A 56570-nucleotide genomic window follows, 5' to 3' on the forward strand; every position below is an offset into this window, starting at 1 on the left:
TAAATGACGGCCTGTTCTGCCAGAGTGGCGGCCTTGTGGCCAGATAAATCCAGAACCTATGCCATAGAAAGATCGTTTCTAAGGTTGTTCAAAAAATCCCTCATAGCATGAATGAAAAAGCCCAAGCCTTGCGGCCTGGGCTGATTCGGAACCGCACTCGGAGAGTGCGGACCACTTCACTGTGGGTCGTTACTTCGCCTCGGGCTTGATCTTGCCCTTCTCCTCCAGCTTGTGCTTAAACTTCTCGGTCTTGGGATCGACGACGGCGCGGACGTAGCCCTGGTTGGGGTGAAGGGCTTTGAAGTTCTGGTGGTAGTCTTCGGCGGGGTAGAATTTCTTCAGCGGGGCGATCTCGGTGGCGATGGGGTCTTTCCACTTCTTCTGCACTTCGATCTTGGAGGCTTCGGCGATCTTGTGCTGCTCTTCGCTGGTGTAGTAGATGGCGGAGCGATACTGGCTGCCGTAGTCGTTGCCCTGGTAGGCGGTGCCTTTGGGCAGGAACTTGCCGTGATGCACGCCGTCTTCCTTGGTCACGCTGGTGGGGTCATGCGCATCCCAGAAGAGGTCGATGATTTCCTTGTAGCTGATGACGGCGGGATCGAACTCGACCTTGATGACTTCGGCGTGGCCGGTGTCTCCGGTGCAGACGTCTTCATACGTGGGGTTTTCGGTTTTGCCGCCGGCATAGCCGCTGACGACATTCTTGACGCCTTTGACGAGGAGGTACTGCGCCTCCACGCACCAGAAGCAGCCGCCACCGATGATGGCGGTTTCAGTTTTGGCGGCGTCAGCAGCAGAGGAGGTCGGGGCGAGGGAGGCCATGAGAAAGAGAGTGAGAAGGGTGAGCGCGGTTTTCATGGGATAGATACGAACGAGTTGGGTCGGGGAGTCAATCATCCGTCTTGTGAGAGGCGAAACTTTCGGCGGAATTTCAAGAAACCGGAGAATGATGGCCGCAAAGAGACACAAAAAGGGACAAAAAATGAGTCTGATTCCGCAGTCTTGGTTTTTTGATCTTTTTTGCGTTTCTGGGTGGCCGTCTCTACTCTGCGGACATGGACGAACTCTCAACTCTCTGCGCCCGGGTGGGCGAAACCAAGCTGCGCGAGATGGTGACGGCGTTTTACCGGCGCGTGCGGACGGATGATGTGATCGGCACGATGTATCCGCCGGATGACTGGGAGAATGCGGAGAAGCGGCTGGCCGATTTCATCGTGTATCGTTTTGGCGGGCCGCAGACCTACATCGAGGAGCGCGGGCATCCGCGTCTGCGCGGCAGGCACATGCCGTTTTCCATCGGGGAAGCAGAGCGCGACCGCTGGATGAAGCTCATGACCGAAGCGATGACCGAGGTGGCGGTGCCGGAGGCGGAGGCGCCCATCATCGCTACTTTCTTTGCGCAGGTGGCGGACATGATGCGGAATCGTCCGGGCTGAATCGCTGCTTGTCAGGCGGGGCTGTCGCAGGATGATAGCCACCCCATGGAAAAGACCCCCGTACTCATTCTCGCTCCGTTGCCGGATTTCCTCATGCAGCCTCTGCTGGCGGCGCATGTGTGTCATGACTACTTCCATGCGGAGGACAAGGAGGCGCTGCTGGCAAAGGTGGGGGCGGAGATTCGCGGCATCGTGATGGCCGGGGGCAGTGTGTCGCCGGTGCCCTTGCTGGAGCTGCTGCCGAAGCTGGAAATCATCAGCGTGTTTGGCGTGGGGTATGATGGCGTGCCGGTGGACTGGTGCAAAGCGCATGGCATCCGCGTGACGAACACGCCGGACGTGCTGACAGAAGACGTGGCGGACACGGCGAGCGCGCTGGTTTTGATGACGAGCCGGAAGCTGATCGCGGCAAATCGTTTCCTGCATGCGGGTGCGTGGACGAAGGGTGCCTTCCCTCTGGCGCATGCGCTGCATGGCAAGCTGGCGGGCATCGTGGGCCTGGGGCGCATTGGCAAGGCGATCGCGCACCGGCTGGAGGCGCACGGGATGCGCATCGCCTACCATGGTCGCACGAAACAGGAGGTGAGCTGGGAGTATGTGGACTCGCTGATCGCGCTCGCGCAGAAGGTGGACTTTTTGATCGTGGCCTGCCCCGGCGGTGCGGCGACGAAGCACCTGATCAATGCCGAGGTGCTGGCCGCACTGGGCACCAAGGGCACGCTGATCAACATCGCCCGTGGTTCCGTGGTGGATGAGGCGGCGCTGGTCTCGGCGCTGCAAAACGGCACCATTCGTGGCGCGGGGCTGGACGTGTTTGAAAACGAACCCCAGGTGCCGGAGGCGCTGATGCAGTGCGAGAACGCGGTGCTGCTGCCGCATCTGGGCAGCGGCACGCATGAGACGCGCGCGGAGATGGCGCGGTTGGTGGTGGAAAATCTGGCGGCGCATTTCAGCGGCGCGGCCTTGCTGACGCCCGTGTGCTGAGGTGCTCTGACGTGACGGTTTTGGCAGATTGCCTGCTTGCCCTTCCTACTTGAGCCACTATTAAACTTCATGGGCAAAATCATTCTCGGAGCAGTTCTCACCGCCATGGCTGTCTTTGGCTGGGAGGCGGTGTCGTGGACAGCCCTTGGCTGGCATCAAAACGGATTCCGCGCCTTTCGTGATGAATCCAAGGTGGCAGAAGTGATCAAGGCCAACGTGACCTCCGGCCATGGCATCTACCTGCTGCCTGCCATGGGTGAAGCACCGAAAATCGCCACTGCGGAAGAGAAGAAAGCCTTCGAAGAAGCGCAGCAGAAAGCGATGAAGAACGGCCCCTACGTCTATGCCATCGTCCGTCCGGGCAAAAGCGATTACAGCATGGGGATGAACCTGACTTTGAGCTTCATCCGCTGCCTGGTCTGCGCCCTGTTGATTGCGGCGCTGCTTTCCCAGACGGCGCTGTTTTATCCGGCACGCATTGCCTTTGTGGCAGCGGCAGGATTGTTCGCCGGTCTGGCCGCCGACCTGCCGATGTGGATCTGGTTTGAAAATCCCGGCCGAGATGCGGTGGTGAACATCGCCGATCATTTGATCGCCTGGGTCATCGGCGGTGCCGTGCTGGGCATCTTTGTGGGCAAAGACCCGGTGGCGGAACGCTGAGGCTTTAGCCAATCCTGCTCTTCCTCTTACTCCTCATCTTACTCCCGGAAGGGTTCCGAACCGGGGGAGGAGGAGTATGAGTAAGAGGAGGAGGAAGATTTAGCTTTCGACGCCGCTGGTCTTCAGCACGGCCTGCGCCACCTCTTCGGGTGTGACGAGCTGCATGCAGTTGTAGTGGCCGAAGGGGCACTCGCGCTGGAAGCAGGGGCTGCATTCGATCTTGTGCTGGATGACGGTGTGGCGGTCGCCGAGCGGGCCGGTTTCGATCGGGCAGGTGGAGCCGAAGATGCTCACGGTGGGAATGCCGAGGGCTGCGGCCAGATGCATCGTACCAGTGTCATTGGTGAGCAGGAGCTGGCATCCGCGCAGTTTGGCGATGAGTTCGGAGAGGCGTGTTTTGCCCACGAAGTTTTCATGCGGCGCCTGGAGCATGGCAGAGAGTTTTTCGCCCATCTCCTTCTCACCGGGGGCGCCAACCAACTGCCAGCGGAACTGGGAATGCTGCGCGGAGATCTGATTCACCACGGCGGCAAAGCGCTCCAGCGGCCAGCGCTTGGCGGGTCCGTACTCGGCACCGGCACACACGCCCACGCGAATGATGCCGTCGGTCGAGACGGGCGCGGCACCTGCCTCCCACAGGCCGGGCTGATCGATGTCCGCACCGATGCCTTTGGCGATGCGCAGGTAGCGGTGCGCATGATGCTCCTTGCTTCCTTTGGCCGGGCCGCCCTTGATGATCTGATTGAGCAGCTTCGAGCGGAAAGAGCCTTTCACACCGACGCGGCGGGGGACGCCTGCGAGCCAGATTTCCAGGGTGCTGCGGGTGGAGTTGGTGCAGAACACGGCGGCATCAAACTTCACGCCGGTGGCCTTGATGCGCCCGGCCACGGCGAAGAGGCCTTCCTTGGCGGGCTTGCCGATGTAGCGCGAGACTTCGGGCATGGAGAGCCACAGCTCCTCCAGTTTGTCCGGGCCGAGAACGGTGATCTTCATGTCCGGCCTGCCGCGTTTGATGGCGCGCACCATGGGGAAGGCCATGCAGGCGTCTCCCAGCCAGTTGGGGCTGCGGATGAGCAGCTCAAAGGGCTGCAGGCGGCTCATGTCGTAGCCTGTGGGAAAGGCCACCCCACGACGATACTCGGCCAGCAGGAATCGCGGCTTGGGCAGCTTCCAGCGGTTGTGCACCCAGAACCAGCTCGCCGGCTGCTCGCGGATCAGCTTTTCCACGGCGGCATTGATCGCCAGGGTCAGGCCGTCAGCGTTGGGTTGCGACTCGTCGGCTTTGACCTCCGGTGCGCAGACGAGCCACCAGCGCGCCGGGCCGTCATTGTACACCATCATCGGCAGCACCACCGCATCCGTGCGGATGGCCATGAGCGCCGCAATGGTGGTGGTGGAGGCCAGGCGGTCGAAGAAGGGGCACCACAGGCCGTGATCTCCGGCATGCTGATCCACCAGCACGCCCACCTGACCGGCCTCGCGCATGAACTTCATGGGGGCATTGAACCCGGCCTGGCGGTCAAAAAGGGCGTATCCCAGCTTTTCACGGCGGCGCAGCACCAGGGCATTGAGCCAGGGATTGTGCAGCGGCTGGTAGATGGCACCGGCCTTGTGGCCGCGAACATACATGGAGGGCACCTGGGTCAGGATCTCCCAGCAGCTGGCATGCAGCACCAGATTGAGGAGTGGGCGTTTGCCATGGTCATAGGCCGCCTGCGCGCGCTCGATGCCTTCGGACCGCACATGCCTGCAGATCGCAGCCTCGCTCATCAGCGGCAGTTTGAAACCGCAGAGCACGTTGGCGAACAGGCTCTTGAAGTGCTCATAGGCGAGGACCTTGAGTTCGGCGGGGGATTTTTCGCGGCCAAAGGCGATGTGCAGATTGTGCAGGGCGAGCCGGCGGTATTTGCCAGCCAGCACATACGCCACGCTGCCCAGCACCCGGCCGATGTACCACACGACGATGAGCGGCAGCAGCCACAGCACGCCTTCGATGCACCGGAACAGCGCGTAAACAACCCACTGCACGGTGCGTGTGGATAATCTGGCGGATTCTTTGGCGCTGCCCATGTGCCTCTTTATGCCGCAGCGCTTTCACGCACGCAACCCTTGATGCGAGATCAGCGGGGGCGGCTTCGTTTGGCGTGGCATGCACCGCCTTCTTCTCCTGCTCCTGACCTGCTGCCCGCTGCTGCAGGCCGCCGCTGCGAAGCCCAACATCGTTTTCATCATGGCGGATGATCTGGGCTGGGCGGACGTGGCCTTTCATGCGGGCACGGCCCCCACGCCCGTGCTGGACAAGCTGGCTAGGGAAGGACTGGAGCTGACGCACCACTACGTGGCGCCCGTGTGCAGCCCCACGCGCACGGGATTGATGACGGGCCGCTGCTGGAGCCGCTTTGGCGTGACGACCCCGCAGAGTGAACGGGCGCTGCCGTGGGATACGGTGACGCTGCCGTGCGCGCTGAAATCCGTGGGCTATGAGACCTGCCTCACGGGCAAGTGGCATCTCGGTTCCAAGCCCGCGTGGGGACCGAATCACTTTGGCTTTGATCACAGCTACGGCTCGCTGGGCGGCGGTGTCGGCCCGTGGGATCACCATTACAAGAAAGGCGAGTTCACCGAGACGTGGCATCGGGATGAAAAGCTCATCACGGAACCCGGTCATGTGACGGACTTGATCGCGAAGGAGGCGTGCGACTGGCTGGCGGCACGGAAGGACGCGCCGTTTTTCCTCTATGTGCCGCTGACGGCGGTGCATCTGCCGGTGAAGGAACCGGAGGAGTGGTTGTCCAAGGTGCCTGCGGGCATCACCGGTGCGGTGGCCCGGCAATACGCCGCCTGCATCATGCACATGGATGCTGCGGTGGGGCAGATCGTGACCGCGCTGGAAAAGAACGGGCAGCGCAACAACACGCTGCTCATTTTCACCAGCGACAACGGCGGCAGCACCGCTGAGAACAACGGCCAGGCCTACCCGCCGGATGGCTATGCCAGTGGCCCGCTGCCGGGAAACAACCTGCCGCTGCGCGATGAAAAGGGCAGCGTCTACGAAGGCGGCACTCGTGTGCCCTGCCTCCTGAACTGGCCCGGAACACTGAAACCCGGGACGCATGACGCACCGGTGCAGATCATCGACTGGATGCCCACCTTCTGCGCGCTGGCGGGATTCAAACCCGCCAAGGATCTGAAGTGGGACGGCGTGAACCTCTGGCCGCAGCTGGCCGAGGGCGCGCCACCGCCGCCGCGCACGCTGTACACCGTGGGGCCGAACGTCAAATCACGCGCCCTGCGCTGCGATCCGTGGAAACTGGTGGAGCATGGCAGCGGTGAGAAAGCGAAGTATGAGCTCTATGACATCCTCGCCGATCCCGGCGAGACGAAAGACGTGGCCGCCCAGCAGCGCGATGCCCTGGCCACCATGAAGGAGCGGCTGCGGGTGATGGCGCGGGCGGACCGTGATGCGGTGGCGAAGGATTGAAGGAAAGTCCTCGTGAGCTTTAGCTCACTCCGAGGGCATGGGAGATGCGGCGCTTTCCAGAGCGAGCTACTGCGAAGCCGCGAAGCGAACCTCGCGAGTACTTTGCACAAAAAAACGGGCGGTGTTTGCACACCGCCCGCTGCTGAGAGTTGTTGCTGTGAAAAATCCTATTTCTCCACCCAGCGCACGGCTTCCATGAGGAGTTCGCGAGCGGAGGCGAGGCCGAGCTTCTGACGGATGTTCGCCTTGTGGGCGTCCACCGTCTTGGCGCTGAGGGCCAGCTTTTCAGCGATGCTGTGGGAGTCGAAGCCACGGCCCACCATCTCGAAGATTTCGAGCTGACGGTCGCTGAGCATGCGGGCGGGTTCGCCACGGGAGCCGCCGCGAGGGCCGCCACCGGAGACGATGCTGCCCAAAAGGGAAGCGCTGAAGAAGAAGGAACCAGCGGCCACCTGACGGAGGCCCTGCAGCACGCGGGTGCTCGGTTCGCCTTTCATCACATAGCCCATGGCACCGGCGCGCAGGCAGCGCTCCGCATACACGTTTTCATCGTGCATCGAGTACACGAGGATCTGCATGTTGGGATGGCTGGCACGCAGCTTTTTGATGAGGTCCACACCACTGCGGTCCTTCAAGGTGATGTCGAGCACGACTACGTCGGGCTTGAGTTTGGCGATCTGCTGCAGCGCGGTATTGGCGTCTTCCGCACTGCCGATGACCTGCATGTCTTCCTGCTGGTCGATTAGTTTCTTAAGCCCTTCGATAACGATGGGATGGTCGTCGAGTATATAGATTTTGCTTTTCACGGTGCAACTAGAAGACTCATTTTCAAAAGAATGTCAAGCCGCCGTTCTTAAGAAACTTTGAGTGAGTCACGCACTCCATTGCTTTTCAATGTTTGAGAGCATGGTCATTTAACCCAAAGCTAACCCAAATGAACCTTCCGGCACAACCTTAAAGCCGGGTTTCCGGGCTTAAAAAGCCCCCCCAAGATTCCCCTCTAGGAGCCGTGATGCAGACACACGCCATGAAACACCGCCTCCATTCCGACGATATCGCGATTGGTTTTCAGATCGCTCCCATGATCGATGTCGTCTTCGTCATCATGCTGTTTTTCATGGTCATGACGGGCACTGTGAAGGTGGAGCGTGAGCTGCGCACCCGCCTGCCCAATCCGGGAGATCCAGAACAGGCCGTGCGGTTTCCTGCGGAGGAGATCACCCTCGGCATTCTCGAAGACGGCACCGTGACGATGAACGAGGAGGTGTTCGACACGCCAACGGACAAAGCCCTGCCTCTGCTCACCAAGAGCCTTCGCCGTGCAGCCGACTCCTCCGCACGGCAGAAGCAAAAGGTGCTGGTGACGATCCAGGCCGAAGAGCAGGCGAGCTACGAGCGGATCGTGGATGTGCTCAATTCGCTGCATCAGGCCGGGATTCAAAACGTGACTTTCACGGTCGGCAACGAACCGCTTTGATCTCCGCCGACAGGCTTTCCTCATGGCGTGCGTTCTTTGCGCATGTCTCGCTGCCTTCTCTTCCTGCTGCTTTCAGCCTGCGCCTTTGCCCAGATGGCCAACAGTCCGCCGGTGCCGCAATGGCTGGCGGCTCCTGAAACTGGGCAGACATTCACCCAGACCGTGAAGCACGAGGGCAAGCTGCTCAAGGCGGTGCTGCTCACCGCCAGCGATAGCGCGGTGGAGATCGTGCTCGATGGCAAAAGCATCGCCACCGTCAAAGCCGCTGACACCGCGACCGGCACCGATCTCACGCAGCAGCTCGGTGACGGCAAAGCGCATCAGCTCGGGCTGCGTGTGCCGGGCAAAGCGAAAACCGCCGCAAGGCTGGAGCTCAATGGCGATCTCGCCGCCGTGCGCTGGATCGTGACGGATGCCACCTGGCAGAACGCGGTGGTGGCAGGCCCCACCGATGCCGATCCGGCCACGAACCCCTTCGATTTGAAGAAGACCTTTGATGCCTACAACTCCTGGCAGCTCGCCAAACCCGGCGCGCAGAATCAGGCCACCGATCCCGCGACGCTGACGCTGCCACCGGGTTTCAAAGCGGAGCTGATCCGCTCCGCACAGCCCGGTGAAGACTCCTGGGTTTCGATGGCCTTTGATCCGCAGGGCCGCATCACACTCGGCAAAGAAAAGAAAGGCCTGCTGCGCCTCACATTGAGCGGCAGCGGAGATCAGAAGATGGAAGTGATCGATGACGAGCTGCTGGAGTGTCGCGGCCTGCTGTATGCGCACGGCTCGCTGTTTGCGAATGCGAACAACACGAAGGCGCTCTTTCGCCTCACCGATGCGGATGGCGACGGCACCTTTGAAAAACGCCAGGAGCTGATGCGCACCGAAGGCGGCGTAGGCCATGGCCGCAATCACATCAAGCTGGGCCCCGATGGCGACATCTACGTGGCACACGGCAACAACGTGCTGCTGCCGAAGAACCTTGATCCCGATTCCCCGCTGAAAAACTACGCGCCCGACCAGCTCATCCCGAACCCCTGGGACGGCAGCATGTTTGACGGCAACGTGGAACTCCCCGCCGGCCACATCCTGCGCGTGAAGCCGGACGGCAGCAAGATCACCCTGCTCGCGGGTGGCCTGCGCAACCCGCTGGACATCGCTTTCAATTCACGCGGCGATCTTTTCACTTTCGATGCCGACATGGAGCGGGATGTGGGCACCCCTTGGTACATGCCGACACGTGTGCTGCAGATCCTGCCCGGTGCGGATTACGGCTGGCGCAGAGGCACAGGGCGCTATCCAGCATGGTATGCGGACACGCTGCCGAGCGTGATCGACATCGGGCTGTCTTCGCCGACGGGGATTTATTTTGGGTATGGGGCTGAATTCCCGCAGAAGTATCAAGACGCACTCTATCTGCTGGATTGGAGCTACGGACGCATCATCGCAGTGCATTTAAAGCACCGCAGCTCGAGTGCGAGCTACACGGCCGAGCAGGAGACTTTCGTCACAGGCAGGCCGCTGAACGTCACAGACGGCTGCATCGGACCCGATGGCGCGATGTGGTTCACCACGGGTGGACGTGGCACACAAAGCGGGCTGTATCGTGTGTCGTGGGCCGGGAAGGAACGATATTTTTCAATGATGCGCGACCGCGTTTTCCGCCACTCTTCGGGACCTGAGGAGTATGCGGAAGCAATGCGCGAAAGAAGCGTGGATGGCGGATGGACACCAGACCTCTCCTTCACCTTTCGCTGCCTTGAGTCACCTGATCGGTTTGTGACCAACGCCGCACGTCTGGACCTGGAAAGATCCGATCCTGCGCTCTGGAGAGAGCGTGCGCTGGCTGGGAGGAGCATCCACGCTCTCCTAGCTCTTGCGCGGAAAGGAGAGAAAAAAGATCTGCCGGGCATTCTTGATGCGGTAATGAAAGCTGCACCCACCCCCACGCTGGATGCCCTGCGCGTCATCGCTGTGGCCATCGCGCGGCACGGCACACCGGACGAAGCGCATCATCAGAAGCTCATGGCCTGGGCGGTTTATCCACGTGATGACGTTTTCCTCAACCGCGAGCTCTGCCGTCTGCTCGTTTACCTCCACTCGCCGACGGTCATCGAGAAGACGATGCCTCTTCTCCAAGCGGCCACGACTTCGGAGGACCTGCTCTACTACCCCTTCATGCTGCGCTATCTCAAGGAGGGCTGGACGCTGGAGCAGCGGCGCATCGCGTTCGAGGCGCTGAACAAGGCGGAGAAGATGAACGGCGCGTCCACCTTCTTCAAAGCGATCAGCGACACGCGCAGCGAGCTGGCCGCCGCACTGAAGCCGGAGGAGGCCACGCAGCTCGCGGCGGTGATCTCGCCGGCGAAGCCTGCGGTGCTCTCCGTGCATGCGCTGCCGGGGCACTCCTTCAAGAACTGGACGCTGGAAGATCTCACGCCGCTGCTGGCGAAGATGGATGCGAAGACACGCAGCCGCGACAGCGCGAAGGATGCTCTCATTCGCGCGCAGTGTGTCTTCTGCCATAAGGTGAGCAATGATCCCACGCTGCCGGCAGGCGTGTTCGGCCCGGATTTGGTACAGGTGTCTGCGCGCTTCAACCGCCGCGACCTGCTGGACCACATCCTGAACCCCTCCAAGTTCATCGACGAAAAATTCCGCTACGTGACGGTGAAGACCAGCGATGGCAAAACCATCACCGGCAGCCTGGAGAGCGAGGACGATGAGCGCGTGGTGCTGCGGCCCAATCCGCTCGCTCCCGAAAAGAGCGAGATCGCCAAGGCCATGATCAAAGAGCGCAGCGTGTCCGAGATTTCACCGATGCCTGCGGGGCTGCTCAATTCGCTGAAAGCGGAGCAGATTCTCGATCTGCTGGCATGGTTTGAGACGCTGCGATAACGCGGCGCTGTTGACACTCCGCTTCGTGCCACCATACTCTTGCCATGTTCTCACGCTCCCAAGCATCGCTGCTGCCGCGAATCGCGCGGCTGGTGGTCGTGGGGGCGGTCTGTCTGTCTCTGGGCATGCACTGGGCCTTGCTGCAAGGCGTCGCGTGGGCGGGCATGCTGGTCTCCTTTGCCAGCAAAGGCACGGTGATCGAGGCGGTGCAGAAGACTTTCGACGGGCAGCATGGCTGCCCGCTTTGCAAGAAGGTGAAGGAAGGCCGCAGCTCCTCCGGCAAGGAGCCGCAACAGCAGCAGAACGGCCTTTCCTCACTCAAGATCCACGCCGTGCTGGTGGTGGAGGCGGCACGCCTCGTGGCCCCTGCCGGAGACACTTTTTCCTTCACACCGCTGCATGCGCAGATGGTACGCCGCTCCGAAGCACCGGAAACACCACCGCCAAGAAGCGTGCGGATTTGATTTTCCAGGCCGGTCTCTTGAACCTGCCGGCCTGACTCTGCGTAGAAGCTGCGGAAGGAAACCCGCGCTCCAGATCCGGCACCAGCCGCAGTCATTCGCGCAGTCACATCTTTCTGGTGGGCAGTGTTTCGCGGCGTGAGCTGCGTTCTCATCAGAGGCCCCCGTCCGGTGGGTATCCGGGCGGGGGCAATCCTTTCCAGCCGGTGGTTTGCGCCGCCGGCTTGAACGCCAAACACCACAAACAGGCAGACAAACAAACACGACACGCCCCGTGAAGAAATCATCGCTCGCCTTTCTGTTCGCGTCCTTCAGCCTCGGCTCCGCCGCTGCAGATGACGCCATAAAGGACATCATGAAAAAATACCACAAGCCCGAGGACGCCCTTTGTAAAAAGGTCGGCAAGGGCGAAGCCACCAGTGCTGACCTCAGCACGCTGCTCAAAGCCTACGAAGACATGAAAGGGGCCACGCCGCCGAAGGGGGACAAGGCCGTTTGGGCGAAGAACTGCGATGCGCTCATCAGCGCCGTCAAGAAAGTCCAGTCCAAGGACGCCACCGGCGCGAGTGACTTCAAGAAAGCCGTGAACTGCAAAGGATGCCATGACGGCTTCAAAGGCAAATAACCGACATGCCTGATCCCCAGGGAAGTTCTGCGAATGCCGCAGAGCCTCCCTGTTCAAGACAAGATTGTTTTCCTCCATGCTGCACCGCACCGCACGCCTCCTGATCATTGCCGCCCTGATGTTTTCCATCGGGCTGCACTGGGTCGTGCTGCAGTCGGTGGCCTGGGCGAGCATGGTCGTCACTTACACCGTGCAGGAAGGATCTCTGCTTGAGGGGGTGAGCCAGACCTTTGATGACTCGCACCCTTGCGAGCTGTGCTACACGATCAAAGAAAGCAGGAAGTCTGAAAAGAAAGCCCCTGAGCGGACCGACTCCAAACAGAAGATGGATCTCGCGCTGCCCGTTGCTGGCCGGATCGTTCTTACGCCGCCCACTTCTGTCCTTGCCACGCCGGCTGATTTTCCACGTGCTGTCGCACGCTCCATCTGTCCGCCAAAGCCGCCGCCACGAAGCGAGCGCTGCTCACTTTCTCTGGGTTGAGAATCGCAGATGCATCCGTTCCCCATGGCTTCATGAGGGTGCGTCTGCGACTTGTCTAAACGTCTGGTTCCAGGCCTCGCCGGCCCGTGGCTGCACATAGGCAGAGCCCTGTTTACCTCAAGCAATACGCATCGTCATGCCATGTGCGGATACTCATGGCTGAGAGTCTTCATACTCGTGTCCGGTTTCACTTTTTCTTCCATTTTTCAATGTCTGACATCCTTTCTTTGCAACGCCACCCCCGCACCAGGCTGCTGACTGCGGCCGCTGCTCTACTGGCCGCATCCTCTGTCTTTTCTCAAACCTCGTCGCCGGCTGCTGGCACGCCAGCGAACTCCGCTGGCAAGGTCAAAACCAAAGCTGAAACCAAGGCGAATGCCACGTCTGCGGACCTGGCACGCCAGCAGTCCACGGTGCTGCCGGAGATCCTCATCACCGCGCAGCCAGACCCTTACCTGGCCCCGTATGCCAACAGCACCACGCGCTCCGAGATCCCGCTGCGCCAGCTGCCGCAGTCCGCGCAGGTCATCACACGCAAGCTGATGGACAATCAGCTGACCCAGCACCCGGGGGATGTGGTGAAAAACTTCAGCGGTGTCGTGGGCAACGACTGGCGTGAAATGAACAACACTCAGTACTACGTCCGCGGCTTCCAGTCCGCGCCGTATCTGGACAGCTTCCAGCTTTACTATCCCGGACCTGCATCCGAGACACTGATCAACACCGAGCGCGTGGAAGTCGTCAAAGGCCCCACGGGTACGATGTTTGGCGGCGCAGCCGGCGGCCCGCTGGGCGGCCTGCTGAACTTCGTCTCCAAGCGGCCTGAAAAAGAAGCCCATTACATGGTGGGCATGAGCGCGAGCACCTGGGGAGGTTATGGCAATATCTGGGATGTGAACCAGCCGCTGGATGACAAGGGCCGGGTTCTCTTCCGCATCACCGGAGATGTGCGTGACACACGTGACGTGAATGCCTACATCAAGGGGCACCTGACCAGCTTTTTCCCCACGCTGGCCATCTCCCTGAGCGATGACACCACCCTGACATTGCGCGGCCGCTATTCCGACCGCTCGCAGACGGACTACAGCGGCCTGCCTGGTGCCGGCACGGTGGCCCCAGGAGGTTTCACCTTTGGCCGCTACGACATCTTCCGCGCCGAAGGCCAGCCTGCAACCTCATCCAAGACCCGCAGCCTGAACGCCGAGCTGAAGCACAGCTTCAACAGCGACTGGAACGTGGTCCTCGAAGCCAACTTCATCGACATGAACTTTGACCAGTTCTCGGTGTTCCCCAGCTTCTTTGGCGCGCCCTTCGGCTCGTTCTACCCGGTGGACTCCGGCACGCTGCTGCAAAACATGCACTCCTTTGCCTTCAATGCGCGGGTGAATGGCAAGTTTGAAACCGGAGCCGTGAAGCACACCCTGACGACGGGCATGGACTTTGACCAGACCACGGACAACGGCGTGATGCTGGTCAATCCGTTTATCGGCATCATGGACATGAGCAATCCGACCTACCCGACCTGGGCGGGCGGAGGCCTTCCATTCTCAGACCAGCACAATGACTACCAAACCATTGCCGGATTTTTGCAGGATCAGATCACATTTGCAGAGAAGTTCCACCTCATGGGCTCGCTGCGCTACAGCCAGCTCAAGGTGCATGATGTGGACACGGCGGCGGGCATTGACTCCCGCCTCAATGAGCACCGCCTCACCAGCCGTGCGGGCGCATCGGTGGATGTGACGAGCTGGATGACGGCCTTTGCGGGCTGGGGCCAGGGTTTCCAGGCGCCGGTGGGCACGCCCATCGCTGGCCCAAAGAAAGTCATCAGCGGAGAGCAGATGGAGGCGGGGCTGAAGTTTGAGCTCAGCAAGAAGCTGCAGGGCTCGCTGGCCTGGTTCCGCAATGAGCGCTCGAATGTGCCTGTCTCCACGGGCCTGCTCAGCGTGCAGTCTGGTGTGCAGCGCGCCTACGGCATCGAGGCGGACCTGATCTGGAAGCCGCTCGACGGTTTCACCGTGCTGATGAACTATGCCTGGCAGGATGCCCGCATCGTTTCAGACACGACCCTGCCCACCGGTGCACGCCTGCCGCGCATCCCGGAACACACGGGGCGTGTGGCGGTGCGCTATGACCACAGCGAGGGCCTGTTCCGCGGCTTTGGCATCGGCCTGGGTGTGAGCATGGGCACCTCCCGCCCCGGGAACTCCGCCAACACCTTCTCCACCCCGGCCTACGCCACGGTGGACGCACAGCTCAGCTACACACGCGGCCCGGCCACGGTGTCTGTGGGCATCCAGAACCTCCTGGATACACGCTACTACCAGCCGCAGGCATTCCTGGGCGGCAGCGTGGCGCCCAACGCGCCCTTCAACGTCTTCTGCCAGGCCACCGTGCGCTTCTAACCCTCCATTCATCGCATGAACACCGAGCGTCGTCACTTTCTGCGTCAACTCACCTGTGTGCTGCCCGGTCTGGCCGCGCTGGCACAAACTACCAGCGCCCATGCCCAACAGCGTGCCGGCCAGCCGCCACCGGCCCACGACATGTCCGCCATGCCACCCACCTGGATGGGCAGCGAGCTCATCGTGCAGGTGCTCTACCCGGGATTCACCGCGCTCGATCTCATCGGCCCGCACTACTTCCTGTCATCGCTGATGGGGGCCAAAGTCCTGCTGGCGGCCAGGACCAAGGACCTCGTCAGCTCAGACGCGGGCGTGAAGATCATGCCGGACATCACTTTTGCGGAGTGTCCGGAGAAGATCGATCTGCTCTGCGTGCCGGGCGGCACGACGGGAACGCTGGCTGCCATGCAGGACAAAGAGACGATGGACTTCATCCGCCGGGCGGGAGCGTCCGCGCGGGTGGTGTCCTCCGTCTGCACCGGCTCCCTGATCCTGGGGGCCGCAGGCCTGCTGAAAGGCCGGAAGGCCACCAGCCACTGGCTGGTGAAGGATCTGCTGCCCAACTTTGGCGCCATACCCTCTGACGACCGCGTGGTGGAGGATGGCAGGGTCATCACCGCCGCCGGTGTCACCGCCGGCATGGACTTTGGCCTGCACATGTCCCTGAAGTGGCGCGACCGCGAATACACCGACTGCCTGGCCCTGCTGGCCGAGTACGACCCGCACCCGCCCACCACGGCGGGAGACCCCGCCAAGGCACCTGCGCACAGCAGGCAGCTCATGGTCGATATGCTGGCCGGATTTCACCAGAAGGTCGAGGCCGTCAGCAAAGGCGGCTGAAGCCCGAGCTCCTGTCACTCTCATCCAATCACCCTATCCAAACAAACCCCCATCCCATCATTCATGAAATCATCTCTTAAACACCTCCTCCTCGCAGCCGCTTGTGTGCTGCCTTTCACTTCCATCATTCACGCCCAGGATTCCCTCGCACGTGGGCAGACGGTTTACATGCAGGTCTGCTTCGCGTGCCATCAGCCCACGGGCCTAGGCCTGCCGGGTATGTTTCCACCGCTGGCCAGCTCTGACTGGGTGACGGCGAAAAAGCCGGACCGCATCATCCGCATGGTGCTGCATGGCTTCACCGGACCCATCACGCTCAATGGCAAGCCCTTTGCCTCGCCCGCGCCGCTGATGCCGCCGCAGGGCGCGGCGCTCAGCGACACGCAGATCGCCGATGTGCTGACCTATGTGCGCAGCAGCTTTGGCAACAAGGCGGGGGCCGTCACGCCCGCAGAGGTCGCCGCCATCCGCGAGGCTGAAAAGGCCCGCAGCGCGATGTGGACGGAGGCGGAAATCCTCAAAATCCCCACCGAATAAAAAACAGGTCAAACATCATGTCTCAAAAATCATCTTCTCCCAAGAGCCTCGGCTCCTACATCACCGACCTGCTGACCTACGGCGTGGGCGCTGTCATGGGCGGCTCCATTCTTTTCATCGTGGGCGCGTTCATCGAAGGCTCCTACGTGGCGCTGCGGGCCAAACCTCCTGCGCCCGCGGCAGAAGCCGCGCCGCCTGCGGCCACGCCACCCGCTGCTCCCACCCCGGCACCTGCCAGTCCTGCTGCTGGTGGCGGGGTGGATTTGCTGGCCACCGGTCAGCGCATCTACTCCACGGTGTGCATCGCCTGCCACCAGCCCACGGGAATGGGGCTGCCGCCCATGTTTCCGCCGCTGGCGGGGTCTGACTGGGTGAACGTGAACAAGCCCGACCGCATGATCCGCATGGTGCTGCACGGGTTCACCGGCCCCATCACCATCAATGGCAAGCCCTTCGTGTCTCCAGCTCCCATGATGCCGCCGCAGGGTGGCGCGCTGAATGACGAGCAGATCGCCGGAGTGCTGACCTACGTGCGCAGCAACTTTGGCAACAAGGCCGGCCCTGTGACTCCGGAGCAGGTGAAGGCCATCCGTGAAGCCGAGAAGGCCCGCAGCGCGATGTGGACGGAGGCGGAAATCCTCAAAATCCCCACCGAATAACACGATGCCGGATTCACCTCCAGAGTCTCCGCCGCCGGGCATTCGCTACACCTCCGCCGGTGATGACCTTCGCGTCAGCACCGGCTCCTGGGTGCGCATGGTGCTGGGCATTGGCATGGCCCTCGCGGGCGTGCTGGTGCTGGGGCAGTATGCGCGGCAGGCGCTCCCGCAGGCACCGCTGCCGGTGGTCACTCAAATCAAAGGCGACCTCGAAGCCACCGAGCGCAGCGGGCAGACGGTGAAGCTTTCCGCCCTGCGCGGAAAGGTCACCGTCATGGCCTGCCTCTACACCGTGTGTCCGCATGGATGCGCGGCGGTGGTGGCGCAGATGCAGAAGCTCAATGCCGCCTACCGCACGCGGCCGGATTTCCATCTGGTCTCGCTTGCGGTGGCGCCGGAGCGCGACACCTCGGGCTTCCTCAAGGCCTACGCTGAAGGCGTGGGCGCGAAGCCGGAAGACCCCTGGTGGTTCGTGACCGGTGAGCAGCAGCGCCTCTGGGACTACATGACCCATGAGCTGCAACTGCAGGCTCCCGCCGCCATCCCGGAGGAAAAGCGCATCAACCCGCTGGACCTCTACGAGCACGACCTGCGCCTCGTGCTCATCGACCGCCAGGGCCGCGTGCGCGGCTACTACGCCGTCTTCCACCCTCAAGCCGAGATCGCCACGATCATGACCGAAAAGCTCGGTCGTGACGTGCAGCGCCTGCTCGACAACCCCGCTGAATAATCACCCACCCCCACATCCAAAGTTTATGAAACATATCCTCACACTCCTCCTCAGTCTCATCACCATCGCCTCATGCACCGCCGGAGATCCGGTGACATTCGTCTATCAGGGCGAAGTCGCGGGCATCATGTGCATCCACTGCACCAACAAAGTCGAAGCAGCGATGAAAAAGCTCCCCGACGTGCAAAGCGTCAAAATCACCCGCGCTGAAAAGGGCGGCCTGCCCAGGCTCGAAATCATCGCCACCAACGCACGGATCACCCGCGAAGATGCCGTGAAGGCGCTGGGAGACGATGCGAAGATGTATGACATCCGCAGCCTGAAGCTGCTCCAGGCGAAGTAACCCCGTGCTTGTCTTGACACTGAAACTCCCGCTTCCATAATCGCCCCCCATGCCTCCCACCGCATCACCTCCACGCCCCCGGCTGCGCCACGCGCAGCGCGGGCTGGTGCTGCTGCTGTGCCTGGCGCTGGGGCTGCAATGGGCGCTGCTGCAAGGCATCGCGTGGACGGGGATGTTCATCAGCTTCGCGCGTGAGGGATCGGTGATCGAGGCCGTGGAGAAGACCTTTGACGGGCAGCATGCCTGCGAGCTGTGCAAGAAGGTGAAGGAGGGGACGCAAGACTCCAACAACCGTGAACAAGGCACGCAGGAAGAGGATGCCGCAAAGGGACTGGCGGCGGTGCTCACGGGCACCGTGGTGCTGATCCCCCCCGCAGGAGACACGATTTCATTCGCGATGATTCGCGGGATGATGGTGAAACGAAACGAACTGCCGGAGCCACCACCGCCACGACGCGGGCTGGTTTGACCTTGTCGAGCGGTTTTCCCAAACCGCTTTTCTCCGCCACACGCCGGACTTGGAAGTCCGGCCTACCCCCCATGCGCATGCCGCCTTCCGCGCGGCTGCCTGTCTCCCGCATCCATTCATGAAACCATTCTCTTTTCTCTTTTTATTCTCTCTGACCAGCGCGGCGCTCGCGCAGACCGCCACCCCCAAGAAAACCCCGACGACGGAACTCAAGGAAGTCGTCATCACCGCGAAGAAAGATTCGCCTTCGCTCACGGTCCCAAGCCTGGAACTCCGTCAGGAACAGATCGCTGCATCCACACCCGGCGGCGCCGGTGTGGTGGATGCGGACTTTTACAAACGCGGCCGTGCCTCCACGCTGAAGGACGCCCTGGACTTCGCGCCCGGCGTGCTGATTCAATCGCGCTTCGGTGCGGAGGAGTCGCGCCTTTCCATCCGTGGCTCCGGCCTGCAGCGCACCTTCCACGGTCGCGGCATCTGGATGATGCAGGATGGCATGCCGCTGAACCTCGCGGACGGCGGCTTTGACATGCAGGCCATCGAGCCGCTGACGGCGAACTACATCGAGGTCTTCCGTGGTGCGAACGCGCTGCAGTACGGCTCCTCCACCCTCGGGGGCGCGATCAACTTCATCTCCAACACCGGCTACACCGCACCGGCCTCCCAGGCACGCGTGGAGATCGGCAGCTTCAACACCTACCGCGCGCAGATTTCCTCCGGTTTTGTCAGCGGCAAGACGGACATGTATGTGAGCATCACCGCCTCCCACACGGACGGCTTCCGCGACTGGAGCAAGCAGGAGAGCTTCCGCGTGTTTGCCAACATCGGCACCAAGATCAGCCCGAACCTGGAGAACCGCTTTTACATCACTTATGTGGACAGCAACTCCCAGCTCCCCGGAAACCTGACCAAGGCGCAGATGCAGGCCAATCCGCAGCAGGCCGCGCCGGGCTCCTTCATCCCCACCGTGGCCGGGGGCGCAGGCTACCAGGAGCGCGACTACCGCCTCTTCCGCCTGGCGGACAAGCTGACCTACAGCGACGGGGACAAGAACACCCTGACCCTGAGCACCTTCTGGTCATGGAAGGATCTGAATCATCCGATCTTCCAGGTCATTGATCAGCTCAGCAACGACCTCGGCTTTGACCTGCGCTACGAGCACAAGGGCCGTTTGCTGGGGCATGAAAACACCCTCACCGTGGGCACGGGCTTCATGTATGGCGGCACGAATGACAACCGCTTCTTCAACATCAACGGCGCACGCGGCGCGCAGGTGGGCGCCTACCGGCAGCAGGCCACGAACTTCAACTTCTACTTCCAGGACAAGCTGCAGCTCACGGACAAGCTCTCCGCGTTTGCCGGTGCACAGGTGGCCTATGCCTCGCGTGAACTCGATGAGCTGCAGACCTTTGCCGGCGTGAATCCGCCGGGCCAGTTCACCGGCCTGCCCAACCTCATCAACAACAGCGACCGCATCGAAGCCTGGGGCTTCAGCCCCAAGCTGGGCCTGCTGTATGAGGTGGACCCCAAGACGCAGATCTACTTCAATGCGAGCCGCAGCTTTGAGCCGCCCACACTCGGTGAAGCCACCCCTGCGGGCAACGGCCTGCTGGCGCTGAAGCCGCAGACCGCCACCACGCTGGAGATCGGCACACGCGGCCAGCGCGGACGCGTGGCCTGGGACTTCAGCTACTACTACGCCTGGGTGGAGCGCGAGCTCCTGGCGCTGGGCTCGCCGATTCTCGGACCCACGACGACGGTGAATGCCGGCAGCACGATTCATCAGGGCGTGGAGTTTGCGCTGAATGCGGACCTGCTGCGTGACCTCGCGGTGTCATCCGACCGCCTGGTGCTGAACCAGAACTTCCTCTGGAACAACTTCCACTTCAACAAGGACGCCGCCTATGGCAGCCGCCTGCTGCCGGGCTACTCGCCGGTGTATTACCGCGCGCAGCTTCTCTATGAGCACCCCTGCGGCTTCTACGCCGGCCCCACGCTGGAGTGGTCTCCCTTCAAATACGCCGCCGATCTGGCGCGCACCACCTTTGCAGATCCCTACGCGCTGCTGGGCCTGAAGCTGGGCTACCGCACCAAGAAGGGCCTGTCCTTCTATGTGGAGGCCCGCAACCTCACCGATGAAACCTACAGCCCCACGGTCAACGTGGTGAGGAATGCCACCGTGGCAGGCAGCACCGCCGTGTTCCTTCCCGGCGACGGCCGCAGCTTCTACGGCGGCATCGAGTGGAAATGGTGAGCGCATCTGCCGTGTCGTGGGATGGGTGTGGCGAAAGCCCGCCCGTCCCTCAGCGCATGGCAAACACCTCGGCCTGCGGAAGCCCCCCACAGTCGGGCGGTTTGGCGAAGCAGCCTTCCTGTGTTTGAGAGCGCATCATCCGCCAAACACACTCAACCTACGACCAAGCATTCCAACCCTCCACCCCTCTTCGTCTCCTATCCCCCCCCATGAACCCACGCCTCATCCGCAAACTCCACCGCTGGCTCGGCCTCGTCTTCAGCGTCTCCGTACTCATCGCCTCCGGCAGCGGCGTGCTGCACAACGTCATGACCCGCACGCAGGCGCCACCCCCGCAGGCGAAGCCTTCTGGCGGCGGAATGGATGTGGGTGCGATCAAAGTCAGCGTGGCGGAGGCCGTGGCCAAGCTGCCCGAAGACAAACCCGAGGTGCAGGCGGTCAACCTGCGCGGCATCGGCGGCCAGCCTTGGTACCAGATTTACACCAAGACCTCCCGCGCACCGCAGTACGTCAGCGCCGTGGATGGCCGCGTGGATCCCGCCATGGATGAAGCCTACGCCGCTGAGATCGCGAAAAAGTTTCTCGCCGGAGCCAGCGTGAAAAAGACGGACTTCCTCACCGCCTTCAACACCGAGTACATCAACATCTTCCGCATCCTGCCCGTGTACCGCTTTGATGCCGGCGATGCGCTGGACACCCGCGTCTATGTCTCCACCACCACCGGCAGCGTGACGCGCCACACCGACAAGCAGCGCCAGTTTGAAGCCACCGTGTTCACCAACTTCCACAAGCTCGGCTTCATCCCGGACAAGGACACCCGCGACCTCGTGCTCACCGTGGTGACCTTTGGCATCTTCCTCGTCTCCTGCCTCGGCATCGCGCTTTTCTTTGCCACCCGGCCAAAGAAACGGTGAAACTATGCGGCGTTTGATTACGATAGAGCATCATGCGCCGCTCCTTCCTTACCTCCGTTGCTGTTTTGCTCTCCGCCAGCCTGTTGCACGCGCAGGCCCCCACCGCGGAGCTGGTCTCCGTGGAAAAAATCTGGGACAAGGGCGCGCACAACGGCGCCACCGACATCACGCGCTTCCAGAACCTCTTCTACTGCTGCTTCCGTGAGTCCGACTCCGCCACCAAGGGCGAGGGCGTCGTCCACATGCTGATCTCCGCCAATGGCAAGACCTGGGTGGACCACGTCACCGTCAGCGAGCCCGGCATGGATCTGCGCGATCCCAAGCTCATCGTCACCCCCGATGAAAAGCGCCTCTACCTGCTCTGCGGCGGCGACTCCGCCACGCTGGGCCGCCAGACCCGCTACGCCACCTCCATGGACGGCAAGGTCTGGACCCCGCTGCAGAAGCTCCTGGCCAAAGGCGACTGGCTCTGGCGTGCCACCATCAATCCGGCGGACAAACGCTTCTACGGCGCCAGCTTCAACATCCACCCCACCACCGGCGGCCCCGCCCCCGAGAAGGAATTCTCGCTGAAAACCTACGCCAGCACAGACGGCAGCGTCTGGCAGCTCTCCTCCCTCATGCAGGTGCCCGGCCAGCCCGGAGAGACCACCCTGCGCTTCCTCAAAGACGGCACCGCCCTCGCCCTCATCTCCCGTCAGGGCGGCGACCGCAAAGGCGTGATCGGCAAAGCCGTGGCCCCCTACCGCGACTGGACCTACGCCGCCACCGGCCTGCCCCTCGGCGGCCCCAACTTCATCGAACTGCCCGATGGCAAGCTCATCGCCGGCTCCCGCGGCTTTGGCAAAACCCCCGGCGCCCACATGGTCCTCTTCGCCATGACCCCCACCAGCCTCACCCCCATCCTGGAACTCCCCAGCGGCGGCGACTGCTCCTACCCCGGCCTCTACTGGCACGACGACGAACTCCACGTGACCTACTACTCCAGCCACGAAGGCAAACCCGCGATCTATTATGCGCGGGTGAAGATCAAATAGTGCAGACGCCCATCGGAATCAGACGGCCGACATCCGCGTTTAATCCGCCCTCATGGTGAAGTGATGGGGCAGGCTCATTTCGTCTTGCCGTCTGTCACCCTTTTGATGTCGAAGCCCAGCGTCATCTCCTTCACCTCGGTGTATGGCATCACACCAAACCAAATGCTGGTGTTTTCAAACGAGTCTTTCTCATAGCTGGTCTTTCGAAGAAAAAGGATCTTCGACTGGCCCTCCTTGATTTGGAACTCAGCCTCAGCAGGCCGCTCCACGTGAACCGCCAGCCGGGTGAAAATCAGATCCCCCACCTTCATCTCCCGGTCGGTCTTCAGTATCTTCTGGATTCGAAATTTCACAGAATACTTCACCAAGGTAATCTCACTGGCCGTTCCCATGGGTGGCATTCCCTTTTCAAACACGGGTGTGGCGACGACAATCACCGGCGAATCAGCGATGAGGGCCTCGATCGCAGGCTCCGCGGCAGACACCTGGCACAGGAAAAACAGGGTGAAACAGATCAGCGTTTTCATGCACTTGAGAGCCAGTTGATGGGCGGTAGGCCGAGATCCATTTCAGTCCGCGGATTTCACTGCCATGCTCTGCGTTATCCCACATTTCCAAACGAGGATCAAGATGATCCCCATCCATCCAGAGCCAGGTCTGGCACCTCCAACCCTTCACACCTCCCTGCGCCGGTACTTTTGCAACCGGCTGTTCGGCTTGTCCGGCAGCGTGCGTTCGATCAGCCCGGCATCCACCGCGGGCTGGAGGTAGTTTTGGCGAAAGGTGGGCCGGTGGGAGAGGCCCAGCTTTTTCATGCACTCCAAGGCGCTGACCGGCTTCGTGCCCATGCCTTTAAGCAGCGCTTTGACTTGATCGGTGACTTGGCCGGTCGCAGCGCACATCCGGCAGGAGAGGGATCATCCTGATCCCTCCACGTCCCGCGCGTGCCATCCTCAGTGCGAGGCGGCAGCGGGCGGTGGCAGCTCCTCGCCAATGTATGCCGAGACAGCCTGCTGCAGCGCCGGGGTGTAGACACCGTTGACGCGTCCTGGAAAGGCCCGCACCAGCTGTGCGACGGCATGCGCAAACTGTCCAGGCACATGCTGATTGTGCCGCTTGCGAAAATAGATCGGATTCGGCAGCAGCTCCCAGGCCTGCGCTTCCTGCGGTTCAGTCCATTGGCGGACAATCCCCCTTAGACCCTGGTGATGCCAGGCGATCGTGCGGGTGTCGTGCTCCACGATCTCAAGCAGCACATTCTCCTCCGGATTCGTGTCGCTGTAATCCAGCAGGATCAGAGGAGCGCTCTGTGGCGTGAAAGCCGACAGCAACACCGCAGGATTGAAGTGAAAATCCCCCGGAAAGTAAAACACCTTGTGCGGGTCTTGAATCCATACCGACCACTCAATGCGCAGCTCCAGGCTGAAGCCATCATCCGGAGGCACCACGCCAGAGCCCTGCGTTTTCAGAAACGCCTCAAAGCGCAGGCTGGCAACAAACGGCGGTGGTTTCACGACAGATAGCTCGGTGAGTGGGCGAAAGTCTCGGCGAAGGCGGCGCACTTGTTCAAGTGCCCGGTTTGGAAGATCGCATCAGCTCATCCATATTGTTTTCCAGCATCCTGCGGTACTGCTCCACGAGATAGTCTGTGGCTGCTGCACGGTTCTTGGCTGCCTCGGGGTCCAGGGCCAGCACGCAATGAGCATTGTAGCGGGCTGCGGCATACATGATGACGGAGCTGACACGGGAGGTCGGATGGTCTCGGGTCTGTTCATTGGCAAGGCCGATGAAGCGGTCCGCGAGATCGTAGAATTCCCGGGTTTCGGGCCTTGGGTCAGAACTCATCATCCAGAGTAATAGGCACACCGGCATTCACCACATGAATCGATGGGCGGGAATCTCTCCAGCATGATGCGGTCACACTCCAAAAGCGCTGCGGCGCCTGCAATCACCAGCCCGCCCCCTTCGAATCTTCCCCAAATTCCTCGGGGGGGTATACGCACGCACCGCGACCTGCGGTGCGTGCGGGCCGATCAACCCTATGACATCCAAGGTAAATTTTTGGACGGTCCGTAAATGTGCCCTTCCGAAATATAAAATTGGCCAGCCGTTCCCGGTCCATAAATATGACTGCCGCTAATGTAATAGCGGCCTGCATTACGAGGCCCATAGATGTGAGTTCCCGACAGGTAATACCGCCCCCCAGATTTTGGGCCGTAGATGTGATTTCCGCTAAAATAGTATCCAGTATACATGGTGCGTAATGGTGCCTGAGATTCTGTGAATGGTTACAAATTGGCGCAGGATTGTGGGGTGAAAACTTGAAGTGCGCTGTTCATTAGCCAGCACGCTAACATGTTCCCACCCCACGTACCCGTCACCTTCCTACAGCTTCCGCCACTTGTCGGGGCTTCCGCCGGAGGTATGGCGCACACGTTCCACGTGAATGGGGGCGTTAGGAGCCATCTCTTTCGCCCTTTCGATTGCAGCGGCCTGCGTGCTTTCAACAGCACTTGCCCGCTGGGAGTTTGGCTTTCTGACGGCGTAATCGCCTTCAGGACGCTTCTCGATGAATAGAGGTGTGTTTTTCATGGTATTTTCTGCTGTAATGTGATTTGAATAGATTGAATTTATTAATGCTCGGTATTTTGTTTTAAGTAGGGAAGGAGGGAGACGGATTTCTCCGTCTCCCTCCGTGGTTTTAGAAGGCGAAGACGAGCTGCTTCGGATCGCAGCATCCGCCCTCCAGGTGAATCACCAGGCAAGGATTGCCAATGGTGATTTGGTTTGTGATGTGGTGCCGTGCCCATCTCCTAAAGATGATGGGACCGCCGCAGATACGGCACCGGTACGTGTTGTGCGATGTACGCATTGTGTTATGCGACACCCCCGGTCTTGACGACTGCGGTACGTGTGGTACCCTTTAGCGACTCCACGTCACCTCAGGCATGTACCGCTCCCATCGGGGATGTCAGAGTATGGGAAAAATCTGGCCTCCACGGGTAGTAATGGACCCGTGGTGGCCTATTTCATTTGGGTGTATCCTCCTCAATGATAAATTGGAATCCCAACCACTGTTGGAGCCTCGCCAGTTCGGCAGTGCGCAGTGTTGGAGGGGCAAAAATAACCACCTTACGGCCAGCTTTGGGGTCTAGCGTCAAGGAGTGCTTTTCCAAGCCTTCGATTTCGATTTCGATTGGGTCTTTGGGTGCCGCTGGTGGCGGCGGAGTTTGAGGATCAGGAGACTCCTTTGCACCTCCCAAATAATTCGCGCTTAGCTTGATGTTGCCCGAATCACGCAAGATCAAACCAGCACGCTCCAAGTAGAGAATGCCCATCTCAAGCTGAGCCTGATGGTCTTTGTCCGCACCACTAACCTCTGCAAGGCAGTGAATTGCGTCCATCTCGTTCATCTCCCTGAGTTTAAGGCGAGGCAAGAGCTCCTGTCCAAACCAAGATCTTTCAAAGAGAGGCCCGAGCTTCAGCCACGCCTTTTCCGGGGAAAAACCTCGAATCCTCCCATATTCTTGAAGTTCAGCCGCAGGAATGAATTTACCACCATCTACTTTTTGAACGAGCCCCAGGTCGTAAAACGATGCGCTGAGCTGAAGAAGGGTGGCCTCAGAAAGGCCCACAATATCACCCACATCTTTGTAGGTGATGGGTCCCGATTGCTTTTCATAAGCAATGGGAATAGCGGTAATGACGTCACCCTGCTTGAGCCAAGGGATCCGGTCTGTACAGAGGGTTTTGGTTAAGCGCCTCTTTCTTCTAACCACCGGACCCGGGGGCTGAGAGGTCTTGACTTCTGGTTCTACGTCGGGTGTTTGTTCACTCATGGTAATGGGCATGGGTTGTTATTGGAGATTTCACCCTAATAACACACGACGCAAGAGGAAGTTGGGGAAATTTCGCTCCACCCGATAACCTTGACGCTAGATCGGGCACCAGAGGCACAAGATTAAGCACCTTAGAACAATTGCATTACAATAGATTGAACTTATTTATTTGAATCTCAGTCGTTTACGAATTGTGTCTTGCTTGTATCGTCAAGTTATTCCATGCGAATCCGCTTCATCATCTTGCCCAACAGGCACTATGGCAACTTAGCAGAGTCTAATTTCCGTTCGTCGACAAGCTTTGCGCCCTCCTGATTACCAGCTTATCACCTTTCAATTCCCCTAGCCTCCCAAGAACGAAATGCTGAGCATTATATAACCGATTCCGCCCAAGCCACTGATAATCAAACGAATAAATCCCCTTTCCCTGAGCGTATGGAGCGCGTGGGGTAAAGCCCCCATCGAAACTTCACCAAATTCCCATATTCCTCGGGGGGGTATACGCACGCACCGCGTCCTGCGGTGCGTGCGCGGCCTGCTTCACTCCCAGGTGAAGGTGTAGGTGATGCATTTGCCCACCTTGGAGCGAATGCGGCACTGCCCTTTCTCGATGAGCCGGGGGAGGATCTCGCTGTAGAGGCGGGAGACGGTGAGGGCTCCCTGGCGGCCGGGGTTGTGGGCAAAGCGGCGGGTGAGATCGCTCCGCGTGTAGTCGGCGCTTTTCTGCGCGGGGTGGTCTCCGCTGATCTGCGCCAGCAGCCACTCGGCGCTGTCCTCCACCTGCAGGCGGCGGCCGGTGGACTCCAGCTCCACCAGGGCGTCCAGGCAGGCGTTTTGGTGCCGCTCCGCCAGCGCCAGCACATCATGCGTGATGGTGTAGGGATCGGCGATGCTGCCTTTGGCCCAGCGGCAGGCCTGAAAGATCACCGCCAGCTTGAGACAGCGGGCGGGCGATTCATTGAGGCTGGAGAGCAGGCTCTCCTCTCCGCTGGTGTATCCTGGTATTTGCTCGCACTTCAGGCGGTTGCGGGCCTGCAGGCCCCGCCAGTGCTCCCAGGCCTCCGGCGTGAAGCTCCCGCGGCTGATGACTCCCTTGAGGTGGGTCAGCTCCTGAAACTTGTCCGCCAGGCGGCTGATCTCCGCCCCTTGCAAGCTTTCCGGCCAGTCGAGGTAGCGCGCCCTCTCGGTGGCGAGGTAAAAGCCGAAGCGGCGACGCAGGCCGCTGCCGGCCTCCAGTTGATCCAGCCGTGCCACCCCAAAGGTGGAGCCGATGCACAGGCTCAGCGTGGCCTGCGGGATGCTGCGCTCCGAGCCGCCGCCTTCGTGCAGCTTGCGCTCCCGCAGGTAGTTCTGGGACCAGGGTGCGCCATCGTAGAGCTTCAAGTATCTGGCCGACACTTCGCGCCCGTGGGAGCTGGTCTCCCAGGTGCGCAGGATGGTGTTTCCCTCATCTTCAAACTGCAGCCGGTGGGGCTGCTGCTCAAAGGTGTCAAACAGCGCGGAGTCGCTGGCATTGCCGCATAAAAGATCCTCACTCATGAGGATCTCGCGGGCGATCTTTTCCGCCGGAGCGAAGGTGGTGCCCTTGCGCAGCCCGGCGGGTGTGGTCATGAAGTTGTAGAGGGTGAGCGGCTTGAGGCCGCCGAAATCCAGCATGACTTCGGGCGTAAGCAGCTTGCCACAAAGGGCCAGGATGGGAGCGACGATGAGGCCGTCCGGCAGCTCTGAAACCTGGCGCACAAAGTCGCGGTAGTCTGCCAGGATGGAATCCTCCGGGATGGGGTGCTCACGCGTACGCCCTCCCGGTGAATTTGGCGAATTGGGTGAAGTTTCTCCACCACCGGACTCTGCGTGTGCATACCCCCCCGAGGAATTTGGGGAAGTTGTGGCCGTTTCTCCACAGGCGGGCTCTGCCTGCGGACTCCGCCCCGCAGAATTGGGGGAAGGTGGGGAGGTTTCTCCGCTGGCGGGCGGCTTGGGCTTGGCCCATTCGGGGACGGGAGCATCCACGGGGCGGAGATGCCGCGTCCAGTCGGCGGAGGGCCGGAAGGCTGAGCGGGCCATCAGCTCAGCGGTGCCATCGGTGAGGCCGCCGGGTTTGGGATTGGAATTGGAATCAGAGTTCATGATCAAAAAAGGGTAGGGGTGTGAAGGGTTCAGCGTTTGCGGCGGGCCTGGCTGCGGGAGGATGGAGGAGGAGTCGGCCGGTTGCGGATCTCCTCCATCCGCTGGTCCACCTCCTCCGGTGTGAGCATCTCCACTTCTGGGATGGTGCCGGGCGGGGCTTTGGCCGCACGCGCCAGCGCCTCCTCCACCGTCTGCGACACGGGTACCCCGGCATAGGGGTCATAATGATGCCGCCACACGGGCCTGCGGCGTCTGGGCTTGGAGAGCACCAAACTGGCCAGTTGATCAGAGGTGAGGATAAACTGGCTGAGTGGCGGGCGGGGCGTGTTGTTGGGAGCTGTGTTCATAGTGATAAGGTTTCAATGAAAGAGGGTGGAAGGTTCAGCGGATGGGTGTGGTCGGGGAGGTGTTCTGAAGGCTCTGCAGGGCCCCATAAACCGAACATCCATCATAGAGTCTGGCAGGGTTCTCGAAGCCTTGGGCGCGCCTGGTCTCCACCGTCTGCTCATGCTGCTGCAGCGCGGCGAGGACCTTGTGATATTCAAAGCGGCAGAAGCCGCGCACCTTGATCATGGGCACCGTCCCCTCCCGCACCCAGCTTTGCAGGGTGCGGCGGGAGATGCCCAGCCTGCCCGCCAGCTGGTCCTGCGTGAGCAGCTCCATGGGCGTGGCGGAGCATGACGGGGTCTGAGGAGTCGTAAGTGTGGAGTTCATCGTCGTTGGTTCTTCTTGAGTCTGGGTTCTGTGTTTCACTTTATATTACCTAATGCTTCTTTATGGCAGCATGCGGTCGCGCCTGGGCATGGAGATGCCGGAAAGGCGCGGAGACCGCGTGCGGTTGAGCGTGGTGGGCCGGAAGCCGTCTGCGGCTTCAGCGTCTTGTGCGGGTTGCGATTCCGGAGTTCTTCACTGCCGCTTCGCTGTCATCTCTGCTGCAGGCCGCGTTCTTCACACCGGCCTTTCGTCAGGAATGGAAACAGGCTTGGGCCCGTTTTTCAAATGTCAACGCCGATTGCCGAAAAAAAGCGCATTTCATCGCAGCAAGCGTTGAATCATGGTAGGTACTGCCAGATCCGGCGCAGGGATGGCGGGCCTCAGTACGCCTCAGGATCATCCTTCGTGGTGACCGTGGGGCTGGTATAAACGCACTCCAGACGCAAGGGCTGCAGGCGGATCCGCCAGGTCTTCCGGTAGTGGTAGCCGCCGCCCCGGGCCTTGCCGCCATGGGGGCCTGAGTCCTCGACGATGAAGGTCCGTCTGCTCACCCAGCGGACGGGAACCGTCCAGCCGTCGATCACGTGCGAAAGGTCGATGAGCTTCCGGTCCGCGAATGAATAAAGGGCGGTGCTGTAATACTTGCCGTCGTCATAGCGAAGCAGGGCGAACTGACTGTCCGCGCTCCACAGGATGTCACTGGCATGGGTGGGGAGCCAGCGCTTCGAGGCCTCGTCATCTGTCCTCAGCAGCACCGCTCCCGCCCGGGTGCGGATCTCAAAGTGGTGCTCTGCCTTCGCCGTGTCTCCGATGTTGTGGATGGCATGGCGTCCGTCAGGAGAGACATTGGGTGCCGCCTCTGTGTCTGCGAGGACGCAGACGCTGCTGGTTAGCAGGAGGAGGGTGGCAAGGCAGCTTCGCATGATCAGAGCTTGGGCTGCTTGTGCTGATTCACATAGGCGAGCACCTGCTCAGCCACGTCTCTGCCAATATCGGCTGTCTGAATGGGATAGCCGATCGGCCCGGAGAGAAAGATGTACAAGTAGGCATCGGTCAGGGTGGCGTGGCTCACCGCATCCCAGTTGAACGAGCTCGATCCCATCGGTGAAGTCGAATGCAGGCCTTCGTCATTCAGAGTGAGCGTGCAGGGGCCCAGCGTCTTGCTGTACCCAGGCTCTGCCAGAGCCTTCTCGGCGTATTTGCGGGCATTCCGGTCAAACCGCTTGGGATAGAGCACAAACCACGCAGCCGAAAACACGCCGTAGAACACGACGCGAGACGTCTCAAATCCCGATTCCAAGGATTGAACCACGCCAATTGCCATCATGAGCAGCGGCAGCGCCCAGCGGGTGCGTGAGCGCACTTTTTGATAGGTGGGAGACCCGGCATGATACGCCTGGGAGAAGGCGATGACATCTTCACGGCGGAGTTCGAACTGGAGCGTCATGGGGGAAGGACTTGATGGGATCGGTTAAACTCAGGTTTGACGGCCTCTGTACCCGAGGGCGGCAGGGCGGGAATGGTCAGCAGCGTGACGGATGAAAAAAGTGGACCGGTCACGACTCCTTGAATTCCTGCCGCCGTTTTATCCTCACATGCCATGCTGGAGCAATCCTAAATGTGGTTTTTAACCAGCACGGGCGTGCTGTCCGCCCTGCATGGCCGGAAATCGGGCATTAGCTCCAGAAGGTGCGGATCACCACGGTGCCCCGGATGGGGTGGTGGATCAGCTCGGCAAACGCCGCGCCGCCTCCCGTTCGAATCTCATACGTCACGGTCCCGTCAGCGGATGTTTCCTGCGTGGTCTTCGGATCGGAGATGCCGGGGCAGCTGCGCACCCAGTCGCTGATGGCTTTCGGTTCTCCGAAGAAAGTGACGCGAAACTGCCGCGTGAACATGTTCCCCTTTGTCGTGATGGAAAAGCTCTCGGCGTCCTGGGGAAAATCACTCACTCGCGCCCATTCAAGGACGGCCGACCTCGCGCTCCTCTCGGTGAAATGGGGATACCCAGGCGGCCCAAAAGTGATGTCCAGTCCGTAGATCAGAGCCGCCAGTGAAACGAGCGTGAGCACCATGCCAGCGACCACACCGCCGATGAATGAGCGTTTTCTTCCGTGTGCCATGGTTTCACTATATTGGGAGCATGCTCCATGCACAACCCTATTCCGGGGCGATCAAACGCGGGGCTTTGCCTTCGCTGGCAGTGGCACTTCCCACACCAGAGCACGCCCGGCGCCCTTGCGCCGCACCAGCCCGATCTCCTCCTCCAGCCTGCGCGTCCATTCCGGACAAGCACGCTCATAGGGCAGGGCGAGCGTCTCCCGCAGCTCCACCCACGTCGCGCCCTCGCGCTTCCGTTTCAGGTGGTGCTGAATGGCGGCTTTGAATTCAGGGTAGGTCATGGCCGGTGGAGTGGATGATAAGGGGGCGGCTCAATTTTCGTCGAGGTAAATGTAAGCCCCCGGGTAGAGCGGGTAGTAGCGCTCCGGGTAGTACACTTCCTCATGGCCATCTTTGCCACCGCCATGGAAGCCGTCTCCACGGAACGGAATCTCTTCATCCGAAATGACCAGCCCGTGGCGGCCGATGAGCGACCCGCCCCAGACCAGCCGCACGGAGGAAAGCCTGCCCTCCTTGTTGAAGCTGCAGGCTGCATATCCGGGCATTCCCCATAGGGTGCCACCGACCGCCGGAGGGAGATCCGCTTCCGAGAGCACCACTCCGCCAATCCTGCCCTTTCTCGCGGTCAGTTTTGCCGCCGCGGCGTGCAGCTCCGCAATCACTGCGGGAGTAAACGTGGAGCGGATGTGCGCACGGCGGCCCATCTTGAAGTAGTCGTCATCCTCCTCGAGGTACGAGGGCAGGCGCAGGAGCCCCCCCCAGCACGCGGCCAGAGCGGCAATGCGGAGCGCCCATCGCCTCCAGAAAGGCCCGCCATCCCGGCAGGGCAGCAGCACCCACACTGCGGCCAGCAAAGTCAGAAAGGCCGGAAAGAGCATCGGCGGTATGAGGAAAAACAAAGCCCAGCGTCCGCTGACATAGTCGGTGAACACCGTGAGCAGCGTGAAACCTGCGAGGATGCTTATGCGGCGCTTCATGGCTCCACGTTTAAAATGACCTGCTGTGCGGCGGGATGTCGATGGAGGCGAAGTCGTGCATGGCGCGTAGGAGATGCTGCGCCAGCGCGCGCGGAGTGCAAGGGGGGAAAGTTTACTCTGCGGCCTCGGCCCGCAGCTGCGTCCGGAGCTCGATGAGCAAACGGCCGAGCATGTTTTTACCGGAGCCATCACCGCCATCTCCCCAGTAGTCGTCATTCGGAGTGCTCTCGATCAGCCTGCGCTCTCCCGTGGAAAGAAGCAGCACCTTCAGCTCCGCATGCTGGGTAAACTTGGCCAGCAGCGCCAGACGCATGACACCGATCTTCACCGCCTCCCAGTCCTTGCGCAGCGGTGCCTTCCGGTCCCGTCCGAGCCGGGCTGCCATCATCGGCGTGCCCGCTTTTCGAATCTTCTCCGCATGGCCTGCATCCTGAAACTTCTGCGCCTGAAAATAGTGCTCCGAAGTGGGCCAGGTCTTCTTGCCGATCTTAACCGGATAAGCGGCAAAGTTGGAAAATTCACCAAAGGCATCTCCGGTGCTGTAAAAACGGATGGACTCATCAATGGAGGGATTGGCCATGGCCGGTACAGATGGTGCGCTAGAGTGCGTAGGGTGCAAGTGGGAGTAAAGCAGCTCTCGCCAAAGGCGGCTCACTGCAGCGCGTCTCCCTGCATCACCTCCGGCAGCATCCTCATGCCTGTGTGCCATTTTTTCAAATCCATCTTCTGCGCGGTGCCGTCCTGTTTCATGATGAGGTCGATCTGATCGTCCTCAACCTTTTCTCCCAGCTCTTGTTCATTGAATGTGCGACGGAAGCTCAAGCATGGAAGTTTAAGGACTCAGGTGCTACGTGTGCAAGAGCAGGCATTGGCTTACTTTTACCCGCTGGAGCGTGAGGGAGCGCTGACCGACAGACAAGAGTGTCCGTCGTACTTCCAGGCAGGCCCTATTGCATGGAGGAACAATAGGGACGCTCGCTTTGCGGGCACTCCTGCCAGTACTGTTCGGCACGCACCGTTCTATTGAGCGATGGGGAATGATCCATGCACCTTGCTTTCAGGCAGTTGTGAGATGGAGCGAGGTGGTCAGATAACTGGCAGCGAGGCATCCGGGCACGCGCAGCCCTGGCAGCAGCCGCGAGTGCGCTGCTGCCTAGCTTGAGGGCTTCCAATTTTGCAAAGATCCATACCGTGGTTTGCGCACGCGGGTAGCGCGTCCCACTTCAAGCTGCAGCGCTTCGGCAAGCTCCTCTTCGCTCGCCGTCTGCATCTGATGAAAGGCCATCATCTCCAGCATGCGTTTGCTAGGCCGCCGTCCGAGCCTGCGCGTCAGCAGCACCGCGCAGATCAGCGCGGCATAGATCTGGATGGCCACGCCGTTTTCGCTCTCCGCAAACCAGTGCCGGCAGGGCAGCAGACATTTGAGCCAGCGGAAAAAGCCCTCCACCTCCCAGCGTTGCCGGTAGAGCCCGGCGAGCGCTCCGGCGCTGAGTTCTTCCGCCGTTTGATTGCTCACCAGCCATACGGGCTCCTCCATGTCAGGCCGGTCCACGACCACCAGACGGAACGGGCCGCGTTTGCAGAGTGCCCTCTGCCCAAGCATGACGCGCTCATCACGGCAGACGCCGGCCTCAATGTCGCCCTGGCTCAGCGGCAGTTCCTCAAGCGTCTCCACCTTGACATGGTTTTGGCGCAGGCGCATGAGAAAGCCGCACCCGGCGGAGTCGAGCTCCTCGATGTAGCGGTAGTTCATGCCGTAGTTGCGGTCGCCGATGTAGAACTCCCCGGCCTTGAGCTGCTGGCGCAGGGCTTTGCGCTCGCACAAGACCCCGTTGGATGGCAGGCCGCCTGCAGGCAGGCCGTCGGCCAGGCGGTATTTGATGTGCAGACGCACGGCGCGCTGGTCCTTATACTGGCTGCGCCAGGTGGCCCAGTCCATGCGCGGGAGCACATACCACAAGGTGCTGTCGACCACGCGCAGCGCGGAGAGGTCCACGCCGCCGGGGCCGGGCTGCGGGGGAAGATCCGCCACCAGGCGCTCCAGCACGGCCTGGAGCAGCCCGGCGTCAAAGAGGCTCTGCGCCTCCGAGAAGCTGCCCAGGCTTGCGGGCAGCGTGCCCAGGGAGCGGCAGCGTGCCCAGGGAGCGCTGCGTGCGCTGCAGCCTGCTGGCCTGGCAGAGCCCGCGCATGGAGGTGATGACCGGGTTGAACAGGCCGAGCAAAAACAGTGAGAAGTAGTCGCGCTGGTGAAGGGTGCGCCTCGGGTCGTACTCACTGCGGTGGGGCTGATGCTGCGGGCTGACCTCGTCGAGCACACGCTGGAACTGCTCAATGAGCTTCCAGTGCCGCAGTTGGGCGGCTTCAATCTTGGATGCGGGGACTCGGGCTGCAGCCATCAGCAACTTCATGCCACCCTTCGCTCAAAGGTACAGCAACGTTTTTGACACATTGCGCCCCCTCAAACACTGTGCCGAACACTATTGGCACTCTTGCCCGTCGATCAGCGTTCCCGCAAACACTCCTCAGCCTCAGGGATTCACCACCGCATCGCAAGTGCGTAGCGTCGAAGCTTCGCCTTGCAGGCGCTGCTGGTACGCTCGTTCGTCAGTGGCTGTCATCTCACGCTGATCGATAGACAAGAGTGTCCGTCGTACTTCAGGCTACCCCCTCACAAAGAAGTTCGCAAAGCTCACGGCAGTACCAAAATCCGCCACCCCCACCGGCCCTTTCGCTGCACCTTCTAGCGTGCCTTCGATCACCTGCGGATTGGCGTCCTGAGGTTCAGTCAGCGTGGCGGTGGCTTTGCTGCCATTGAGCGTCAGGCGCACGCGGTACCATTGGCCGGGTTTCACCTTGTCCGCGCCAAAGACGATGGGAGCGTGACCGCTACCGATGAGCACGGCGGGAGCTGCCTGACCACGCACGCAGAAGCCTGTGCAGGCGCGTGAGAGATCGGCGTCTTTTGGGAGCTGGAAGTCGGCGATGTATTCGCCGTCGGTGATCTCGCTTTCGCTCCAGAGGGGAGTGGCTGGCTGGCCGGAGATGAGTTTGAGATTCCAGTTTGACGCTTTCCATCGCTCTTCTGCGCCGGTGGGTGCTTTCCAGCCGCGCAGGTCGAGTCCGTTGTAGAGGTGCTTCCAGCCCTGGTCCAGCGGCGCAGATTCCGCGGCGGTGGCTCCGGTGCTGGGCAGTTCCTTGATACGCACGTTGCGAAATTCCACCGGCGCGCCTTCGGATTCCAAGGCGAGATAGCCTTTGCGCCAGAAGCACTTGTCACCGCCGCTCACCACCTTGCCGTTCACGGCGAGGGTGAGCGTGCCATTGTTGCCGGTGATGCGGTAGTGGTTCCACTCGGGCGAGGGCTTGCTGCGCTCCTCGCTGGGAAAGCTGCGCTGGCCGCTGTGATCGCCATGGGGTTCCATGGTGGCACCGTGGATGGGAAAGACATCGCCATGCGTCGTGAACCAGCGCGGCTTCGTCGGGTCTGCACGCTTCATGTAACCCTGGTCCAGCACCTGCACCTCGATGCCGCGCAGGAACGGCACACCCGGCGCGGAGATGGGGCTGCCCCAGATGAAGACACCTGAGTTCCCCCCGCTCGTGAGGTGCCGCCACTCGCACTCCAAAATAAAATTCTCGTACTGCTTCGCCGTGCGCATCGCCCCGGTGGGAACGCCCGTGCAACTCACCACACCGTCCTTGATGCTCCAAGTCTCAGGGGCGCAGTTAGCATTGACCCAGCCGCTGAGGTCTTTGCCATTGAACATGGGCACAAAGCCGTCCTCTCCGGCAAAAGCGCTTGAGAGGACGAGAAGGCAGAGAAAGAATGTGGATTTCATGTGCGAAGAGTACGCACATTTTGGCAAAGTCTTTTATCTGTGCCTGCTGCAGTCAATCCTTAGCCAAACAAAGCCGCCACCGGCTTCCCGCCATCGGTGATCGGCACAGGGCGCGTGCCGTCCATCAGTTCCTTGCTCGGATCAATGCCCATCGCGGCATGGATGGTGGCGTGGAAATCCACGAGCGGGACAGGATTCTCGACAGGCTTCTTGGAGAGCTCGTCGGTCACGCCATACGCGCCGCAATGGTTCAGGCCGCCTCCGGCCAGCACCATGGAGAAAGTGGTGCCCTGATGTCCGCGTCCGCCGCGTCCGTCAAACTCAGGCGGGCGGCCGAATTCGGTGCCCACAACGATGAGCGTCTTGTCGAGCAGCTTGTGGTTCTTCAGGTCGCGGATGAGCGCGGCGAGGGCGGTGTCCAGCTCCTGAATGAGGAGATGCTGGTTTTTGTAGCCTTCGTTGTGAATGTCCCAGCCGGTGCCGTTCATGAAGTTGAGGTTGTGGGAGACCTCGATGAAGCGCACGCCGGCCTGCACCAAGCGGCGGGAGAGCAGGCAGCGCTGACCGAACTCGCCGCCGTACTCATTGCGCAGGGAGGCGGGTTCCTCCTTGAGATTGAAGTGACGCATGAACTTCGGGCCGGAGAGGCCGAGCGCCTGCTCCTGAGCGGCCTTGTAGTCGGAGATGCTGGATTCGCGCGGCGCGCGGGACATCAGCGGGGCCAGGAGCTGCTCGCGGGTGAGGGCGCGCTTTTCATCCACAAAGTCCGGGCGCGTGAAGCCTGCGGGGCCGGTGTTGGTGTCGGTGAGATAGACGTAGCCCGCCTTGGCGCCGAGGAAGCCGGGGCCGCGGCTCACATTGGGATAGCCAATGAGAATGTAGGGCGGCATGCCCTCACCGGCTGCGCCACGCTCATGCGAGATGATGGACCCCACGCTGGGATAGACGACATTGCCGGAGATCATGCGCCCGGTGTGGACGATGTTGGTGGCAAAAGCGTGCTCGTCGATCACGTGATGATTCACCGTGCGCATCACCGTCACATGCTCCATGACTTTCGCGGTCTTGCTCAGATGTTCCGTAAGCTGCACCCCGGGGACGGAGGTGTCGATGGCCTTGTAGAGGGAGCCTGCGATCTTGGTCTTGTCCGTGTTGTTGCCGAGCTTCTTGGGGTCAAAGGTGTCGATCTGCGCCATGCCGCCGCCCAGCCAGATGAAGATGCAGTGCTCGGCCTTGCCCTTGGGCGTGTGCACAGGGGTGTTGTTCGCAAACAACGGAGCTGCGCCAAAGGCGGCTGCGGAGGAGAGGAAGGAGCGGCGTTTCATGATCTTGAGCTATAAACGTTGAACAGAGGTTGTTTTCACTTTTGGCAGCACCTCACTTTCGTGGGGTGCTTGGCGTGAGCAGTCTTGGTGATGATGCTCAAGGGCTAAACGCCCACTCGGGCGCGTTCAGCAGGGCCCACAGCACGTCTTCCATGCGGCCGCGCCATTCGGCGTTCAGCTTGTTGGTGGGGGGATCTCCGGCTCGGGCGGCGGCTTCCTGGGCCATGCGCACCGTGGTGGCTTCGCCGTCGAGGTGGTTGGACCAGCTCACGTATTTTTCGCGGGTGCGGTTGGAGGCGGGCGCTTTGCTGGCAGTCGTTTGATTTTGGATGCGTGACTCGTAGCCTGCGCTGAGATGCTGGGTGTACAGCGAACGTTCTTCGGCGGTGGGGTGGCGGGTGAGGAGCTTGAGGAAGAGCTGGTCGATGAATGAATCGAGCGATTCGTTTTTCAAAGCCAGGGCGGTGATGCCGTGGTCATCGCTGAGGCGGGTGAGCCACACGCCCACGGTGCCGTTGCTGAGGATGGCGGGTTGCAGCACGTTGGGGTCGGCATCGCGCTTGCTCACAGGGTCCTGGCGGGAGCCGCGCCAGCCGAAGGCGCTGAGCACATCCGTCACCGCCTGGATGCGGGGCAGGGCCAGGCTGGGGCGGTCGCGTTCATTGCTGGTGCTGGTGAGCATCCAGCTATGGTGTGGCTTGCCCATGTGGATGGCGTTCTTGAGATCGCGGGTGTTGTCGATGTCCAGGCAGACCTCCTCGGTGTGGAAGGGCTTGCCGGTGGCGGAGAACAGGGAGTCCACGATCTGCTCGGCCTGCAGCCTGCGCGGTGCTGGGCTTGTGAAAAGCGGGCTGGTCTGCTTGAGCGTGGGATCGGTGGCGCGTTGGTAAGCCTCGCTGTTGAGGATGAGGCGGGCGAGGTGCTTCACATCATAACCGCCGCTGACAAGCTGGCGGCCTAGCCACTTGAGAAGCTCAGGATGGGAGGGCTTGCCCTTCTCCCAGTCTTCGATGGGCTCCACGATGCCACGGCCCATGAAGCGTGCCCACACGCGGTTGGCGATGACCTGCGCAAAGCGTTCGTTCTGCGGCGCGGTGATCATGGCGGCGAGCACATCGCGGCTGTCCTTGGGATCTTCAGCGAGCTTAGCGGCGGCTTCGTCGCAGAACTCGGCAAAAGGCCACTTGGGCTGCACTTTGGTGCCGGGCATCAACGTCACCTGGATCAGCGGCTTGCGGCCACCGGCGTGGATTTTGTCCATCGGCACGCTGCTGGTCTTGGGAACTTCGATCTCTTTGGTGCCGAGCATGGCGGCGAGCTCGAAGAGGTCCTGCTGCAAAGACTTGCCGGTGGGTGAATCATGGCAGCGTGCGCATTTCATTTCCACGCCGAGGAAGGCGGTGCTGACGATGGTGCCCTTCGCGGCCATGGGCACGTCATTCTGCGAGGCGGTGCCAAATCCGGCGGGGCCACCAAGGCGCTCGCTGCCGCGCATGCGCAGCAGCTCGGTGACGAAGAAGTCCATGGGCGTGTTGTCCTGCAGGGAATCATAGAGCCACCAGCGGAAGGGGCCGGTGTTGTTCAGCGTGGGGTTCAGGATGTTCGGGTTTTCCGCCAGCACATCCTGCCAGTAGCCCATCCAGTTGTCCGCCCAGCGCGGGTCCTTCAGCAACTGGTCGATGGCGGCCTTGCGATCCGGGTTCTTCTGGAATGCGGCGATTTCTTCCAGAGATGGAGGCACGCCGATGGTGTCGATGTACACGCGGCGCAGGAAGCTGAGATCGTCTATGAGCGGCGTGAGCGTGAGATGGTCGGCACGGATCTCCGGCCAGTGTGCGCCTTCCTTGATCCATGTGGTGAGCAGGGCGATCTCGTCCTTGGTCAAAGGCTTGCCCTTGGGGGGCATGATCTCGTCTTCATCTGAAGAAGTGATGCGGGCGATGATGGAGCTGTGGTCGGGCTTGCCGGGATCGACGGCGGCACCGTCGGATTTGCCGCCTTTCATCGCCTCGGCCAGCGAGTCGAGATGCAGTCCGCCTTTGGCTTTCGTGCCGCGATGGCACTCGGTGCATTTGGCTTCGAGGATGGGCTGGATATCCTTGAAGTAGTCGATGCTGCCTTTGTGGGAATCCTGAGACTTCACGGTGGCGATCTTGGCGGCGATGAATTCATCAATGCTGCCTTTGCCAGCCGGGTTTTTCGTCAGCCATTCTTGTGCGGCCTTGCGGCGTGTCGCCCAGTAGGGGGCGGACAGGGCGCGCAGCTCGGCACGCTTCTTGGCATTCATCTCGGCGTAGTGTGCATTGCGCTCCTGCTCGTAGGCAGCCCAGCCGGCATCGGTGTAGGGCACGGTGCGCTTGCCTGGGGTGACGAGCTTCCAGCTCTGGCTGCCCTGCGGGCTCCAGGCCACCACAGTCTCGCCCAGCTCCGCGCGGCGGATGCTTTTGCCCACGTAGCTGCCCACCAGCGTCTCCAGCACAATGAACTGAGGCTTGCCTGTGCCTTCAAACTCGCACCACGATTCGCGGTTGCCGGGAGGCGCAAAGCGGAAGTCGGGACCGAGATCGAGATACTCCTGCTGGTCGGCTACCAGATGATGGCCGTCGCTGTCATTCGGCGGGAAGGGGGTGTTCAGGACGATCTTGTTATCGACATAAAGATCCGTGGCGCCACGGGCGCGCAGCAGCAGGCGGTGCTTGCCTTTGGGAAAGGTGATGCTGGCGGCGGCGCGCAGCATAAAGGGCACGTGGCGCTCTCCGCGCACACCGGTGTCTACGTATTTCTGCGGAACATCGAGGAAGCCAAACACATCCTCCGTGTAGGTCTCTCCCACCTTGGGAGCCTCGGCGGGCCAGGCATTGGCATCGGGCATGCCTTCTTCTGCCAGCTGGACGAGCACGCGGCCTGCAGGCACTTCCTTTTTCGCCACGGGTGGTGGCGGCGGCACAAACTGATACTTGGCCTTCAGCGCGGTGACATCAATGGGCCCGCGATAGATGGCCACGTCATCGAGCCAGCCATTGAGCGTGTGTGATGACGCGAGCGAGGAGCCGCTGCCGAGCACGAGGGAGTCGCCATCGGTCACAGGGGCGCGGTCAGTGGCACCGCCCATGTCCCACACGCCGTCGGTCTCGCGGCCGTCGATGTAGCCTTTGATGCTCTTGGGCTTGCCGTAGGTGTAGGTGACGGCGATGTGGTGCCAGCCGGAGGAGGGCAGGGTGTCCTTGGACCACCAGCGGTGCCAGTCGCCTTTTTTATCGGGCACATTGGCGCTGCGGAAGAGGAAGCCGATCTGTGCGCCCCCCTTGGTGTTCTGCAGGCGCAGGGCGTAGTTTTGATTTTCGCTGCCAAACTCCTTGGTGCCGAGGCGGCCTTTGCCGATGATGTAAGGCGTGCCGTTCTGTCCGGCGGGCTTGACCCAGGCTTCGAGGGTGATCGTTTCATTCAGGCCAAAGCGCAGGGCCTCGTTATCCTTGATGATGACGGCGGTTTTCTTGCCGTCGCCATCGAACCGCTGGGCGGTGTTGTCCTTGGAAAAGCCGGGGTAGCTGGGAGAGCGCGGGCCGGGCTCCTTGGAGTTGTCAAAACGCCACTGCATGACGGGTGTGGCGAGCGGTTTGTCCGCAGTGTCGTTGCCGCCGATGTCATTCTGGGCGGAGGCGGCGATTGCGGTGAGCAGGAAGAGGGCAGGAACGTAGCGCGTCATGCGCCTATCAACGCAAGTTTGGCGCGGTTTTCAGCATTTTGGGCACCCCACTTTCGTGTGGGGGTGGCTTGTCCTTCGGCTCTCTTCGATCATGGCGGATCTTTTGGGGCCCAAGCAAAGAGCAAGATCGGGAACCTGAAAGCCCGGCTTACACCTGCACCAGCCCCCGCCGGATCGCCTCCGCAGTTGCCTGAGCACGGTCATTCACTTTGAGTTTCATCAGAATGCGGCTGACGTGCTGCTTCACCGTGTCTTCACCGATGCCGAGGATGGCGGCGATTTCCTTGTTGGCATTGCCCCGGGTCACAAGGGCGAGGATCTCGCGTTCACGTGGCGTGATCTCCGGTTCCGCCAGGCGGTCCTTGAGCCGCTGAGCAATGTCCTCCGGCAGGCTGCGTTCGCCTTTAGCCACCGTTCGGATGGCGGTGAGCAGATCGTCACGGGAAGAAGACTTTTGCAGATAGCCGAGCGCACCCGCCTTCAGCGCGGCCTGGATCTCATCATCGCGGGCAAAGGTGGAGAAGATGAGGACCCGTGCATTGGCGTGATCACGCAGCAATGCCGCAGTGGCCTCGATGCCGCTGATGCCGGGCAGTTGCAGATCCATGAGGACGACGTCCGGCCGCTTTTTGGCAAACAGCGCCGAGGCCTCTTCACCACGATCCGTTTCTCCCACGACCTTGAAGTCGTCCTCAAGCTCCAGCGAGGCCACGAGGCCGCTGCGGACCACGAAGTGATCGTCGATGAGCAGGAGTGAGATGGGGGCGGCGGACACGGGGAGGTGGGTCAAGAGGTCAATGCTTCAAGCGGGAGGCGAACGGTGACGATGGTGCCTTGCTTGGGCTGGCTATGCCAATCAACACTGGCGTTAATTTTGCGGCAGCGCTCGCGAATCCCCATGCAGCCGAAGTGGCCGGGCTGGCCGGTGGTTGCGGCGCTGGCGGCGAGCCCCAGGCCATCGTCGGCAATGCTTAGCGTCAGCAGTTCAGCGGTGGAGGAAAGATGCAGCGTGATCTTCGTGGCCTGCGCGTGTTTCAGAGCATTGGTGATGGCTTCCTGGGCGATCATGCGCAGGTGATGGGATACAGGCCCGGTGATGGGCGGAATGGGATGCAGGTCGAGTTCCAGTGCCGGCGCCCCCGGCGGCATGCGCGTCTGGATTTCCCGCAGCGCGCTGAAGAGATCATGCAGCTGGGCGGTGTCGCGCAGATCGGCCACGAGATTGCGCGCTTCGCTTTGAATGCGGGAGACAAGGCTGCGGGAGGTTTCGATGAGCGTGCGGGCTTTATCCTCAAGCGGTCGCGTTGTGGCGGCATCCAGCCGCAGGGAGAGGCCCGTGAGCTCCTGCTCCAGCGTGTCATGAAACTCACGCGCAATGCGCTGGCGTTCATCCAGCGTGGCCTGCTGCACGATGCGGCTGCTGAGTGCGCCGATCTGCCGCCGTTGCGCGGCGATCCAGATGAAGGCCAGCAGCACGATTCCGGCGAGAATGCTGCTGGCGACGACCAGACGACCCGCCGTCCAAAAAGGGGCTGAATGGACCACTTGAATGTCATCCGCAGAGCGCAGCAGCAGGGACGCGCGCTCGGCCTGAGAGCGAAACCCTTTGTCCGTGGAAGACTCGACGAGGCAGATGCCGGTAAGCTCAACGGAGGTGCCAATCTCGATGTCAGGTGGGCCGGATTGCAGCAGAAAGGCCCGCAGCGGCGTGCCGTTGGAAGTGAGGCGGAGTTCAAAGCCGTCTGCACTGCGAAAGAAATCATTGAGCACCGCTGGCGTGGCGAGGTGGACGAGATCGGCGTCATGCGAGCCATCTTGGAATTCTTTGAGCGAAACAGCCGCCGGAACAGGTGATGCATCCGGCTCCGAGGCAAGCACGAGCGCATCGGCGAGCGAGGCGCTGAATCCGGCCATGATGGGAAAACCGGTGATCTCAGCACGATGCCCGGGCGTGAGATTGACTGCGGACATGAGACGGATGGCGATCGAACGTGACTGCGGCGGCTTGGGTTGCGCATCCTTCGGCGTTTCACGGGGAGGTGGCGGCGGTGTGGCATCGCGCAAAAAAACACGGCCATCGGGAAAGGCCGCCAGCACGGTGCCACGAATGCGGGCGCGATGGTGGGGCTCGTCCGCCGCACCGAACTGCAGCAAAGTGACCACGGAGGTGATCGGCAAGGCTTCAATTGGCAGCGCGGCTTTGGTGATCACCACATCATTCCAATCCGTGACACGGATGTAGGGAAAAACCAGCTGGCGGCGGTCATTGATGCCGCCTGCTGCAAGGGCGGTGATGCGGAGGCGGGCGTCGATAAGAGCGGGGGCGGTTTCCAGCGGCGCATCCACGCGTACTTCCAGCACCCGGCTGCCGATGGCAAGGCGCAGCAGCGAGCGTTTTTCATCCAGCGGCGTCAAAGTGCGGCCAAGGCCTTCAACGATCACACGCTGGTAATGAAAACGGCCTGTGGCCAGATCATCATAGCTGGCGGGCGCCGCAGAAGGCGGTGCTCCATGCCCGAGGATCTGCAACTGAGCCACATCGACGCCGGGAAAATACAGGCCGGCGGTGGTGGTGCCCTGAATGCGCACATGGTCCCCCACACGCAGATCATTGCGCGTGGGTTTGAAGTGCAGATGCGTGCCTGCAGTGTCGTCTTGCACAAAAGCAGTGCCGCCACTTTCTACGAAACCGATCGTGGCCGTGAGATCGACCGGCAGTTTTTCCAAACTGCGCTCATACGGCAGCATGCGGATATCGATGGCGCGGGAGAGGGGGGCACCTGCGGCGAAAGACGAATGTGAGATGACAAATGCGGAAAACAGCACGACTCGCCAAATGAGAGATGCTGGGCCGTGAGGTCCGTTATTCGTCATTTTGCATGCGTCATTCCTCATTTCAGTCATCCGTAGGATCCACGCCCCGCTGCAGCTTGCGCACGAGATCTTTCACGACGTGGGCGCTGCGCATGTCCTTGAACTGTACTTCGATGCCGGCATTGGCTGCGGTGGAAAAATCGATGGTGCCGAGACCGAGCAAGCCTTTGAGGCCGGCTTCATAGACGTCGATGCTGCGGATGTCGCAGATGCGGGCCTCTTTGGAGCTGCGGCCAATGATGCCCCAGATCAGCTCCACCCGTTCGCGCGTGACGATGTAGTCGTGCGAATAGCGCGCAATGCCGACCGCGATGAGCGTGGACGAGGCGCAGAGCAGGGCGATGATGCCATACTCGAGCTGGATCACGCACAGCAGCCCGCCCGCAACGGTTAGCAGCAGGCAGAGGATCAGCGCCTTGGTGTAGCCCAGCCAGGATGGGTGTGCATGATGCAGGATGATTTCACCGCTGGGCGAGTAGTCGAAATCGTCATCCTTGTCTTCCTCGGGGACTGTTTCGTCGGCTTCCTCCTCCACTTCTTCTTCGGCCTCTGCCTCCGGTTCCTCGGGAAGTTCCGTGTCTGGGCTGATCTCACGATACATGGGGCGCGCGATCCTGGCCTGGCCGCTGCTGGCACTGGGACGGCGCATGCCGCTGACCAGTTCCCCCACGGTGTGCATGTGGCCGGTGTCCTCATCCATGCACATCTCGCCTCGGGCGAGCGAGCCGCGGGACACGAGTGTGTACAGATCCTCCTTGGACAGCGGATCGCTGAAAGCCGGGTGCTGCGGAAGTGTGTAGCGGGCGGACATTGGGGGAGCCTGTTCGCGGCCACAAAAGCACAGGCGGACTGCCCGTGTCACGTCCAATCACTCGGCCTCGGGCACGGGCGGCAGCAAATCTTCGCGTTTCATCAGGTCTGCGACCTTGAGCAGCAGCAGTTCACCTTTGGGCGTCTGGATGATCTCGCCGAGAAATGGTGTCAGCCGGTCCATCTCCGCCACGGCTGAATGCACGAGGCTGGCGATGATGCGCGCATCGTGGCGGTGTGGCGGGAAGACATTCGTGACGCGGAACATCACCTGGCCGCTTTCCCATTCGAGTTCGAAGTTGCCCAGGTTCAGATCTTTGTTTGTGCGCATCAGCAGCTCGCACACCGGCAGGCGGTGGGAAGCCGGCACCTGAAGCGTGGAAGTGGCGACGACGGTGATGATGTGCGTCTCGCCAAAAACCTGCACGTGCAGAGGGATCTTGGTGTGGTGCGCTTCAAAATCAGCCTCGATGACGGAATGCTCAGGCACTTCTCGGTAGAGCCAGCCCATTTCCTTGAAGGTGTTCAGGGCGGTGGCGTAAAGGGCGGACATGCGGCGGGAGTGAGATCTGAGATTTTAAATCTTAGATGGTCGGGGCGGCCAGATTCGAACTGACGACTTCTTGCTCCCAAAGCAAGCGCTCTACCAGGCTGAGCTACGCCCCGAAGGTTGTTTCCCGTGTTCGAAAACGAACGAGGGGTCGCGATAGTGCCGCAGTCTGGAGCAGACGCAAGAGGAATGTCGAAGGAATCATCTTCCGGAGGCTTTTAGCGACATCGTTCCGCTGAAATTGCCTCTGAGTTCACGCTCCCACCATTCCCCGGAGGCCTTCCGCACCTCCGGGCTGGTGAAGTGGTAGCGGTAGAGTTTGGCGCGGATGTGGGTGATTTTCTCGATGGGGAAGGGCGGGGGCTCCAGCAGGGCCCACACCGGCTGCTTGTGCTGTAGCAGGGCGGTGCAGAACTGGCCAAACCAGTGCATGGGGGAGTTTGGGTTCGCATCCCGCTGCGGATCGTAGCCGGGATAGAGCGCGGCAAACCATATCTGCCAGTCCAGCCGTGGCTGATGCGGGGCGATGAAAGGCGGGCGGCGCTTGGGATCTCCTGGCTTGTACTTAAATTCCAGCGGCAGGAAGAGCGCGCCGTCGTCACTGGCTTCGAGGATGATTTCAGGGCGCTCCTCGGTCATGTCCTGAAACAGGCCGTAGGCATTGAATGAGCGCGTGTGGCCGATGGGGGCATCGAGTTTCTCATGCAGCACGGTCGGGAGCAGCGGCTTGAAGTGGGGAATCCGCCCGGCCAGAAAGGAATCTGCTGCCAGCAGGGTGACCAGTACCACCGGTGCGACTGCCGCCAGCGCCGGCCATTGCGACCAGCGGGCAAAGGACGGGCGCGGGGTCTCGGAATCGATGCGCAACCAGTGGCACAGGCGTTTGGGAAACCAGCGGTCATCCAGCAGCGTGATGGCGAGTGCTGCCGTGAGGAGGTCAAAGAAATTGTAGTTCCCCGTGGCGGAGATCATGGCCATCAGGAGGAGAAAACCCAGCACCGCCGTCAGACGTCCCCAGCGGCCAAAGAAAATGGCAAAAGGCAGGCCCAGTTCGATGCCATACATGATCCAGCAGCTGGCGATGTGAATCCAGCGCGGGGCATTGTGGGCGAACCACGAGAGGCCGTTTGGGAGGGGCTGCGTTTCGTAGTGGTAGAGCAGAGCGGTCATGTCCTGCCAGGGGATGTCGCCGCCGCCGATCTTCACGTAGCCGGAGAGAAACATCAGGCGGAAGAGCAGCCAGTGCAGGAGGAAGACAGAGCCACGCGGCGGTTCCGTCGGGCCGCGCCATGACCAAAGACGCCATGGCGCGAGGAACAGCGCGAGAAAGCCTGCCTCCAGCAGCAGCGCATCCCACTGGTAGCCCATGAAGATGTCACCCGTGGTGGCGAAGGAAAGATACCCAAACCACAGCAGCGCCAGCAGCGGCCCTTGCGCCACTCCGGCCATTACCAGCACGGCCAGTGCGCAGCAGGTGATCAGGCAGCCATGAGCAAAGGCATCGCTGTAGTGCCAGTGAAAAATACTGGGCAGCTGCCAGAACAGCGACTGGTGCTCGCGCTCTTCAAATGCGTGGACATTTTCGAGCAGGGTCTTTGCCGGCAGGATGCCGTTTTCCCCCACCAGCCCGTCATACTGAACGCCCCAGGATGCAAAAGCGATGAGATAGATCCCCGCGAGCAGACGCGGAAAAAGCCAGCGCACGACCGTGTAGCGTCCGCGATGGGAGTCGAGCCAGGGGATTGGGTTCACGGATGGGCGCTGCAATAACTGATTGGTTTTTTCAAAAGGTACAGAGCAGGTGGTTTTACCAAGGCTCTCAGTGCGGGGCGTCTATTTTCTGGCGGCGTGCACACAGCAGGGGCAGGCCGAGGGAGAGGATGAGAAGTGGGATGACGAAACCGCTTTTGAGCGCATGAATGAAATCCTGGCCGCCGCGTTGCTCGATGAAGCTACGCACAAAGCTGGCGAGGGGCCAGCTAAGTGAGCAGAGCGCGGCTGAGGCCAGTGCTGGTCCGACTTTGATTGGGACGCCATAACCACGGCACAGCGCGCAGAAGGCCAGGGGCAGAAGCGGCCAAAACAGCAGGAAAATGACACCTCTCACTATGCGCAGGTCAAGGAGTGAGTCTGGCGCTGACCAGTAGCGTATAAAAAAACAGGAATGAATGAGGTATTTCAACAGCTCAAAGGCAAGCATCGAGAACACCAGGAGGGAGACTGCAAAAATAAGCGGCCGATGGACCCGGGTAACGCACATGACCCAGACCAGAAAGGCGAAGACTGAGGCTGGGATGGACCAATGAAAATAGCCAATCCAAGTGAGTCCTGCCCATCCACCCCGCAGTTCGAGTTCAGCGCGCCAGGCGACGCCTGAGATCAGCGCCAGCAGCAGAAGTGTGATGCACGGAATCCAGATCTGAAAGCGGTGGCTCATACGTGATGCGGTTGTACTTTAAACAGGCGTCATACGCGAGGTCTGAATTTAAAAGAGCTTTGTCGCCAAGCGACCTAGGAGTGCGCACAGCGGGTTCATCCATCGCGGTACTGGTGTGTGCTTCTCTGAGGAAATTTGCTGGGCGTTTCCGCGGCGACGGTGTGGCCTTCGCTGTGGATTCGTGCCAGGTGAAGAGGTTCAATGGCATCTAAAATCACCGTTTGCATCGTATGAGCGCATGGCGCGGACAATGAAAAGTGTTCCGGCTGAATAGGATTCAGATGCCAGCCCCCACGCTTCGGGGTGATCAAAGTCATCGGGCAGCCAGAGTGAGGCGAATGAGTTTTTATCCTTTAGAATGGTGATGTCCCATTCTTCGTTCTTACCTGACAAGGGATTTTGAAACTGGCGTCCCTCGTAGTGTTGCTGGATTGCTTCAGCGGAGCTTTGGCTGCGATAAACAGCTCCGGCGAAGAAGTCGCAGTGGTTGCCGTTGCCCACCAATAAGCCTACGGCGGCTTTGGTGGATATGAGGATTGTGCCTGGAGGCTGCGGCAGCGTGTCCAACTGTCTCGTGATCTTCGAAAGCCGCAGGTCATTGGCGATGGTATCTCCGCAAAGAAAATACAACAGGCCAAGGATCAACAAGACACCTGCGAGCACGAAGATGACTCGTTTGATGCTGAACTTGCGGGCGGACATGCGCGGATACTGGTCGCGAAACCCAAACAGGCAATCACGTGTTTGCCCATGACGCGGATTGATGGCTATCCCTTGATCGCCAGCCTCGGATTCACATCCAGCACCTTCTTCAAATCCGCATCACTCATGCCCAGCTCCGCCAGCGCATTCGCCTTGATCCTCGGCACCGTGACCGTGCTGCCGACAAAATGCGTGCCATCCGGAGAGCGGGCCACGAGGTCCTCGCCGATGAGGATGTCCCAGCCGGCGAGGGTGTAGCGGCCGGGGCCGAGGCGGGCGGCGGAGATGGCATCGGTGACGAAGATGGTGCGCTCCAGGCCGATGCCGGCGAGCCAGTTTTTCAGCACAAAGAAGGGCACATGCACGCCGTCCGGGATGAAGCAGAGCCAGAGGCGGTCATGCAGGCTGAGGGCGCGCTGGATGATGTTGTCATGGCGGTGCATCTGGATGGGGCAGCCGTTGCCCAAGTGGGTGAACATCGACAGACCGGCATCGCAGGCGGCATTGAGTTGATCGAGCGAGGGATCGCAATGACCGGCGGAAATGGTGACGCCTTGGGAGGCCAGAAAGGCGGTGGTCTTGCTGCCTTCATCGTGCTCCGGGGCGAGCGTCACCAGCCGGGCCAAGCCGCCGCAGGCGTCGAGCAGGCGCTTGGCATCGTCCACATTCGCGGGCTTCACGGCCTGTGGTGGGTGGGCCCCCACGTAGCCTTTGATCGGGTTGATGAACGGCCCCTCAATATGGATGCCGGTGATGATGCGGCGGGCCAGTTCATCCTTTTCCCGCAATTCGACCAGTTTGCCGATGCGGCGCTCCAAGGTGGGGATTTCATCCGTGATGAAAGTGGCCAGGATGGCATCGCACCCGTCTTCCGCCAGGGCCTCACAGGCGTGGTGCAGGGATTCGGCGGTGAGGTTGTCGCCGTTGAAGTCGGTGCCGGCGTAGCCATTGACCTGAAGATCGAAGGGTTTCATGCAGGCATTGGAGCGGGTCAGGGCAGGGGAATCAAGGCTGGGAGGTGATGGGTTTTGGTATGAATGTCACTTGAGGCGGGGCTGTGCCTGCCCTGCGGGCAAAAACCCTGGAATCTTCCCCGCTTGACCTCCGTCCCTCCATCCAGTTTATTTCCAGTGTTTACAAGCTATCAGTCTCGGCATAAAACATGCTAGGTATTTCACGTCTCTCCCGAACTGGCGTGCGGTGCCAGTCTCAACCCATACTCTTTCTGATTTTCGGCTCATGATAGATCTTATCTCCAAAGGCGGACCGCTCGTATGGCTCCTCATAGGGTGCCTGTGCTTCGCCGGGGCTATTTTCATCGAGCGTCTGGCCTACTTTCACCGGGCGAGCATGAACGTGGGTGAGTTCCTGGCCGGACTGGCCAGCCTGATCCGCCGCAAAAACTTCGCCGAAGCCCTGCAGGAATGCGTGGCCACACGGGTGCCGGCCGGCCGGGTGATCCATGCGGCGCTGCTCCGCCACCATGCGCCGCGCGAGCAGCTCAAAGAGATCGTGCAGGAGGCAGGTCAGCTTGAGGTGCCACGGCTGGAGCGCTTTCTTGGCATTCTGAACGCCATCGCGCACGCGGCACCGTTGATCGGCCTGCTGGGCACCGTGATCGGCCTGCTGGACAGCTTCACCAGTCTCTCCTCCGCCAATGGGGTGGCGACTCAGGCGGACGTGGCTCGCGGCGTTTATCAAAGCCTGATCACCTCGGCGCTCGGTCTGGTCGTGGCGATCCCCGCCTATCTCTCCTTTGCCTTTCTCAGCGCCCGCGCCCGCTCCCTGATGCATGATCTGGAGCGCGCCGGCATCGAAATCGTGAATCTGATCGAAGACGCCAACAGCACTGACAACATCGTGGAATTCCGCCCGGCGGAAGCCGCGCCACCGATGACGAAATCGCGTGGCCGTGGGATGAAAGGATAAGCGCCCTCAGCGCATTTTCGGCTGGCCCAACCACTTCGCGCCTCCGATACTGTGCCTACCGCCGTATCAATCATGAAGCTCGAGAGTCATCTGCCCAAGCAAAGCCCCTGGCTGTATACGGTGCCGTTGCTGAACACGATCCTGCTGCTGCTGGTGTATTTCCTTCTCACCAGCAACTTTGTGGTGCAGTCCGGCATCAAGGTGGAGCAGCCGCAGTCGAACTCGCGGCTGACGGGTTTTGATCGCGCCCACATCATCACCGTTCCCGCCGGGCTGGAGAATGCGCTGTATTTTGACGGAGTGCGCATCACCACAGGCGAGTTGCGGGAAAAGCTCAAAGCGAACCGCGAAGGCGAACGCCGCGCCATCATCCACGCCGCCAAACAGGCGCAGCATGGCCGCGTGATCGAGATCGGAAACATCGCCCTCGAACTCGGTTACGAAGTCGCGTATTCCACCGTGCCACCCAAGGCCTGAAACGCCGCTGATCACGATGCCTACGAAATCGCATTCAACCACACCCGGGCTGATCTTCGCCTGGGGCGTGCGCGATCACTCGATGTGGCGTCTTGTCGGGGCGCTGGTGGTGCTGATGGCCGCGATGGCCGGTTTCTTCTTCATCTTCCGCATTGTGCATCCTGTGACGCAGCGGTTGCCGGTCACGCCGCAGCATGTGATCTCGCTGGACCCCAGCAATCCAGCCGAGTTGGCCCTCATCCACCGGGCGCAGGACCGCAGCTTTGCCCTGTTGAGCGACTCCGACTCCGTGGCACCGGTCGAAAGTCCGCTGCTGGCTTTTCAGCCCTCCTTTGCAGGTCATGAGATCAAGCTGCGCGAACTCGATCCTGCGACTGCCGCCATCCACCAGCCACGTCTGTTCACCGCTGCTGCGGATGTGCTGCCGCCGGTGCCACGTCGTGACGTCAAATCTGTGGCCGTGCCACCCGCCGCGAAGTTGCTTGCCATCATGAGTCCTTCTCTGGCCAAGCGCGGACCGGCCAATGTGGAGCTCAGCAGCATCAGGCTCACCCAGCCCACGCGTGTTCAGTTCCGTGTCGCCATTGGCAGTGCCGGGCAGATTGTCACTGCGCTGCCGCTGAGCAGTGTCGAAGATGCTGAAATCATGCAGCAGTTGCATGCCGCCATTCGCACGCTTCGGTTCACCCCTTCTGAGGTGAAGCGGGTCGAGTGGGGCGAAATCTCCTTCCGCTGGGAGGTGGCCGCCACGCCATGATTCCCATTCCCCTCGGTGGTTTGATCATTCTGTTCATGGCGGTCGGGGTCACAACGGTCTGCGTGCTGTGGTTTCACAGCTTCTGGCGCGATCGAAAACGCGAAGTTTATCGGCGGCGCATCGCAATCCAGTGTCGCATTTGCGGCACCGCCTATGCCTGCGAGGCCAAGCGCAAAATCGACGTCACCATCTGCCCCGTCTGCCACACTCCGAACGAGCGGAACAAGCTGCAGCAGATCTAAACATCAATTTGTCAGTGCTGGCGAATGCAGGCTTGCTTTCGAGCAGGCATATCGGCGACATTTGATGGCATAATCCCTTCACTCGTGTCCTCACGCGCATCCCATTCCCCCACAGACGCCATGCTGCCCGCCGCCACTGCTCTGCAAGCGTCCCAACAAATCGAAACCATCATCGCGAGTGTGTCGCAGATCATTCTTGGCAAAGAGAATGTCGTGCGCCTTGCGGTGACCTGCCTGCTGGCACGTGGCCACCTGCTGTTTGAAGATCAGCCCGGCGTCGGCAAAACGATGCTTTCTCAGGCGCTCGCCCAGGCGCTGGGTCTGGGTTTCCGCCGCGTGCAGTTCACCAGCGATCTCCTGCCTGCGGACATTCTTGGTGCTTCAGTGTATGACCGTGACACGGCGGCCTTCCATTTCCACCGCGGCCCGGTCTTCACGCAGGTGCTGCTGGCGGATGAGATCAACCGCGCCACGCCCAAGACCCAGTCAGCTCTGCTCGAAGCCATGGAGGAAGGCAAGATCACGGCGGATGGTTCCACGCATCCTTTGCCGGAACCGTTCTTCGTCATCGCCACGCAGAATCCCTCTTCGCAAATCGGTACTTTCATGCTGCCGGAATCGCAGATGGACCGCTTCCTCATGCGTCTCGCGCTCGGAGTCCCTGACCGCACCGCTGAACGCGCGCTGCTGGAAGGCCAGGAGCGCCGTGAGATGCTGCGCGCGATGCAGCCGGCGATGACCTTCCTCGAACTGCAGCAGCTGCAAACCTGGACGCGTGCCGTCTATGCTTCGCCTGCGTTGCTCGATTACCTGCAGGACCTCCTGGCCGCCAGCCGTGTGCAGGGGCACGGCCTCTCTCCGCGTGCCGGTCTCTCCGTGCTGGCCGCAGCCCGTGCCTGGGCCCTGCTCAGCGGACGGGCGATGGTGCTGCCGGAAGACATTCAGGCCGTCGCCGTGGTCGTCATGGGACATCGCCTCGAACATGCCGCCGATGGCATGACCGGCGTGGAACTCGCGCGGCAGTTGATCGCTGAAACCCCGGTGCCTTGATGCCATGAAAGTGCGCGTGCGCTGGAACCGACACACGCTGGCGCTGCTCGCCATCGTTGCGGGCATGTGGTATGCGGCGGAGGCCCAGTCCAATGGGGCGGCACATTTGATCGCGCTGCTCACGGCCACGATGGGGCTGCTCTCATGGCTGCATGCTCGGGCAAATCTGCGTGGGTTGAGTGTCCGGTTGATCGGTGCCAGGCCTGCGGCACAGGATGCTGAAAAGTGCATTCCGGTGGAGCTGCGTGCCACGGGCGCGGTATCCCCATGCGGACTGGAAGTCTACGTTGTAGGTGCCGCCACGCCCGTGTTTGTCGAGCGTGTTCCGGCAGGTGGCGCGGTGGTTGTCGATCTGCCTCCGCCCGTAAACCACGCCAGCGGCGCATTGCAGTTGGTGGTGCGCAGTGTTTACCCGCTGGGCCTTTTTTCGGCGGAGTGCCTGGTGGAGACAAAATGGGTGCGCCGCGTGCATCCCGAGCCTGCCGGTGATCTGCCTCTGCCTGCGCCAGACACCACACGGCAGGGAGATGCCATCGCTGTATCCTCCTCCCGTGGAAATACGGGCGCCGGTGATGATTTTGCCGGTCTGCGTGAATGGCGTGCGGGAGATTCACCGCGTCACATTGACTGGCGTTCGGCGGCGCGCGGCGGCCCGCTGATGGTCAAATCATGGAGCAGCGGCGTTCAAGGGGTCGTGGTGCTCGACTGGAACTCACTGCAGCTCGATGCACCTGCCCGTGCGGCACAAATCGCCCGCTGGATGGAAATGTGTGAGGACGAAGGAAAGCCGTACGAACTCCACATGCCCGGGCTCACCATTCGTGCTGGCCATGGTCCCGCCCATTTGAGGCGCTGCCTTGATGCACTTTCGATGCAGTCAGGCACAGATGCCGGATCTGCCCTCTCGGATGAACTTCAGGCAGGCAAAGTGGACAACGTTCTAAGTTTGGAGCAGTCCACCTTTCTGCCCAAACGACCGCTGCTGTTTCTCAGTCTCGCGTTGCTTCTCGCCATCCTGCCGCTGCGCGGATACATCGCCATGCCAGGCTTGGTGGTGTGTGCCTTGTGCCTCATCTGGCGCGGGGTGCTGCGCATGGCCGTGCCGCATCTGCTCGTACGCATTGGCGTCATCATCGCAGGTGCCACGGCTGTGTATTTTAGTTATGGTGAGCTGGGCGGCATGGAGCCCGGCATCGCGCTGCTGCTGGTGCTCGCCGGGGCCAAGATGCTGGAAAGCCGCACTCCTCGTGAATTTCAGGTGCTGGCGCTCATCGGGTGGTTTCTCGCCTTCTGCGCAGTCCTGCTGGAAAACCACCTCGCGCGGTCTGTGTGGACGGTGCTGGTCGTTCTGTTCATCACCGCGTGCATGGTGCGCTTTCGGCGCAGCATTCCGGGGGCGCGTGAACCGCTGCGCGTGACCGGCATGCTGTTTGCCCAGGCCCTGCCATTGGTCTTGCTGCTGTTCTTTGTGTTTCCGCGCGGGCTGCTGGATCTGGGGTCCGCGCTCGGGCGCAGCCGTTTTGGTGAAACGGGCCTCGATAATGTTCTCGATCCCGGCCACATCGCGCAGGTGGCGCGGAGTTCGGATGTGGCCTTCCGTGTGCGCTTTCCTGATGGGACACTGCCTTCAAACGAGACGCGCTACTGGCGCTGTATCACGCTTTGGGACTGTGAAGGCATGCGCTGGACGCGTGGTGATCGTCTCAGCTTTGCACCCCAGCTGCCACGTCCGAAAAACGGCGCGGATCTCCGTCAGATCATCGATCTGGAGGCGCATGGCAAACGCTGGCTGCCCGCGCTGGATCTGCCGATCATCGCCAAACTGCGCGGTGAGCGGCTGTCTCCCGAATTCGATCAATCGCTCAGCTCTCCTTTCATGGTGCAGAATTCAGAGCGTTTCGAGGTTGTCTCGCGCTTCGAGCTGCCGCCATTTCGTGAACTGCCGGAGGATCACCGGGAAGCCGCGCTGCAACTGCCGGCAAACATTTCGCCCAAGCTCAAGCAGCTCACCGACTACTGGGAGTCGGTGACGCAAACGGACGAGCAGATTGTGCAGATCGCGCTTAACTACATCAGAACAATGGGTTTCAGTTACACGCTGGAGCCCGGAGAGTACAAGGGGCCGCAGGCTCTGGAAGACTTTTTTCTGAACCGTCGCATCGGTTTCTGCGAGCACTTCAGCGCCAGCTTTGCCACGCTCATGCGCATGGCTGGAGTGCCGTCGCGCATCGTCGTTGGCTACCTCGGTGGCGAATACTCCGACCACAATGGTGGCTATCTCATCGTGAAACAAAGTGACGTGCATGCATGGACCGAGGTGTGGCTGGAAAAATACGGCTGGTTTCGCGTCGATCCCACCGGCGCACTCGCGCCCGACCGGGTGAACATTGACCTGCAGGCCTTCCTGGCCGGTGGGGCCGAGGAGGCGGAACGCCAGCGCCGTACCCTCTGGGGCCGTTCTTTGCAGCGCCTGCGGCTTTGGTGGGACAGCGTCAACTACGACTGGCAGAACCAGGTCATCGACTACAACCAGGAATCCCAGCGCGGCCTGCTGGAAAGTGTCGGCCTGCGCCAGAGCAAGCTGGTGCTGCTCATCCCCAGTGCCGCCTTCGTGGTGGTGGGGGGCTTGCTCATCGCCCTGTGGCTGCGGCGTCCCGCGCGTCATGCCGACCCATGGATGCGGCTGTGGCAGCGCGCCTGCAGCCGCGTGGGCAAAGCCGGTGTGGCGACCTGGATGCCGAATGAAGGTCCGCTGACCTTTGCCCGGCGCGTCGCCGAAGCACGCCCCGATCTCTCTCCTCAGTTTGATCCCTTGGTCGCCATGTATGTATCCGGCCGCTACGGGTCCTCGCATGAGGTGCTGGATCAATTCAAGGCAGCCGTGCTGCGGTTCAAGCCCAAGCGTCTGACCCGCAGCCCAAAGTGATTCAGAGCAGCCGTCTTCTCCGCAGCCCCAGTCCCACCAGGCCACACATCAGCAACAATGCACGCCCAGGCTCCGGCACGATGGCGATGACTCCCGTGCTGCCAAACTGGCTCATATCCCAGTACCAGCTGCTGTTGTAAATCGTGAGATCAGGAAGATCGAGCGCAAAGCCCGCATTGTCAGCGCTGCCTCCCACGCGCACGCCGGAGCCAGAGTCATAGTAGCCCAGCGCAATGTTGGAACCGGTCCAGTCCACCAGATCGAAAACCGCCTGGTAGGTGGGCGTGAAACCTGTCCCCAAGGTGACATTGATGGATGAGGCCGCATCGAGCGACAGCGTGCCATTCACGATGATGCGGTCGTTGCCGCCATCCGTCGCGGTGCCGCTCACGCTGGTCAGGCGGTTGGTGATGGCATCAAAGGTCGCGTTGAGACCGGAGTCGCTGTTCTTCAATTGCAGAGCCAGCGTGGCGGAGGCACCGA

The 56570-nt window shown here is 61.2% G+C and carries 58 protein-coding genes and 1 tRNA gene (1 of these 59 running past the window's edge); 25 read left to right on the forward strand and 34 right to left on the reverse strand.

What is annotated here, in order from left to right:
• Window positions 1-189 precede the first annotated feature (189 nt).
• Window positions 190-858 (reverse strand): peptide-methionine (S)-S-oxide reductase MsrA, encoded by a 669-nt coding sequence (msrA, locus tag ACILSL_RS18430; RefSeq protein WP_407073022.1) that lies wholly within the window; start codon window positions 856-858, stop codon window positions 190-192.
• A 197-nt stretch (window positions 859-1055) separates the two neighbouring features.
• Here msrA and ACILSL_RS18435 point away from each other — a divergent pair, with 197 nt between their 5' ends.
• The 3 genes from ACILSL_RS18435 (at window position 1056) to ACILSL_RS18445 (ending at window position 3080) form a co-directional block, all read left to right on the forward strand.
• Window positions 1056-1436 (forward strand): globin, encoded by a 381-nt coding sequence (locus ACILSL_RS18435; protein ID WP_395733529.1) that lies wholly within the window; start codon window positions 1056-1058, stop codon window positions 1434-1436.
• Window positions 1437-1481: 45 nt separating this feature from the next.
• Window positions 1482-2420 (forward strand): 2-hydroxyacid dehydrogenase, encoded by a 939-nt coding sequence (locus ACILSL_RS18440; RefSeq protein WP_395733530.1) that lies wholly within the window; start codon window positions 1482-1484, stop codon window positions 2418-2420.
• 69 nt (window positions 2421-2489) lie between these two features.
• Window positions 2490-3080, forward strand: coding sequence for a hypothetical protein (locus ACILSL_RS18445; RefSeq protein ID WP_395733531.1), 591 nt, complete (start codon window positions 2490-2492; stop codon window positions 3078-3080).
• A gap of 99 nt (window positions 3081-3179) precedes the next feature.
• Here the strand turns inward: ACILSL_RS18445 and waaF are convergent, their stop codons facing one another.
• Entirely contained in the window at window positions 3180-5150 is a 1971-nt protein-coding gene (gene waaF, locus ACILSL_RS18450) for a lipopolysaccharide heptosyltransferase II (RefSeq protein ID WP_395733532.1), read from the reverse strand.
• A 79-nt stretch (window positions 5151-5229) separates the two neighbouring features.
• Between waaF and ACILSL_RS18455 the strand changes: the two genes are divergently transcribed.
• Window positions 5230-6561: a sulfatase-like hydrolase/transferase gene (locus tag ACILSL_RS18455; protein WP_395733533.1), complete on the forward strand. Its 1332-nt coding sequence runs from the start codon at window positions 5230-5232 to the stop codon at window positions 6559-6561.
• Window positions 6562-6728: 167 nt separating this feature from the next.
• On the opposite strand, the gene ACILSL_RS18460 is transcribed toward ACILSL_RS18455, so the two are convergent.
• Window positions 6729-7367, reverse strand: coding sequence for a response regulator transcription factor (locus ACILSL_RS18460; protein WP_294396957.1), 639 nt, complete (start codon window positions 7365-7367; stop codon window positions 6729-6731).
• A 221-nt stretch (window positions 7368-7588) separates the two neighbouring features.
• Between ACILSL_RS18460 and ACILSL_RS18465 the strand changes: the two genes are divergently transcribed.
• From ACILSL_RS18465 to ACILSL_RS18535, 15 genes are all read left to right on the forward strand, one after another.
• A complete protein-coding gene (locus ACILSL_RS18465; RefSeq protein WP_395733534.1) occupies window positions 7589-8038 on the forward strand; it encodes an ExbD/TolR family protein in 450 nt (149 codons plus the stop codon).
• Between the two features lie 42 nt (window positions 8039-8080).
• Window positions 8081-10930, forward strand: coding sequence for a hypothetical protein (locus tag ACILSL_RS18470; RefSeq protein ID WP_395733535.1), 2850 nt, complete (start codon window positions 8081-8083; stop codon window positions 10928-10930).
• Window positions 10931-10974: 44 nt separating this feature from the next.
• Window positions 10975-11394 (forward strand): hypothetical protein, encoded by a 420-nt coding sequence (locus ACILSL_RS18475; RefSeq protein WP_395733536.1) that lies wholly within the window; start codon window positions 10975-10977, stop codon window positions 11392-11394.
• A 352-nt stretch (window positions 11395-11746) separates the two neighbouring features.
• Entirely contained in the window at window positions 11747-12016 is a 270-nt protein-coding gene (locus tag ACILSL_RS18480; protein WP_395733537.1) for a hypothetical protein, read from the forward strand.
• 76 nt (window positions 12017-12092) lie between these two features.
• Window positions 12093-12497, forward strand: a complete 405-nt coding sequence (locus ACILSL_RS18485) for a hypothetical protein (protein ID WP_395733538.1) — start codon at window positions 12093-12095, stop codon at window positions 12495-12497.
• Between the two features lie 209 nt (window positions 12498-12706).
• Window positions 12707-14902: a TonB-dependent siderophore receptor gene (locus ACILSL_RS18490; protein ID WP_395733539.1), complete on the forward strand. Its 2196-nt coding sequence runs from the start codon at window positions 12707-12709 to the stop codon at window positions 14900-14902.
• Window positions 14903-14917: 15 nt separating this feature from the next.
• Window positions 14918-15742: a DJ-1/PfpI family protein gene (locus ACILSL_RS18495; protein WP_395733540.1), complete on the forward strand. Its 825-nt coding sequence runs from the start codon at window positions 14918-14920 to the stop codon at window positions 15740-15742.
• Window positions 15743-15805: 63 nt separating this feature from the next.
• On the forward strand, window positions 15806-16279 hold the full coding sequence (locus tag ACILSL_RS18500) for a c-type cytochrome (protein ID WP_395733541.1): 474 nt from the start codon (window positions 15806-15808) through the stop codon (window positions 16277-16279).
• A gap of 17 nt (window positions 16280-16296) precedes the next feature.
• Entirely contained in the window at window positions 16297-16938 is a 642-nt protein-coding gene (locus ACILSL_RS18505) for a c-type cytochrome (RefSeq protein ID WP_395733542.1), read from the forward strand.
• A gap of 4 nt (window positions 16939-16942) precedes the next feature.
• Window positions 16943-17668, forward strand: coding sequence for an SCO family protein (locus ACILSL_RS18510; protein ID WP_395733543.1), 726 nt, complete (start codon window positions 16943-16945; stop codon window positions 17666-17668).
• Between the two features lie 25 nt (window positions 17669-17693).
• Window positions 17694-18011, forward strand: a complete 318-nt coding sequence (locus ACILSL_RS18515) for a heavy-metal-associated domain-containing protein (protein WP_395733544.1) — start codon at window positions 17694-17696, stop codon at window positions 18009-18011.
• A 49-nt stretch (window positions 18012-18060) separates the two neighbouring features.
• Window positions 18061-18480: a hypothetical protein gene (locus ACILSL_RS18520; RefSeq protein WP_395733545.1), complete on the forward strand. Its 420-nt coding sequence runs from the start codon at window positions 18061-18063 to the stop codon at window positions 18478-18480.
• Window positions 18481-18598: 118 nt separating this feature from the next.
• The gene (locus ACILSL_RS18525) at window positions 18599-20734 is read left to right on the forward strand and encodes a TonB-dependent receptor family protein (RefSeq protein WP_395733546.1); all 2136 of its coding nucleotides are present in this window, start codon (window positions 18599-18601) and stop codon (window positions 20732-20734) included.
• A 209-nt stretch (window positions 20735-20943) separates the two neighbouring features.
• Entirely contained in the window at window positions 20944-21648 is a 705-nt protein-coding gene (locus ACILSL_RS18530) for a hypothetical protein (protein WP_395733547.1), read from the forward strand.
• A gap of 32 nt (window positions 21649-21680) precedes the next feature.
• Window positions 21681-22685, forward strand: coding sequence for a sialidase family protein (locus ACILSL_RS18535; RefSeq protein ID WP_395733548.1), 1005 nt, complete (start codon window positions 21681-21683; stop codon window positions 22683-22685).
• Between the two features lie 74 nt (window positions 22686-22759).
• Here the strand turns inward: ACILSL_RS18535 and ACILSL_RS18540 are convergent, their stop codons facing one another.
• The 30 genes from ACILSL_RS18540 to ACILSL_RS18685 form a co-directional block, all read right to left on the reverse strand.
• Window positions 22760-23212, reverse strand: coding sequence for a hypothetical protein (locus ACILSL_RS18540; protein WP_395733549.1), 453 nt, complete (start codon window positions 23210-23212; stop codon window positions 22760-22762).
• Between the two features lie 147 nt (window positions 23213-23359).
• Window positions 23360-23587: a Fic family protein gene (locus ACILSL_RS18545; protein WP_395733550.1), complete on the reverse strand. Its 228-nt coding sequence runs from the start codon at window positions 23585-23587 to the stop codon at window positions 23360-23362.
• 51 nt (window positions 23588-23638) lie between these two features.
• Window positions 23639-24199, reverse strand: coding sequence for a hypothetical protein (locus tag ACILSL_RS18550; protein WP_395733551.1), 561 nt, complete (start codon window positions 24197-24199; stop codon window positions 23639-23641).
• 52 nt (window positions 24200-24251) lie between these two features.
• Window positions 24252-24533 (reverse strand): DUF3144 domain-containing protein, encoded by a 282-nt coding sequence (locus ACILSL_RS18555; RefSeq protein ID WP_395733552.1) that lies wholly within the window; start codon window positions 24531-24533, stop codon window positions 24252-24254.
• A 537-nt stretch (window positions 24534-25070) separates the two neighbouring features.
• Complete coding sequence (locus ACILSL_RS18560; RefSeq protein WP_395733553.1) at window positions 25071-25277, reverse strand: DUF2188 domain-containing protein; 207 nt, start codon at window positions 25275-25277, stop codon at window positions 25071-25073.
• Window positions 25278-25714: 437 nt separating this feature from the next.
• Window positions 25715-26524 carry a hypothetical protein gene (locus ACILSL_RS18565; protein WP_395733554.1) on the reverse strand — a complete coding sequence of 270 codons (810 nt, stop codon included), beginning with the start codon at window positions 26522-26524 and terminating at the stop codon, window positions 25715-25717.
• Between the two features lie 540 nt (window positions 26525-27064).
• Entirely contained in the window at window positions 27065-28651 is a 1587-nt protein-coding gene (locus tag ACILSL_RS18570) for a DUF3987 domain-containing protein (RefSeq protein ID WP_395733555.1), read from the reverse strand.
• 29 nt (window positions 28652-28680) lie between these two features.
• Complete coding sequence (locus ACILSL_RS18575) at window positions 28681-28998, reverse strand: hypothetical protein (protein ID WP_395733556.1); 318 nt, start codon at window positions 28996-28998, stop codon at window positions 28681-28683.
• Between the two features lie 34 nt (window positions 28999-29032).
• Window positions 29033-29365 (reverse strand): helix-turn-helix domain-containing protein, encoded by a 333-nt coding sequence (locus tag ACILSL_RS18580; RefSeq protein WP_395733557.1) that lies wholly within the window; start codon window positions 29363-29365, stop codon window positions 29033-29035.
• Between the two features lie 380 nt (window positions 29366-29745).
• Window positions 29746-30288 (reverse strand): hypothetical protein, encoded by a 543-nt coding sequence (locus tag ACILSL_RS18585; protein ID WP_395733558.1) that lies wholly within the window; start codon window positions 30286-30288, stop codon window positions 29746-29748.
• Window positions 30289-30290: 2 nt separating this feature from the next.
• Window positions 30291-30812, reverse strand: coding sequence for a YcxB family protein (locus ACILSL_RS18590; RefSeq protein WP_395733559.1), 522 nt, complete (start codon window positions 30810-30812; stop codon window positions 30291-30293).
• Between the two features lie 229 nt (window positions 30813-31041).
• A complete protein-coding gene (locus ACILSL_RS18595; protein WP_395733560.1) occupies window positions 31042-31488 on the reverse strand; it encodes a hypothetical protein in 447 nt (148 codons plus the stop codon).
• Between the two features lie 51 nt (window positions 31489-31539).
• A complete protein-coding gene (locus ACILSL_RS18600; protein WP_395733561.1) occupies window positions 31540-31767 on the reverse strand; it encodes a hypothetical protein in 228 nt (75 codons plus the stop codon).
• A gap of 30 nt (window positions 31768-31797) precedes the next feature.
• Complete coding sequence (locus ACILSL_RS18605) at window positions 31798-32463, reverse strand: hypothetical protein (protein WP_395733562.1); 666 nt, start codon at window positions 32461-32463, stop codon at window positions 31798-31800.
• Window positions 32464-32575: 112 nt separating this feature from the next.
• Entirely contained in the window at window positions 32576-33043 is a 468-nt protein-coding gene (locus ACILSL_RS18610; RefSeq protein ID WP_395733563.1) for an NADAR family protein, read from the reverse strand.
• A 71-nt stretch (window positions 33044-33114) separates the two neighbouring features.
• Window positions 33115-33285, reverse strand: coding sequence for a hypothetical protein (locus ACILSL_RS18615; protein WP_395733564.1), 171 nt, complete (start codon window positions 33283-33285; stop codon window positions 33115-33117).
• Between the two features lie 331 nt (window positions 33286-33616).
• Window positions 33617-34585 (reverse strand): IS4 family transposase, encoded by a 969-nt coding sequence (locus tag ACILSL_RS18620; protein ID WP_395733583.1) that lies wholly within the window; start codon window positions 34583-34585, stop codon window positions 33617-33619.
• Entirely contained in the window at window positions 34530-34871 is a 342-nt protein-coding gene (locus tag ACILSL_RS18625) for a hypothetical protein (RefSeq protein WP_395733585.1), read from the reverse strand. Before ACILSL_RS18625 ends, ACILSL_RS18620 begins: the two co-directional genes overlap by 56 nt.
• 252 nt (window positions 34872-35123) lie before the next feature.
• Window positions 35124-36302: a DUF1080 domain-containing protein gene (locus ACILSL_RS18630; RefSeq protein ID WP_395733565.1), complete on the reverse strand. Its 1179-nt coding sequence runs from the start codon at window positions 36300-36302 to the stop codon at window positions 35124-35126.
• 59 nt (window positions 36303-36361) lie between these two features.
• Complete coding sequence (locus tag ACILSL_RS18635) at window positions 36362-37627, reverse strand: DUF1501 domain-containing protein (RefSeq protein ID WP_395733566.1); 1266 nt, start codon at window positions 37625-37627, stop codon at window positions 36362-36364.
• A gap of 97 nt (window positions 37628-37724) precedes the next feature.
• Complete coding sequence (locus ACILSL_RS18640; RefSeq protein WP_395733567.1) at window positions 37725-41333, reverse strand: DUF1553 domain-containing protein; 3609 nt, start codon at window positions 41331-41333, stop codon at window positions 37725-37727.
• A 148-nt stretch (window positions 41334-41481) separates the two neighbouring features.
• Complete coding sequence (locus ACILSL_RS18645) at window positions 41482-42123, reverse strand: response regulator (protein WP_395733568.1); 642 nt, start codon at window positions 42121-42123, stop codon at window positions 41482-41484.
• Window positions 42120-44159 carry a sensor histidine kinase gene (locus ACILSL_RS18650; protein WP_395733569.1) on the reverse strand — a complete coding sequence of 680 codons (2040 nt, stop codon included), beginning with the start codon at window positions 44157-44159 and terminating at the stop codon, window positions 42120-42122. Before ACILSL_RS18650 ends, ACILSL_RS18645 begins: the two co-directional genes overlap by 4 nt.
• A gap of 70 nt (window positions 44160-44229) precedes the next feature.
• Window positions 44230-45018 carry a PH domain-containing protein gene (locus ACILSL_RS18655; RefSeq protein ID WP_395733570.1) on the reverse strand — a complete coding sequence of 263 codons (789 nt, stop codon included), beginning with the start codon at window positions 45016-45018 and terminating at the stop codon, window positions 44230-44232.
• 57 nt (window positions 45019-45075) lie between these two features.
• Window positions 45076-45570, reverse strand: a complete 495-nt coding sequence (locus ACILSL_RS18660) for a YbjN domain-containing protein (protein WP_395733571.1) — start codon at window positions 45568-45570, stop codon at window positions 45076-45078.
• 36 nt (window positions 45571-45606) lie between these two features.
• A tRNA-Pro gene (locus ACILSL_RS18665) sits at window positions 45607-45683 on the reverse strand.
• A gap of 85 nt (window positions 45684-45768) precedes the next feature.
• Complete coding sequence (locus ACILSL_RS18670; RefSeq protein ID WP_395733572.1) at window positions 45769-47319, reverse strand: lipase maturation factor family protein; 1551 nt, start codon at window positions 47317-47319, stop codon at window positions 45769-45771.
• A 67-nt stretch (window positions 47320-47386) separates the two neighbouring features.
• On the reverse strand, window positions 47387-48004 hold the full coding sequence (locus ACILSL_RS18675; protein WP_395733573.1) for a hypothetical protein: 618 nt from the start codon (window positions 48002-48004) through the stop codon (window positions 47387-47389).
• Window positions 48005-48202: 198 nt separating this feature from the next.
• The gene (locus tag ACILSL_RS18680) at window positions 48203-48706 is read right to left on the reverse strand and encodes a hypothetical protein (protein ID WP_395733574.1); all 504 of its coding nucleotides are present in this window, start codon (window positions 48704-48706) and stop codon (window positions 48203-48205) included.
• A gap of 65 nt (window positions 48707-48771) precedes the next feature.
• Window positions 48772-49680 carry an N-acetylglucosamine-6-phosphate deacetylase gene (locus ACILSL_RS18685; protein WP_395733575.1) on the reverse strand — a complete coding sequence of 303 codons (909 nt, stop codon included), beginning with the start codon at window positions 49678-49680 and terminating at the stop codon, window positions 48772-48774.
• Between the two features lie 265 nt (window positions 49681-49945).
• On the opposite strand from ACILSL_RS18685, the gene ACILSL_RS18690 reads away from it, so the two are divergent.
• The 6 genes from ACILSL_RS18690 (at window position 49946) to ACILSL_RS18715 (ending at window position 56087) form a co-directional block, all read left to right on the forward strand.
• Window positions 49946-50635 carry a MotA/TolQ/ExbB proton channel family protein gene (locus ACILSL_RS18690; RefSeq protein ID WP_294400131.1) on the forward strand — a complete coding sequence of 230 codons (690 nt, stop codon included), beginning with the start codon at window positions 49946-49948 and terminating at the stop codon, window positions 50633-50635.
• Between the two features lie 72 nt (window positions 50636-50707).
• On the forward strand, window positions 50708-51112 hold the full coding sequence (locus ACILSL_RS18695) for an ExbD/TolR family protein (RefSeq protein ID WP_395733576.1): 405 nt from the start codon (window positions 50708-50710) through the stop codon (window positions 51110-51112).
• 16 nt (window positions 51113-51128) lie between these two features.
• Window positions 51129-51869, forward strand: coding sequence for a hypothetical protein (locus tag ACILSL_RS18700; protein WP_395733577.1), 741 nt, complete (start codon window positions 51129-51131; stop codon window positions 51867-51869).
• Complete coding sequence (locus tag ACILSL_RS18705; RefSeq protein ID WP_294400134.1) at window positions 51866-52111, forward strand: hypothetical protein; 246 nt, start codon at window positions 51866-51868, stop codon at window positions 52109-52111. Before ACILSL_RS18700 ends, ACILSL_RS18705 begins: the two co-directional genes overlap by 4 nt.
• A gap of 120 nt (window positions 52112-52231) precedes the next feature.
• Window positions 52232-53161: an AAA family ATPase gene (locus ACILSL_RS18710; protein ID WP_395733584.1), complete on the forward strand. Its 930-nt coding sequence runs from the start codon at window positions 52232-52234 to the stop codon at window positions 53159-53161.
• Between the two features lie 4 nt (window positions 53162-53165).
• Window positions 53166-56087: a transglutaminaseTgpA domain-containing protein gene (locus ACILSL_RS18715; RefSeq protein ID WP_395733578.1), complete on the forward strand. Its 2922-nt coding sequence runs from the start codon at window positions 53166-53168 to the stop codon at window positions 56085-56087.
• 1 nt (window position 56088) lies between these two features.
• Here ACILSL_RS18715 and ACILSL_RS18720 read toward each other — a convergent pair whose 3' ends face one another.
• Window positions 56089-56570, reverse strand: the 3' portion of a protein-coding gene (locus tag ACILSL_RS18720; protein ID WP_395733579.1) for a beta strand repeat-containing protein. 4567 nt of this gene lie beyond the right edge of the window; the window shows 482 of its 5049 coding nt (coding positions 4568-5049); its start codon lies off the right edge, out of view; its stop codon occupies window positions 56089-56091.

Origin of the sequence: Prosthecobacter sp., from assembly GCF_044222345.1 — a bacterium.
In the GTDB taxonomy this organism is placed as follows: Bacteria; Verrucomicrobiota; Verrucomicrobiia; order Verrucomicrobiales; family Verrucomicrobiaceae; genus Prosthecobacter.

Bases quoted from the DNA above. Each gene is read 5' to 3' on its own strand.
- msrA (WP_407073022.1), bottom strand. From the start codon at position 858: ATGAAAACCGCGCTCACCCTTCTCACTCTCTTTCTCATGGCCTCCCTC.
- ACILSL_RS18435 (WP_395733529.1), top strand. From the start codon at position 1,056: ATGGACGAACTCTCAACTCTCTGCGCCCGGGTGGGCGAAACCAAGCTG.
- ACILSL_RS18440 (WP_395733530.1), top strand. From the start codon at position 1,482: ATGGAAAAGACCCCCGTACTCATTCTCGCTCCGTTGCCGGATTTCCTC.
- ACILSL_RS18445 (WP_395733531.1), top strand. From the start codon at position 2,490: ATGGGCAAAATCATTCTCGGAGCAGTTCTCACCGCCATGGCTGTCTTT.
- waaF (WP_395733532.1), bottom strand. From the start codon at position 5,150: ATGGGCAGCGCCAAAGAATCCGCCAGATTATCCACACGCACCGTGCAG.
- ACILSL_RS18455 (WP_395733533.1), top strand. From the start codon at position 5,230: ATGCACCGCCTTCTTCTCCTGCTCCTGACCTGCTGCCCGCTGCTGCAG.
- ACILSL_RS18465 (WP_395733534.1), top strand. From the start codon at position 7,589: ATGAAACACCGCCTCCATTCCGACGATATCGCGATTGGTTTTCAGATC.
- ACILSL_RS18470 (WP_395733535.1), top strand. From the start codon at position 8,081: ATGTCTCGCTGCCTTCTCTTCCTGCTGCTTTCAGCCTGCGCCTTTGCC.
- ACILSL_RS18475 (WP_395733536.1), top strand. From the start codon at position 10,975: ATGTTCTCACGCTCCCAAGCATCGCTGCTGCCGCGAATCGCGCGGCTG.
- ACILSL_RS18480 (WP_395733537.1), top strand. From the start codon at position 11,747: ATGAAAAAATACCACAAGCCCGAGGACGCCCTTTGTAAAAAGGTCGGC.
- ACILSL_RS18485 (WP_395733538.1), top strand. From the start codon at position 12,093: ATGCTGCACCGCACCGCACGCCTCCTGATCATTGCCGCCCTGATGTTT.
- ACILSL_RS18490 (WP_395733539.1), top strand. From the start codon at position 12,707: ATGTCTGACATCCTTTCTTTGCAACGCCACCCCCGCACCAGGCTGCTG.
- ACILSL_RS18495 (WP_395733540.1), top strand. From the start codon at position 14,918: ATGAACACCGAGCGTCGTCACTTTCTGCGTCAACTCACCTGTGTGCTG.
- ACILSL_RS18500 (WP_395733541.1), top strand. From the start codon at position 15,806: ATGAAATCATCTCTTAAACACCTCCTCCTCGCAGCCGCTTGTGTGCTG.
- ACILSL_RS18505 (WP_395733542.1), top strand. From the start codon at position 16,297: ATGTCTCAAAAATCATCTTCTCCCAAGAGCCTCGGCTCCTACATCACC.
- ACILSL_RS18510 (WP_395733543.1), top strand. From the start codon at position 16,943: ATGCCGGATTCACCTCCAGAGTCTCCGCCGCCGGGCATTCGCTACACC.
- ACILSL_RS18515 (WP_395733544.1), top strand. From the start codon at position 17,694: ATGAAACATATCCTCACACTCCTCCTCAGTCTCATCACCATCGCCTCA.
- ACILSL_RS18520 (WP_395733545.1), top strand. From the start codon at position 18,061: ATGCCTCCCACCGCATCACCTCCACGCCCCCGGCTGCGCCACGCGCAG.
- ACILSL_RS18525 (WP_395733546.1), top strand. From the start codon at position 18,599: ATGAAACCATTCTCTTTTCTCTTTTTATTCTCTCTGACCAGCGCGGCG.
- ACILSL_RS18530 (WP_395733547.1), top strand. From the start codon at position 20,944: ATGAACCCACGCCTCATCCGCAAACTCCACCGCTGGCTCGGCCTCGTC.
- ACILSL_RS18535 (WP_395733548.1), top strand. From the start codon at position 21,681: ATGCGCCGCTCCTTCCTTACCTCCGTTGCTGTTTTGCTCTCCGCCAGC.
- ACILSL_RS18540 (WP_395733549.1), bottom strand. From the start codon at position 23,212: ATGAAAACGCTGATCTGTTTCACCCTGTTTTTCCTGTGCCAGGTGTCT.
- ACILSL_RS18545 (WP_395733550.1), bottom strand. From the start codon at position 23,587: ATGTGCGCTGCGACCGGCCAAGTCACCGATCAAGTCAAAGCGCTGCTT.
- ACILSL_RS18555 (WP_395733552.1), bottom strand. From the start codon at position 24,533: ATGATGAGTTCTGACCCAAGGCCCGAAACCCGGGAATTCTACGATCTC.
- ACILSL_RS18560 (WP_395733553.1), bottom strand. From the start codon at position 25,277: ATGAAAAACACACCTCTATTCATCGAGAAGCGTCCTGAAGGCGATTAC.
- ACILSL_RS18565 (WP_395733554.1), bottom strand. From the start codon at position 26,524: ATGAGTGAACAAACACCCGACGTAGAACCAGAAGTCAAGACCTCTCAG.
- ACILSL_RS18570 (WP_395733555.1), bottom strand. From the start codon at position 28,651: ATGAACTCTGATTCCAATTCCAATCCCAAACCCGGCGGCCTCACCGAT.
- ACILSL_RS18575 (WP_395733556.1), bottom strand. From the start codon at position 28,998: ATGAACACAGCTCCCAACAACACGCCCCGCCCGCCACTCAGCCAGTTT.
- ACILSL_RS18580 (WP_395733557.1), bottom strand. From the start codon at position 29,365: ATGAACTCCACACTTACGACTCCTCAGACCCCGTCATGCTCCGCCACG.
- ACILSL_RS18585 (WP_395733558.1), bottom strand. From the start codon at position 30,288: ATGCGAAGCTGCCTTGCCACCCTCCTCCTGCTAACCAGCAGCGTCTGC.
- ACILSL_RS18590 (WP_395733559.1), bottom strand. From the start codon at position 30,812: ATGACGCTCCAGTTCGAACTCCGCCGTGAAGATGTCATCGCCTTCTCC.
- ACILSL_RS18595 (WP_395733560.1), bottom strand. From the start codon at position 31,488: ATGGCACACGGAAGAAAACGCTCATTCATCGGCGGTGTGGTCGCTGGC.
- ACILSL_RS18600 (WP_395733561.1), bottom strand. From the start codon at position 31,767: ATGACCTACCCTGAATTCAAAGCCGCCATTCAGCACCACCTGAAACGG.
- ACILSL_RS18605 (WP_395733562.1), bottom strand. From the start codon at position 32,463: ATGAAGCGCCGCATAAGCATCCTCGCAGGTTTCACGCTGCTCACGGTG.
- ACILSL_RS18610 (WP_395733563.1), bottom strand. From the start codon at position 33,043: ATGGCCAATCCCTCCATTGATGAGTCCATCCGTTTTTACAGCACCGGA.
- ACILSL_RS18625 (WP_395733585.1), bottom strand. From the start codon at position 34,871: ATGAAGTTGCTGATGGCTGCAGCCCGAGTCCCCGCATCCAAGATTGAA.
- ACILSL_RS18630 (WP_395733565.1), bottom strand. From the start codon at position 36,302: ATGAAATCCACATTCTTTCTCTGCCTTCTCGTCCTCTCAAGCGCTTTT.
- ACILSL_RS18635 (WP_395733566.1), bottom strand. From the start codon at position 37,627: ATGAAACGCCGCTCCTTCCTCTCCTCCGCAGCCGCCTTTGGCGCAGCT.
- ACILSL_RS18640 (WP_395733567.1), bottom strand. From the start codon at position 41,333: ATGACGCGCTACGTTCCTGCCCTCTTCCTGCTCACCGCAATCGCCGCC.
- ACILSL_RS18655 (WP_395733570.1), bottom strand. From the start codon at position 45,018: ATGTCCGCCCGCTACACACTTCCGCAGCACCCGGCTTTCAGCGATCCG.
- ACILSL_RS18660 (WP_395733571.1), bottom strand. From the start codon at position 45,570: ATGTCCGCCCTTTACGCCACCGCCCTGAACACCTTCAAGGAAATGGGC.
- ACILSL_RS18675 (WP_395733573.1), bottom strand. From the start codon at position 48,004: ATGAGCCACCGCTTTCAGATCTGGATTCCGTGCATCACACTTCTGCTG.
- ACILSL_RS18680 (WP_395733574.1), bottom strand. From the start codon at position 48,706: ATGTCCGCCCGCAAGTTCAGCATCAAACGAGTCATCTTCGTGCTCGCA.
- ACILSL_RS18685 (WP_395733575.1), bottom strand. From the start codon at position 49,680: ATGAAACCCTTCGATCTTCAGGTCAATGGCTACGCCGGCACCGACTTC.
- ACILSL_RS18690 (WP_294400131.1), top strand. From the start codon at position 49,946: ATGATAGATCTTATCTCCAAAGGCGGACCGCTCGTATGGCTCCTCATA.
- ACILSL_RS18695 (WP_395733576.1), top strand. From the start codon at position 50,708: ATGAAGCTCGAGAGTCATCTGCCCAAGCAAAGCCCCTGGCTGTATACG.
- ACILSL_RS18700 (WP_395733577.1), top strand. From the start codon at position 51,129: ATGCCTACGAAATCGCATTCAACCACACCCGGGCTGATCTTCGCCTGG.
- ACILSL_RS18705 (WP_294400134.1), top strand. From the start codon at position 51,866: ATGATTCCCATTCCCCTCGGTGGTTTGATCATTCTGTTCATGGCGGTC.
- ACILSL_RS18710 (WP_395733584.1), top strand. From the start codon at position 52,232: ATGCTGCCCGCCGCCACTGCTCTGCAAGCGTCCCAACAAATCGAAACC.
- ACILSL_RS18715 (WP_395733578.1), top strand. From the start codon at position 53,166: ATGAAAGTGCGCGTGCGCTGGAACCGACACACGCTGGCGCTGCTCGCC.